This is a genomic window from Pseudoalteromonas haloplanktis ATCC 14393, from assembly GCF_000238355.1.
Lineage (GTDB): Bacteria > Pseudomonadota > Gammaproteobacteria > Enterobacterales > Alteromonadaceae > Pseudoalteromonas > Pseudoalteromonas haloplanktis.
The window spans coordinates 634,385-692,055 of the sequence record NZ_AHCA01000001.1; the positions used below are offsets into that span (position 1 = coordinate 634,385).

Here is a 57,671-nt window from a genome sequence, read left to right on the forward strand (position 1 = left end):
CGATCACCCTAATGCATTTACCATTACCGTATAACCTTATGCTAGATAATATAGCGTATCAATAGTAGGTATAGATTAATGCAGTTAATATGGCTAATTCTTTAATTGAACAGCAAATTGTTATGCTATATTTACTCACGACTCGCGTTTTTTACTAAATTGGAGTAATAACATAAGTGCGGCTGTGCAACGTGTATCTTATTTTATTCAGTATCATTCTCTGTGTGTGCAGCATGACTGCAGGTGCTCAAAATTATGCTCAACAATTACAGCGTATTTCGACTGATGAAGGACTATCACAAGGCCATGTCAGTAGTACATTGCAAGATAAGCTTGGTTTTATTTGGATTGCCACTCTACAGGGCTTAAATCGTTTTGATGGCTATCAAGTCAAAACCTTTTCCAGCAAATACAACCTCGATCAATTGATGATTATTCTCTTATTTGAAACAAGCAACGGCGATATATTTGTTTCGACAGAATACTCTGGTGCGTTTCTAATCGACCCTGTCACACTTGAAGTAGAAAAAGTTTACTCCGGTAAATTAAATGCTGAAGATAGCCGCTATTCTCCTATTTTGGCTATTACTGAATATCAACAGCATTTTTATTATGCAATTAATGAGCATGTGTATATTTTTGATATTAAAAATAATACATTTAGCCACGAATTTTCGCTCAATAAAGATGATCACATCGTGCGGGCACTGACCATCCATGATAATTTTTTATATATCGCCACAAGTGATGGCTTATACGCTAAATCACTCGTTGACGATCATATAACTAAGATCCCCCTTGTTGCTAAAGATAAGCTCACTGCAGATAAAAACAATACCAAGTTTTTAACTGTTGATCCGCAGCTAGGCTTATTAGTTGGCACGGTTGAAGGGTTATATTCAATCCCCTTTGATGATAACAACCGTCTCAATTTTGATGCTGTTGCTGCACTATTCCCTGAGCATAACATTTGGGACTACGTCAATACCCCCTATGGCGAGTTTATCGTCACAGAAAGTGGCTTGTATCAATATCACCGTAGTACAGGTAAAAGCGAATTTTTATTGCGCTTTGACCAAAGTAAGTTTCATATGACAGATAACACCATTCTCGACATTATGGTCGATAAAACAGGGCTTATGTGGTTAGCATCACGCTCTCAAGGTGTATTCACTTGGTCAAGTTTGGCTCGACGTTTCGGTAATGTGCAAATCACTGCCGCTGATAAACTACATAACAATATTATTCTTGCTATCCATCAAGACAAAAACAATATCTGGTTAGGTACTGAAAATGGCTTAGCTAAAATAGCAGATGATGGCACAACCAACGGCACTTTTCTAACCAGCGATGATAGCAAAGCATTTTATGGCCAATTTGGAGTGTATGGCATTGCTGGCGCTGATCTAAATGAACCCGGTCGTTACTTATGGTTACTGTTATATAACCACTTAGCTTTATTTGATACTCACACAGAACAACAACTGCCATTACCGATGGACGAAGCCAGCAAAAATATTTTTCAGCAAAGTCCAATCTATGGTTATCATCAAATTGACGATGACAATTTTGCATTTTTTAACGATGATAACTACTTTCTATATATGGGTAAAACAGGCCATACTCGGGTAATAAAAGGTCTAAAAGAACAATTAGATACAAAAAATGCACATCGATTTTTAAAGCCATTACCAAGTCACCCTGAGGATTATTTACTCAGCATGTCAGGGGCTTTATATCGCTATAATGAAAAAACCCAATTGCTTACCCTAGTCTACGCTGTCGAAAACTACAATCCATTGAATTATGTAACAATAGAAGATTGGGTGATCGATTATAATAACACCCTTTGGTTGGCCTCAAACCAAGAAGGACTAATAGGCATTGATGCCACCAGCTATGATATAAAATATCGCGTTAATACAAAAACGGGTTTAAAAGCCAAGGCATTGGCTGCTTTGCAAATAGACCAATTTGGGTTTTTATGGATGAGTAGTAATAATGGCCTCTACCGACTCGATTTAAGTTCAATGCAAGTGCATGCATACACAGTAAAAGATGGGCTTACTGTCAACGAGTTCAATTTTGACTCACACCTGCAACTAGCTGACGGGAGGTTAGCATTTGGCAGCACTCGCGGGATGTTGACTCTCGCACCGCAAGATTTTCTATCAGTGCCTGATGATCGTCACAACGCAACAACTGAAATCACTGATATTACGTTGTTTTCACGAGCACTGAATTATCACCCTCAGCAATATGCAGAGCAAACATTAAACCTCAGTGATGAAGACATGGGACTGGAAGTTAGTTTTTCAAACTTTGACTACCAAAATGTCGATAAAACACGTTTTAAAGTCATGTTGGAGGGACCAAGCTCACTTAGTTATGATGAATACACAAGTAATAAACTATTTTTTACTAAACTTCCCCCTGGTGACTATACGCTGTCGATTGCAGCTTACAATTTAAATAGCGCAGGCTTAGGAGAGACAAAAACCCTTCATTTTAATGTGGCTTACGCTCCATGGCGCTCACCTTTAGCGATCAGTTTGTATACTGTTATTATCTTGGCAGTATTATTTTTCATTTTTTGGCAATACCGCGCTCGCCAAGCCGTTACAAAGCACGCCCATGATGAAATTCTGCAGTCGCAACAACAAACTGAGTTGGCATTAAATAGCAGTAAAAGTGGCGTATGGGAAGTCGACATTAATGCTCAGTGGATCACTCAGCAACGGCTCAAGCATGAGCTAGGCTATAAAACATGGCCGCAGAAACTAGGATTTAATGCCTATTTAGCCCTTATTCATCCAGATGATCAGCGTCAGTTTAGCAATGACTGGCAAGCATTCTTAAATCAAAGCAGTAATGAGCAATGGCAAATAACCTACCGCCTTAAGCATGCAAAAGGCCACTGGTTATGGTATCAAGATATTGGCAAAGTGATTGAAACCGATGCGCAAGGTTTCCCCTTAAAGCTCACGGGCATATACACTAATATTACCGAGCAACGTGCCACAGCACTGCAGGCAGCAGTGCTTGGTGAAGCATTCAGCCAAATCAACGATTGGCTGCTTATTTTAGATTCTCAGCTGCTGCCATTTTCTGTTAACAACAGTTTCGCAGAGGCTTTTTCTATCCAAGCAAACACCGCAAAACTTGAGCTAAAACGCTTTTTAAGAGCAATGGGTAAAAAACAATACCTTGATTTTATTAACATTCTAAAATCACTATCACCAAAACAAAATTGGCATGGTGATGCTTATATCAAAACCAAAACAAATCCATCACACCCAATTCATATTAGTATTACTGCCGTCGCAAAAGACACTGAGGTCGTGAGCTATTACGTGGTGGTGATTTCAGACCTTACCGAGCAAAAGCGTGCTGAAAATGAGCTTCGCTATCTGGCTAACTACGATCCATTAACTAAACTGCCAAATCGCTCATTAATGTATCAAAAGATATCCCAAGCAATTAAAGACGCCGATAAACGTGCCTCGCTTGTTGCTCTACTTTTCATTGACTTAGATAAATTTAAACCCGTCAACGACTCGTTTGGGCATGCGGTAGGCGATCAACTGTTATGTGATATTACTAACAGAATGAATAACATGCTGACTAAAAATGCCATTGTTGGGCGCCAAAGTGGTGACGAATTTTTACTACTAATTAAAAACTTAGACTCACCACAAGGTTTAAGTGAATTAGTTCGAAGCCTGACAGAGGAACTTGCAAAACGTGTAGTGATCAATGATTTTGCCATCAATATATCAGCCAGTATCGGTGTCGCTTTATACCCATTTGATGCCAATACCACCGATGAACTTATTCGTAATGCCGATATTGCAATGATGCATGCAAAACAGTCTGGACGTAATGGCTTTAAGTTTTTTACTGAGCAAATGAATAATCAAATCACGCAAAAATTACTTCTTGAAAATGCTTTAAAAGATGCATACAAAGATGATTTATTTTTTAATAATTACCAGCCTATCGTAAATACTAAAACAAAAAAAATAAATGGTGTAGAGTTGCTGATGCGCTGGCAACATCAAGCTAAGCTGATCTCACCAGCCGTATTTATTCCCATAGCTGAAGAAACTGGCTTAATAAATGTACTCACTGAGCAAGCGCTTGCGCGTGCACTTAAAGAGCTAGCCCCCCTATTTAGAGCTAATTCACGTTTTTATTTATCGCTTAACCTCTCACCGATGCATATTTTAAAATCCAATTTAACCGAACGCTTACTGCTTATTCTCAATCAGCATAATATAAAACCAAGCCAGCTGCGCTTAGAGATCACCGAGAACACCTTACTTGATGACAAAAATAAAGCCGCAAAGCAATTACATGCACTTAGAAGCGCAGGTTTTAAATTATTATTGGATGATTTTGGTACTGGTTATTCGTCTTTAACCTATCTGAGCCAATTTCCAATTGATGTCATTAAAATAGATCAAAGCTTTGTGCGCAATATTGGCTTAGATAGCAGCAACGAATCAATTATCAAAACAATTCACACATTAGCTGAAAACCTAGGTTTATATTGCATTGCTGAAGGCGTAGAAACTATTGCACAAATGCACTTCTTAAATCAGATAGGTTGTGATGACCTACAAGGTTACTATTTCGCAAGACCAACCACAGCAGCTCAGCTAATAAATGACGACTATATTCAAACCGTACATCAGCAATTGCATACTGCTTAATAAGTTCTAAGTTAACGCGACTTAGCGATTGCCCCACTTTTTAAGGCAGCGATACAATTGACTACGCTCAACTGGTTTAGCTATAAAATCATTCATACCGACTTCGAGGCAGCGCTTTTGATCCTCTTCAAACGCGTTGGCGGTAATAGCAATAATAACCACGGGGCCAAACTTATCACTGTTTTCACGGATATGTGTCGTACATTGATAACCATCCATAACCGGCATTTGGCAGTCCATCAAGATGATATCAGCCCTATTTTGCTGCAAACTCAGTAATGCTTTTTCACCATCGCTGGCAATTTCAAGCTCGCAATGAGTTTGTGTCAGCATTTTTGATATCACAATTTGATTGATCGGGTTATCTTCAACTAACAACACTTTTACCCCTGATAGATCAGGTAAAATGGCTTGCGTATCATCAACCGCTTTATGCTCTGCAACTGTCACAGGCAGAATAATGGTAAAACAACTACCCACATCTTTTTCACTGTCTAAACTGAGTTTACCATTCATTAATTGCACAATACGTTTGCAGATCACCAGCCCCAACCCAGTACCGCCATACTCTCGGGTCGTCGAAATATCGGCTTGCGTAAACTCATTAAACAAAATGCTTTGTTGTTGTTTTGAAATACCTATGCCAGTGTCTTTAATGACTACAGACAAATTGCCATTTGAGTAGTCTATTTGCATGGTAATCTTACCCATTTTGGTAAATTTACCGGCGTTACTCAATAAATTATTAACGACTTGGCTTAGCCTGAGTGAATCGAGTTCTACTGCGTCAGGCACTGCCGCTGTCATCGTAAACTCAAATTCAACCTCAGGGCGTACACCGGTATCAGAAAACACCTGCGCAATTTGGCTAAATAGCTGGCGTATCGGCACTGTATGAATATCAAGTTTGAGAGCACCCGCTTCAATTTTAGAAAAATCTAAAATATCGTTTAAAATCAATAATAAATTTTTTGCGCTTTGTTGTACCATTTGCAGTTGGTCACGGTATTCTGGCTTTAGGTCATTTGCATTAAGTAAAATATCGGTCAATCCCATAATTCCATTCAGTGGGGTGCGAATTTCATGACTCATATTGGCTAGAAATTGTGATTTGGCTTGGCTGGCTTGATTTGCAACCGCAACAGCTTTAATTAGCTCATCTGTTTTTTCATTAACTTGGTATTCCAGTTGCACATTAAAATGCTTCAAGCGCTGGTTGAGCGCAGCATTCTCTGTATTGACTTGATCTAAATCTTTAAAGTTGCTTATTAATTTAAATGCTAAGGTTGCAAACTGTTGTTGTAATCTAAACACTTCCAGCCAAGCATTATGCTTAGTGTCTAAATCTCCTACATCAGCCTTAGGGTCAAAGGCATCAATTTGTTCTGCCAACTCATCGATAGGCCGAACTAACCAACGGCTCAATTGAGTAATAAATATGCTGATCAGAATAATCACCAACACTGTCAACAACAGTGATTGCCCCCATGCACTGGCAGCAACTAAATTGGCATACTTACGTGGTAATAAACTGGCCACATACCAACCTTGCTGCTGAGATAAAACCACCTTCACATAATATTGCTCACCATCGATGGCGGTGGTCATAATCGAATATTGATTACCCTGTAGGTGCGTAAAGTCTTCGCCAGAAAGTTGAGCCAGCACTTGGTAGTGAGATTCCAACGTACTAAAAACCACCTGTTTTTTGGCATCAAGTACTATCAACTCGCCTTGGTTATCAAATATCGTTGGTCGAAATTGTTCGAATGACCCCAATATTAATGAGCCTTCTACCACTCCCTGAAAACGCTCGTTGATATACACAGGTGCAGACACGCCAACAATCGGAATATTACCAAAGCCTCGGCCTCGAAAAATATTAGAAATATAGCCATTTGGTGAATCTTTGCCTTGAATATAGTAATCGCGGTCGGCCACCGATAAACTACTGCCTTTTAAACTTTCCTGTAAACTAAGCGGATTAAATACACGTGCAATGGCGTTTTCATCGGTCACAATGGAGCTAAGAAAACTAGGATACAGCGTCATTAAATGCTCCAGTGCAACTTCCCGCGCAACCCCCTGCTCAATCGCTTTGGCAGTTAATACAATGCCACGGCGATAATCATTTAAATACAGGTCTATTTTAGCGGCAATATCCTCTGATTTTTCAGACAACTGTGCCTTTACTTCATACTCGATACGAGCGTAGTGATTATTGGTCAAGGCAATAGAAGTAAGAAGCACGACCAAAATGATCAAAATACTAACGATGTAATTGAGGATTTGGTACAGTGAATAAGCGCGTTTTTGCCACGCTTGCTGAATAAAGAAAAAGCTAATTAAATCAACAACACATAATATTATTGCCGCATTTAATAGATACTTCACCAGTGCTGTAACCGTTGTTAGCCAAGGCAGTGCAATAATAAAATAGCCAATCGCAGCTAAGATAGGAATACCAATCACTAGCCAATATATTATGCCACGCACAAACAATAATCGTGCTTTTCTCTGGCTGAAATAATAAAGCCAGATCACTTCACCAATAAACACCAAGGACGGCCAACAATGCCCCCAGCGATAAAAAATGAACATTGCACTAATTACACAAGCAATTAACGCATAACGCAGGCCAAACAATAGCAAGCAAATTAAAACAAAAAACTGGCCAAATAAAAATTCAGAGCTATCGAGAAACCAAAAGGGCAGTAGATTTACAAAACCAGCTAACACACCTAATAAAAGGGAACAACAAAAAGCAAAATAACGGTGCTGAAAAACTGGCAATGAATTGTCCAAAACAATAAGGGGTATACCTTAAAGTAAAAGAAAAAAACCACTTTGCCAAGTGAACGAGCGATTATTATTTAATGCTTACAACCATTACTTTCAATTTGTAACACACTGATGGCTATTTTAAATTGTTGTGCCAACAACTGCTCAACCTTCAGTCGGCATGCTTCGTCATGTTTTTCCTTTGTACAATGCTGCTTTAACACCACATGTGCACCGACTACAAGATCTTTATCACGACGGCTCACCGTCACATTATGCACATTTTCCACGTGTTCAACTTGACCAATTGCTTGCTCAATATCAGCCACATCAGGCAGTTTAGCTTTATTTAAACGTAACCCTTTCACACAGCTAATTATCACCTTGATACCAGTGAACAACACAAACAGCGCAATCAACATACTCGATAAAATATCAATCACGCTCCAGCCAGTGAGGTAAATAAGTACCCCAGCAATAAAAGTAGACACGGTTGATATTAAATCAAAAAATGAATGTAGAAAAACGGCATACACGTTAATACTAGCCTTGCGGCCTTTATATAATACCCAAGCCGCCGCACCGTGAAATAAAAAACCTGTCGCAGCAATGACCGACATTAAATAACTATTAACTTCAGGTCCCAGCCCTTCATGATGGTGTAAAAATCGCTCCCCACCTTCATATAAAATCACTAAACTGATCGCCAAGTACAAACAGCCGTTGATCAAACCACCCGTTAACTCTGCTTTTTGATAGCCATCATTATAATTTTTAGCCAAATGAATTGCTAAGCTAGAGGCAATTAACGCTATAAATAAAGAGCTATTATGAACAAATAAGTGCCCCGCATCGGCCAGCACAGCTAACGAATTAGCAAAGTAAGCGCCGATAACCTGAATAACCATAAATGAACAGGTAATAGCGAGTGCTATTAATAATCTGCGGCGAGAAGCTTGATGCGTTGTAATGTCAGTCATGAAAAGCGGTTTTACCTGTGCTTAAGTGTGCTAAAAATCATCATTCTAAGAAAGATCGAAAAGGGGGTAATGATATACAGTATCAATTGTAGTACTTCCAAGACTCAAACGCACTATAAAACTTAATATCTCGCTAATTTCTCTATTAAACGCACAATTAAAGTACCATTTTCCTATAATTGAATGTAAGCTACATATGTTAATAGGAGGTTGGAAAACCAGTGAAACAGTATTCAGTCGATGAAATTTGGCAATCATTACACGCATTACCAATTGCAATCATGCTGTTTGATGATCAAGCTGATACGTTGCATGCAAACGCTTCATGCCAGCAGTTATTTGATTTGATGCCCACAACCAGCCCCGTTCAACATGCCTTTGAACATTTCTCTATTTTACCTTTATGCGAAAACAGCCCCATTGATTTCAAAACGTTTTTAACACCTAAAAACAGCGCTGAACACAATTTCAAAATTATAAAGAAAAATACCGCATTGGGCATCAAAGTTACCTACAGTTTAATTGCACCGCAATTAATGATGCTCGCCTGTGAGCCACATTCAATCACATCCCAGCAAGCTGACTTTGACGAAGTTATCGCAAAAATTTCAACCCAGCTTATCGATATACAAAGTGACAATTTAGATCAACAAATCGAAAGCGCTTTAAAAGCCATTGGTACATTTTGTGATGCCGACCGCAGTTACTTATTTCAGTTTAGTGAAAACGGCAAAGCCATGAGTAACACCCACGAGTGGGTCAATACACAAGTCAAACCATTTAAAGAAAAACTACAAGGTATCTCACAAGATTTACTGCCGTATTTTTTTGCTACGATGAACGAAAAACACGTTTTCAACGTGCCAAATGTTAGTTTGTTGCCCGCAAGTGCTGTGGCTGAAAAAGCTGAATTTGAAGCTGAAGGTATTAAGTCTGTTTTATGTATTGGGCTACGCTCGGAAAACGCTTTATTTGGGTTTATTGGCTGTGATTGCGTAACACATATGCGTAATTGGACCGACACCGATCTGATGCGTATTAAACTCGTAGGTGAAATTATTGCCAATGCGCTCAAAAATGTTTTTTATAAGCAACGTCTAGAACATATTCAACAACAACTGCTATTAGCCAATAAAGAACTGCAAACACAAGCTAATCTGGATAGCTTAACAAACATCGCCAATCGTCGCTGCTTTGATCAAACCTTAGCCAATGAAATCCAACGCGCGACACGATCTGCTCAACCCTTAAGTTTGATCATTGCAGATATTGATTATTTTAAGCTGTACAACGACAATCACGGCCATCAACAAGGTGATGAAGTACTCAAACAGGTAGCTCAAGCACTGGATAGTTTGTGTAAACGCCAAGGCGACTTAGCAGCGCGCTATGGTGGCGAAGAATTTGCTATCGTACTACCCAGTATAGATAAAACCCACTGTTTAAAATTCGCCAAGTTACTACAACTGCAAATAAACCAATTAAAAATTGCTCACCCAGACTCTAAAGTCGCTGATCACCTCACCATGAGCGTAGGCTGCTACAGCTGCTACCCCGACCAAAAAACCACCGCAGATATGATGATCCTCGCCGCCGACAGCGCATTATATTTGGCAAAAAACTCAGGCCGAAATCAAATTCAGGTGTTTGACGAAGAGCATTAAAGCCATGTGCTTATAGCTGTGAGTATACCTCGTGACAAACCAAAGCGTTGCATGTTGCTTAACAGCCTCCCTTTATAAATTCAACAATTCTCCAAATACCCTGTACTGTAGGTCGTGCTTTAGCGCGAAAATTAACTGGGTTTCAAACAAACCACGGTGTTAACAATCCGTCCAGGGAGCTTGGTTACATCGGTCATCCATGACCTCACTTCCTCAGGCTGCGCTATTTACTAGATAAACCGTTTACTTTAGGCGTCCTGCCTTTCGCCATAAAGGCCTGCTTCGCAGTTCAAAAATATTCCCGATATTTTTGTCGGTCCCTCGTCACCTAAGCTACCGCTGTTGTAGGTCGTGCTTTAGCGCGAAAATTAACTGAATTTCAAACAAACCACGGTGTTAACAATCCGTCCATGGAGCTTGGTTACATCGGTCATCCATGACCTCACTTCCTCAGGCTGCGCTATTTACTAGATAAGCCGTTTACTTTAGGCGTCCTGCCTTTCGCCATAAAGGCCTGCTTCGCAGTTCAAAAAATATTCCCGATATTTTTGTCGGTCCCTCGTCACCTAAGCTACCGCTGTTGTAGGTCGTGCTTTAGCGCGAAAATTAACTGAATTTCAAACAAACCACGGTGTTTACAATCCACCCATGGAGCTTGGTTATTTTAGATCAAAATGCTCAGTAATTTCGTATCTCTATGTCAGCTGCACTGGGGTTTCTGCGATCCCTTGGACATTGGCTTGTAAAATAAACACAGCGCCGCTGTGGGGGTACTTTTCTAGCATATCTCCACCTAGGCCGGTGCGTGCGGATGTCACAGCGATGCTCGTGAGATCATCGCCAAAAAAGGTTAGGCTGGTGATGCGTGGTGCGGGGAGTCGGTAGAAGCTGCTCACTGAGCCTTTTTCATTAAAACGATACAAGCCATGACCATTCCAAGATGCAACCCACAGGTGGTCATCGTTATCTACTGTCATACCATCTGGAAAGCCCATTGACTCGTCAAACTTTGCAAAGACTCGTTTGTTGCTCAGCTTTCCCTGCGGGTTTAAATCAAATTGGTAAATAGTGCGCGAGGAGGATTCTGTTGAATATAAAATACGGCCATTTTTACTGATTGCAGGACCATTACTGATCACATAGTTTGTATCCACTTTTTGTAAGCTTTTGCCATTACCGAGCCGATACAGCGAGCCTGAGTTTTGCTGCTCAAGCTTGTCCATCGTGCCGAAAAACAAATGCCCGTGACGATCAGTTTTAGCGTCGTTTAAACGATTACCTGAAGGCTCATTGAGTTGATAATACAGTAATCCTCTTTGTAAGGTGTTGCTATCGAGGTAGTAAATTGCATTTTCAAATCCTGCGATAAGTTGTTGGTCCTGAGTTTCCATTAACCAACAGATAGGCTCCGGCATGTGATAAGTGTGTAATGTTTGCTGTGTAAAATCAAACCGGTATAGCGCTTTACTTAAAATATCAACCCAAAATAAGCTGTTAAAAGAACGGCTATAATAAGGCCCTTCACCAAGTAGGCATTGGCAAGGGATAATCATTTTTATTGCGTTAATTACCATGGAAACCTTATTTAAAGCCACATTAAAGGGCAACCATATTAACGGTGAATAAAAATAAGTGCTAGGCCAGAGAAGGTCGCAACTAAGATAATTAATATACGAGTGGCCTTTTCATTGATACTGTTGTTAACAAAATAGGAAGCCCCCCAACCAATTAGAATTGCCGGTAAGCACTTTAAAAATAACATAATATCATTCATATCAGCGGAGCCTGTTACTAATAAAGCAAGAATTCCAAACAGATTAATGAATACAAAAAAGATACTGAGGTTTGCTTTAATTTTATCTTTATTTTGTGCTTGATACAGCAACCCCATTGGTGCACCGCCTGCAGAAGTTGTGGTGCCAATAAACCCGGATGCAATAGACGCAACAAGGTTAGATAACATGGTCAATTTAGGCGACCAACCCGTTAAAGACAAACCAACAGCAAGTAATAAACAACTGCCTAAGAGCAGCCGATATTGATCAGAGTCAACATACACCATTACAGTGGCGGCACTGAGTACACCGAGTGCTCCACCAAAAATGGAGTAGCCTGTTTGCTTGATATCAATTGCGCCACGATGCTTGACGGTGAGTAAAGCTGTGATCAAAAGAGCATTTAGGATCATAGGAGCGGGTACTAGCTCGGGCATCAACCAGTACAAAACAGGCACGCACAGTAAGCCCAGACCAAAGCCAATAACGCACTGTAAGCATGCTCCTATTATTAATATAAAATAAACGAGTACAATATCGGGCAACGCATTTCTACCTTTTAAGCTGGTTTTGACTAATATACAGCCAATATTATTCTAATATTATAATATGATTACCGATAGGTAAATTTTTTTATTGTTGTTAAGTCCAACCGGCATCCACAACAAGTGATTGTGCGGTCATCATTTTGCTGTCATCTGCCGCTAAAAATAATGCCGCATTAACAATATCATCAGCCTGCAATGTTTCATTAATGCACTGATTGTGCCTAACATCTTCAATCATTTCTGGCGTTAACCAGTGTGTAATTTGACGCTCTGTCATTACCCAGCCTGGTACTAAGGTATTGATACGAATGTTGTCTTTGCCGTATGTTGCCGCTAATGAGCGAGTAAGTCCTTCTATGCCAGCCTTGGCCGTTGTATAAGCTGGCATGCCAGTTTGTTTTACACGCCAACTCACTGAGCCCATATTAATAATGCTTCCACCACCAATGCGTTGCATTTGCGGTGCCACTGCTTGTGCTGAGAAAAAACATGGGCGAAGGTTTACGGCAAGTTTATCATCCCAATACTCAACACTCATACTATCTGCAACGTGACGTGTATCGTCAGCGGCATTGTTGATCAACACACTGATTTCGCCTTGCATTTTTCCGGTTGTTTCAATGGCTGCTTTTAATTGCTCAATATCACGTAAGTCACAGTATATATAATTAGGATCATAACGATATTGTCCTGCAAGCTGTTTACATAGCTGCAGACTTTGTTGTTTAGCAATATCAATAAACGTTACTTTTGCATGCTGCTGACAAAAGCGTTTCACCATTATTTCACCAATACCTGTGGCACCACCGGTAATAAAAACACTCTTACCAGCGAGACTTGGATAAGTTGTGATGTGTGTTGTTGAAGTTGGCATGATTTCCTTAAATATTAAGATTTAACAAAACGCGCTTATTTCGCTATGTGCTTTGCTTCTTTATCAGCAATCTCTTTTTCAATGAATGACATCGCTTCGTCAATCATATAGGTCATCATATTTTTAGCACGCTCTGGTTCACCATTTAAAATTGCTTGATACACTTTAAAATGCTCATCAGCAATCGCTTTTTTACTGCCCTTGGCAGGTGTAGTATGCTGAATACTGACATTTAATGCGGTGCGAATAAAATCACGTAACTGAAAGAAAAAGCGATTACCGCTGGCAAATAAAATAGCGGTATGAAAAGACAAGTCAGCTTCATGGATTTCGCCATCAGGTGCATCAGCAGCAGCTTGCATATTCTCAAGAGCAAGCGCAATTTCTGCTATCGCTGCTTTGTCACCACGCCTTGCAGCAAGGGCAGCCGCTTGTGGCTCAATCGCTAAGCGCACTTGCAAGAATTCTTTTAATACATGCAGCGAAGGGCTGCTTTCAAGTAGCCACTTTAAAACACTGGTATCATATAGATTCCATGTATTTGCGGGCTCGACACGAATACCTTGACGTGGTCGCGATGAAATAAGTCCTTTTGCTGCAAGCATTTTAACAGCTTCACGAACAGCAGTACGGCTAATGCCATACTCTTCACATAATTTTGCTTCAGTCGGCAAGCCACTTTCAGCGGTATAATGGCCATTAATAATCGCTTTACCTAGCTCGTTGGTTACCTGTTGTGACAAATTTAAATTTTCAATGCGTGCCATAAACAAACAGTTCCTTTATAAATACTTATTGTATGATACTACTATAATTTTCCTGCGTCATCTTCCAAATCACTTACTGTGTTTAAAGAGGGATATTTTACCTAATTAAGGTCTTTAACCTATTAAAGCAGTAATTTTAACAAATATCTTTCATTTAACTAATTTGTATTATAATATTTTTATTACACACAAACTTACCGAAGTTGACTTCGGGCTTAAATGGAATCAAAGATGATCGAATTAAGTACACTAGACTGGCTGGTGCTAGCAGGGTTTTTTGTCTTGCTATTGGCCGTTGTCGTCGTCTCCATGAGACAAAAAGAAGAAGATACTACAGATTATTTTTTAGCGGGGCGTAATGCCAGTTGGTTGGTAATTGGCGCGTCAATATTTGCATCGAATATAGGCTCTGAGCATTTAGTTGGTCTATCTGGCGCAGGTGCACAGTCTGGCATGGCGTTAGCCCATTGGGAAATGCAATCATGGATAATATTATTACTTGGTTGGGTGTTTGTGCCCTTTTATTGGAGTAGTAAAGTTTATACCATGCCGGAGTTTCTAGAGCGCCGCTTTAATTCTAAATCGCGTACTTTTTTATCGGTTATCTCGTTAATCAGTTATGTACTCACCAAAGTCGCCGTGACTGTTTATGCTGGGGGGATCGCGTTTAAAACAATTCTCGGTATTGAAAGTATTTGGGGCATAGACTTTTTCTGGATATCCGCTATAGGCTTAGTCGTGATCACCGGTATCTATACCGTTCTCGGTGGTATGAAAGCAATAATGTGGACCTCGGTGCTACAAACCCCTGTGTTGATCATCGGCTCTGTGGTTATCTTAGTTGTTGGTTTGGATAAAGTCGGTGGCTGGTCAGAAGTAGAGCGCTTAAATGATGTAAACATGCACTTAATTCGCAGCGCTTCCGATAAAGAATTCCCATGGCCGGGCATCATTTTTGGTTCATTCATCATTGGCTTTTGGTACTGGTGTACTGACCAATATATCGTACAACGGGTACTTTCAGCCAAAGGCATTAAAGAAGCCCGCCGCGGTACTATGTTTGCAGGCTACTTAAAATTACTCCCTATTTTTATCTTCTTAGTACCAGGGATGATAGCTTACGCATTAAAAGCGAAAGGCATAATTAGTTATGACAGTGCCGATCAAGCATTTCCTACACTGGTCGCAGAGCTACTACCGTCGGGTGTTAAAGGCATTGTAATTGGTGGCCTTGTTGCTGCATTGATGAGTTCGTTAGCGTCATTATTTAACTCATCAGCTACCTTATTTACTATCGACTTTTATAAGAAATTCAAACCAGAATCAACTGAAAAACACCTGTTAAAAGTAGGTCGTTTAGCAACCGTTGCAATAGTTATTTTAGGTTTATTGTGGATACCTATTATGAGTTTAATTGCAGACGTACTGTATGAATATCTGCAGAGCGTGCAATCACTGATTGCTCCTGGTATTGCTGCGGTATTCTTATTAGGTTTATGCAGTAAACGTATCACTCCAACGGCTGGTTTCGTTGGTTTAGTATCTGGCTTTATCTTGGGTATGATCCGCTTAGTGTTATTGCCATTTAAAGATGATTTAAGCGGCTCGTCATTTGCGTGGATCACTGATATGAACTGGTTGTACTACTGTATCTTGCTGTTTGTAGTCGTGGTAGTACTGATGATTGTGGTGAGTATTTTCACAAAGCCTGCCAGTGATGAACAACTCAAAGGACTAACCTTCTCAAGTCTAGATAAAGCCACTTTAAAAGAAGTAGCAGCTGGTTTAGATAAATGGGATTACATTCATACCGCAGGGATCATCGGGATCACGGCATTTATTTACTACCGTTTCTGGTAAAACTTAATTCCAACCTTTTAGGGTGCCAATGGCACCCTTTTTTCTGTTAAGCACTCAGGTATTAATCTGGCTGCTCTGGTGATAAAACCGGAAAACCATTTGCATCCCATTCGATAATACGCGCTCTAGCATGGCGATTTGGGTCTGTTAAAGGCGTACCTTTAAGGTCTTTATAATCACGACTATGGTAAATTAATAAATCTGTCACGCCATCTTCTGCTTTTACAAAACTACTATGGCCTGGACCAAAACGCCCTACTGCTTCATTGCTGGCAAATAATGGCTGTTGCTTTTTATGCCAGCTTGTCGGATCAAGTAAGTCAGCATCTGCATCAGCCCATAACAAGCCCATTGCATAACGATGATCAGTCGCACTGGCAGAATACGTAAGTAGCACTTTTCCCTCACGCACTAACACAGCAGCGCCTTCATTCACTTTATAGCCTTGTACTTCCCAATCCAGCGTAGGCTCTGTTATGGCAACAATTGGCTCTTTGATTGACGTGGGTGAATCCATTTCGGCAATCCACAGTGCGGAATTGTATGTTGCAGGTTGGTTTTGTTGCGCCCAGACAAGATAACGCTTTCCTTGGTGGCTAAATGTTGTAGCATCCAAAGAAAAGCTATCAAGGTGCGTTTTCAGCTGCCCCATTTCTTGCCACTGCCCGTCCATCGGGTTTTCACTGTCATTTTTAAGTACAAACATACGAATACTAAACGGCTTTTCAACATCGCCCGCTGCAAAGTGAATGTACCAACTGCCGTCAACCTTATGCAGCTCTGGCGCCCAAATATTGGTACTCATAGGCCCTTTGTCATTTTTATGCCAAATCACTTTTGGCTTCGCAAGCTTCAAATCATTAAGTCGACATGCTTGGCGTAGCTCAATTTCGTCAAATTTAGGGGATGTGCCAATGAAGGTATAACAACCCGTTTTTTCATCACGGACTAACCAAGGATCAGCACGTTGCAATACAATTGGATTATCGATTGGTGCTACACTGGTACTGCTATTAGCATCTGCATAACTAAATGTTGGCATGGCAAGTAACATACTCACAATGGGAAATAGAGAGCGTTTTTTTAGCATAATTTTTATCCTGTTATTTGTCTTGTTTTCATTGTTAATATTGTATTACATATATTATAGTAGCTGAATAAGTGTAATGATTAAAATAAAAAAGGTAGCAACTATGAAACATGCAAAAAAACTCATCCAAGCAGGTAAATTACTCGGTGTAAGTACACTACTTTGTTTAGCGAGTAACGCCATGGCTAAACAAGTTGAAGTACACGATCCGGTGATGACCAAAGAAGGTGACACTTATTACGTTTTTAGCACGGGTATGGGCATCACTTATTACGAATCAAAAGATATGAAAGAGTGGCAGCTTACTGGTCGCGTATTTAAAGACGAGCCAAGCTGGGCAAAACGAGTGGCGGCAAGTTTTGATGGCCATTTATGGGCCCCCGATATCTATCAAAAAAATGGCAAGTTTTACTTATATTACTCAGTGTCTGCGTTTGGTAAAAACACCTCGGCGATTGGTGTAACGGTTAACGAAACCCTAGACCCTAAATCACCTGATTATAAATGGATAGATCACGGTATTGTTATTCAGTCTGTGCCTGAGCGCGATAACTGGAACGCGATTGACCCTGCAATAATTGAAGATGATAACGGCACGCCGTGGATGAGTTTTGGTTCGTTCTGGGGCGGTCTTAAATTAGTTAAACTTGACGATGATATGGTACGTATTGCACAGCCGCAAGAATGGCATAGCATTTCAGCACGTCCAAACACCGAGCACGGCCCTGTTGAAGCGCCCTATATCTTCAAAAAGAATGGCTACTACTATTTATTTGTGTCGTTTGATAAATGCTGCCAAGGTTTAGACAGTACTTACAATGTCCGTGTAGGACGCAGTAAAAACGTTGCAGGGCCATACCTTGATAAAGAAGGGCGTGATCTTAATCAAGGCGGTGGCTCACTGGTAATTGAAGGCAATAAAGACTGGGCAGCACTTGGCCACAATGCCGCCTACACCTTTGACGGTAAAGATTACTTAGTACTTCATGCCTATGAAACCGCTGATAACGGCTTACAAAAACTGCGTATTCTACCTATGACATGGAGTGATAACTGGCCTGTGGTGGATAGCAAAGATCTGAATAAGCGTAAAACCAAACTTATTGAAAAGTAACACTAAGTAACGCAAAAAAAACCTGCACGTTGCAGGTTTTTTATACTGTATTTTAATCCTTAGTGTGCATCTTAATTAAAGTCAATTAAGCTGATATCCATAAAAATAAGCTGCTCACTATCTGTTGCTAAAGACTCATTGAGTACAGTGCTATAAATATCGTAGGCAAGATGGGGTAAAATCAAGAGTTCATACCGGCTACCCTTTGTCATCAGCATCAACGCTTCTTGTAAGCCTTCGATTGCTTCGGCTATCTCATATTCGGCCAGCTGCTCAATTTGCCGAGTATCATAAAGCACATACCCTGTTGCAGTCATCACACGTTGTTGCACCTTAACAGTGGCATCCCATGACGGAGAATCACCACTGCCAAACTCAATTATGCGATACATTAAACCAGAACTTGTTACATGCACGCCCGGTTGAGCTATATATTGCTCTGCAAGCGGGTAGCGAGCGATACTGGCTCTAGAATTAACATCGTTGTAATGGTGTAAACTCATATTCACCTGCTACTTATTATTAATTAAGCGAATACCATAAATACCACCGGCAACAGAGCCCTGCTCGGCGCTAAAACGCAGAGTTAATGACCTTGTTTGTTTCATGGCATCAGTTAATGGGTAATCAATGCTATAAAATTCTGTGTCAGTTTGCTGAGCCGGCAAACTTACTTTTGCCAACACCTGTCCATTAATAGTGATGGTAAACTTACGGCCTACATCGGCATTAAAGTAACGAATACGCAGTGCCACTGCTTGCTGATCTGGGTTGGCTAATGTGTATTCAAACCAGCCTGTTGCATCACGCCAATGGTGGCCATTATTCACGCCTGCGCGGGTGTTTTCGCCTTTAAAGTCATGCTCTACTTCAGGCTGTTGCTCACCCGGTGTAATTTGGTCAACCGTCAATAATCGTAACTGCTCTTTTGCGTGTTCTGCTGCTTTTGACTCTTTTACAAATTGGCTGAATTCAGCTTCACTTTGCTGCGGCCAATAAACTTGATAGCGACTATCATGCAGCCTAAAGAACGGAATTAACTGAGTTGTTTGTGTACTTCCTATGCCCTGCTGAGCAATAGCGACATTTTTATCTGTGGTAAAAGCCAGCTCAGCACTTGGAGCACGCTTTAAGTCAGCAATGAACTGCTCAGGCTCACTTAGCATAATAGGCAGTGCATCAGGTGGACACGTAGGCCCCGCAGCAATATGGCCCATGCGGCTGTTATCTGCCACAAAATTTAATTGTTCATTTTTAAATGCCTGAACTTTGGTAGCCATAACCACAGGACCATACAACACAGCGTAATAATCTTGGCCATCCGGCAGTTGCTCTGTGTACAGCTTTGGCGCTAAAGTAAAAGTTAATTTGTCGCCATCATGCCAGTCATGTTTGATGGTGTAATAGCCCTGCTCTGCAATAGCATTGATTGCTTTGCCATTAAGTTCAAATTGCAATTCATCAGCAACCCAACTTGGTTTACGAATATGTAACTGTGCATTGGCATTATAGTTTTTGTCTAATGTATTAATAATTAACGTAATATTATTAGCATCAGGAAAATGACTTTGTTGAGTTACTTTTAAGCCTTGTTGCTGCCATTGTAGCGTACTTGGAATAAATAAATTTACCCATAAACTATCATCATGCTTACTGTAGATAAGCTCACCATATTTACTGTGATTTTCAATACCCGAGCCAACACAACACCACATAGAATCTTGCACCGATGAATACATACGATAGTGCCCAGGACGCATCGAGGTAAAGTACACTAAACCGCCATGTTCAGGGTGCTGCGATGATAAAATATGGTTATATGTGGCGCGCTCATAGTACTCTAAATAACGGGTATCAGCGGTTTTTAAAAACAATAACTTACTAAGTTTCATCATGTTGTAAGTGTTGCAGGTTTCTGGGCCTTCAACGTCTTCAACCATAGGGGTAAAGTCTTTTTTATCGTGAAAATGCTCACGTACACTGTTACCACCAATGGCCACTGAGCGCTCTTTAGTCACTGTTTGCCAAAAGTAATCTGCGCCTTGCTGCCATGCTTGATCGTCACTGGCATCGGCTACTTTCAACATACCAATAATTTTGGGGATTTGAGTATTGGCATGTAAACCATTTAGCTTATCTTGTTTTTCTAAAAGCGGATCAATAATGCTGTTATGGGTAAATTGGCGCGCTAGTTTTAAGTAACGTTTGTCATCACTGATTGTTGCCATATCAGCAAATACCGCATTTAAACCACCGTATTCTGAATACAGCATCTGTTGAATTTGTTCATCGCTTAACTTAGACGTTAAGTTTAAAAACCATTCGCCTAAATCAAACAGCATTGTTTTTGCTTGCTCACTGCCTGCAATCAAATAAGCATCACGAAGACCATGAAATATTTTGTCTATGTTATAAAGCGGCACCCAACGATCATTTAAACTAAATAAATCGGCTTTAATATTGCCATTGCGTATCTGTTGCCACATTGCTTGACCATCAGGAATACCACCTAAGTAACCGTTATTAGCCTGTTGCGCTCGTTGTAGCTCATTTAACATGTAATCTAAACGACGCTTTAATTCTTCATCTCCCGTGGCCGCCCATGCAAGGCTTAACGCTGATAAGTAGTGCCCACCAATATGACCATCAAGTCCTGTGTCTTCCCAGTTACCATATGATGGCGCTTTTTGCTCGATACCTGCTTCACGCAAGTATGGAGCGAGTAACTGATCTGGGTGTAATGCGATTAAGTAACGCACATTCGTTTGTTGTGCATGTAAAAAGGGACCTGCCCCTAAACTTACTTGATCAAGTGCAAATAATTGCTGCTGGCTCGTTTTATCAGCTTGTTGCGCATTAAAAACGTCACTCGCTGCAGGCTGGCTTTGCTCGCTGCACGCACTTAGCATTACTAAAATAGCAGAAGCACTTGCCAACTGACGCAAGCGAATTTTTATTGCTACAAACATATGCAAAATCCTTATTATTTACTTATTATTTTTAGTCGCGTTATTTCGGTAGCTGCTGCTTTATCACCATTTCGGTATAGTATTGATCGGTAATTTTGTATTTATTTAAAATAAACCCAAGTAATGCGTGGAAAACCCCAGGAATAACCGTCAGCATTAACGCCAAGCCCATCAGTGTAAATTCAGATTGTTCGACATTAGGCTTGTACTCGAAAAACGCCAGTAATAAACCACCGGCAAGACCTGCTAAACCACCACCGGCTTTTTGGCAAAATGAGATACCACCAAACGACAAACCTGAAGCACGCACCCCATCCTTAATTTCCCCGTAATCAACGGCTTCGGCGATTGCAGACCAAAAAACTGGCGCATGTAAATCAACCACAAAAGAAAGGATAATGTATAAAACAAACGCAAGGTATACATCACCGGGTTGCACAGCAAAATACATCACAACAGAAATCACCAGCACTGCGATTTGTGATTGGCGGAATAGCTTCATTTTGCAATAGCGCTGGGTGATCCAAGTACTGGCAACCATTGACACTATTGAAGCTGCAATACCGGCACTGGTAAACGCCCCCGCAAGAGTCGGCTCGCCTAAATAGTAGGTAGCGTAATACATAGCCACACTGCCGCGAATCGCATAACCTAACGTGCCAAGCACACATGCTGCACACAATAATAACCACTGGTCATTTTTCAGTAGAGCTTTAAATTGAGTGGTAATACTTTCAGTTTGGGGTTCATGGGTAATACGCTCACGCGTGGTAAAAAAGCAAAATAAAAATAAGGCTACACCGCAAGTTGAGACTAAAATCATTGCCAGTTTATAACCATGAGCAATATCGCCACCGCCCCACATTGATGCTAATAACGGCACAGAGAAGACAATTATAACGTTCGCTATTTTTGCAAAGAACATCCGATAACCATTGGCTGATAAACGCTCTTTAGGATCGGCGGTAAGTACACCAATATAAGAAATATAGGGAATAGCCACACCAGTAAACATTAACGTTGCAAACAGATAAGTAAGGTATGCCCATACTAGTTTCATGTTGTAATCAAAATCTGGGGTCGTAAATAGTAGGACGATTGCAATACCATAAGGCACGGATAAGAATAAGAACCAATGGCGGAACTGACCCCAACGGGTTTTTACTCTGTCTGTAATTACGCCCATTAATGGATCTGTAAATGCATCAACAAAACGCGCCACTAAAAATAAGATACCCATATCAACAGGGTCAAGGCCATAAATGTCAGTGTAGAAAAACGACATAAAATAAAATAACGCAGCAACCATCACATTGACTGCCATATCGCCGGCACCAAAACCGACTTTTTCTACCACTGATAACTTTTGATTTTCCATACTACTACCTAACTTTTAAAATAAGCGCTAGCGCCTATTTAAAATAAAAAAGGCCAACCTGAGGTCTGCAAAGCTAGTTAAGCCTTGAGAATGCCAGATGACAGCCACTGCACTCGTTATTTTTGTAAATTAAATGCTAATTACATTGATAGTATTATCATACTATTATGAACGCAACTATTTTCGACCGCTGAACAGTGATTATACCAATCGTGTTAAGTTACTGACCATTTATAGCGACAGATAAATACAGTGATAACAAGGCATAAATTTTGACATGTAGTTGTTCTCGGCAATTGCTCCTGCATTGCTCTACCTCCTGCATCCATGCAGTCGTACATGAAAAATTTATAACGCAGTTAGCGCTTTATTTAGCCCGCTAGAATGGTTAAATATTTAAGTCGATTGGTATTATTTCATTATAAGATTTTTGACAGAGTAAGTTCAGAAAAATGTGCGTGGTCACTTAACAAGTAATACACTTCAGGATGAAATAAGTCGAATAAATTAATAGCGTAAAGCATAAACCCCAAGTTTAACTGGGGCTTATGCTTTGCTTTACAGCTTAGAAAGAATAACGCGCACCAATTGCAAAGGTACGTGAATAAATTCCATTGCCGAAATTATAAATATTCTCGTTACCTTCACCATAATAACTTTGATATACATCATCTAAGATATTGGTTGCATCAAATGTCACTACGAAGTCATCTGTCACATCATAGCTAAATTGAAAATCTAAACTTTGCTCTGGGCGACTCCAAAACTGTAATGGGTTAGCAAAAATTGCAGCTTCGTTCCCTGTATAGAATTCAGAGCGCCACACATAGGATAAACGCATATCGAACGACTCTCGTTCATAGATACCTACCACGCTATAAGACTGATCAGATACACCAGCCATTTTTGAATCAACATAGCCCGTAATATTACCAGCCTGATCAAACTCTGGGGTATCTTGCGATGAATCAAGCAGTGTAAAACTTGCTTGTAAACCAACCCCTTCTAGCACATCCGGTAATCCTTCTGGGAAGTAAACTAGGCCAAGCTCTAAACCAGATAGCTCACCATTTGAGGCATTAACTGGTGCACTCAAAACATAAGGACGAGTCACGCCATCGTCGCCTTCACGCACGACGGTTTTACGCCCTGGTACAACAAGGCCTTCAATTTCCCGTTTAAAGTATGCACCATACAATGAACTCGATTCTGCAAAGTACCACTCTAATGAAGTATCATAATTTTTTGATTCTGTTGGCTGTAGATCTGGGTTACCACCATTACCAGTACCATAAGTGGCACCTTCGGTAAGTGGATCAAACCAGTATTGCAACGCATTTAAATCTGCAAAATTTGGCATACGTAGAGTTTCAGTATAAGAAACACGGCCAACAAGGTCATCGGTAATGTTCCAGTTCAATACTAAGCTCGGTAGCACCGAGCTTACATCAGCATTAGCAGAACTTGACTCAAATACATTAGTATTTGCGCCAACTTCAGCGGTAAATTGCATGTCTTGTTTATATTCAACATAACGCACACCAAACTCACCACTGATATTTTCAGTTAAGAAAAAATTTGTAGTGGCGTATAACGCGTACGAGTTTTCTTCGATATCAAATGTTTTATAAACATTTTCTGCATCTAAGTTATATACACTTCGAACTGCACTGGCGTTATCGAGCATATAGCCACCATCTGCGGTGATAAAACTATTAAATACATCGGCTCGGCCATCAAAGTAATCATCAACTCGAAATACAATACCTGAGCCATCGCCTGCAGCGCCCGCGGCACCTAGCTGCTCAATCAAGCTAGAAACAGAAGTAATTAAAGGACTATTATTTTCATCCCTTATAATTTCGTCTTGTGCGCGAGTAAACTCTTCAGCGGTGCGTTTTTCGTAACGGCCACCAAATTTAACTTTATCGAAGAAATTACCACCGACTAAGTACTCAGCATCAAAGGTAAATGTTGTTGAGTCACCGCGGCTTCCGCCGCCATTATCATAAACTGTTCCCGCATTCCAGTTGCCAATTGCGGCCATATCGGCTTCATTTACCGCTGTATTAGGATCATCCCAAAATGCGATACCCGGAACGCCATCATTATCGTTAAAATCAACATCTAGGCCAGGTGCAACACGATCAAATCGCATGGCAAAGAAGTCTGTTTCATACTCACTTTCTTGATAAACAACCTCAGTGTTAATGGTTAAATAATCACTGGCTTGCCACTGTGCACCAAGTGCATATAAATAGCTGTCTGTTTTACCATATGAGAAGTCGCCGCTTTGGAACCCCCCCGCAGCAATTGCTTGCTTTTCTTTAACTACATTAGTGCCGTCAAAAATAGTCGGGGTATCAATATTACCGTTACCGTTTTCAAAGGTATTTGAGAACCACATCGCATTTTGAGACTCATTTTCATAACCGGTGTAAAAGCCTTCAGCGGTGATTTCTAGCGTATCTACTGGTGCCCATTGTAACGAAATAGAAGCCGCTGGGCGTTTACGCAAACCAGTAAACGAGGTGCCAAATATTGCATCACGAGCGATTAAATACTCGGTTGGCTCACCCTCAACATTTAATGTAGAACCTGGTGTATTTGGTAGACCATTTTCTTGCCCAGGCTCCCAAATTTGATTTCCCAGTGAATCATATTCAGGGATACGCGAATACGGTGAATACATTGCTTGCGGATTGTTGGTAAAAAATGGAAATGCAGCACCTGCTGTTATCGTGTCATCACGATAATGAGTCTCAGAGTACGACACATTAAACAGCGCGCCAAACTCTCCTCCACCATCAAGTTCCCAGCGGTTACTTAATAATGCACTCACATTTGGGTCAACTTTATCCGGTTGATCAGAATAAATACCGCGGGCAGCGAGAACAACTTTCTTTCCGTCAAAATTAAAAGGACGATTAGTTTTAATATCGATTGAACCGGCAATACCACGCTCTACCTGATCAGCCGAACGCGTTTTATAAACTGTAACGCCCGATAATAAGCTCGCCGGAATATCTTGTAGCGCGACATCACGACCTGCGCCAGTAAAAATATCTCGGCCGTTAACGGTGGTGTGCACATCGGTCAAACCACGTATTGATACTTGACTTACTTCACCAGCGCCACGGCCTGTGGTTTGTACACCGGTTACCCTTTGTAAGGCTTCAACAACATTGTTATCAGGAAACTTACCAATGTCTTCAGCAATAATTGAGTCTACAATTTGTGTGCTAAAACGTTTTTCTGCAAGTGCTTTATTTAAGCTACCGCGAATACCTTGAACTTGAATTACTTCTAAGGAATCATCTTCTGCTGCGGGGCTATTCTCTTGTGCTTCTTGGGCAAAAGATAATTGGCATGTAAGAGCCAATACAACGGCGCTAGCTGTGTGTGTTCGTTTAAACATTAGCGATGTTCTCCAGTTTATTTTTGTCACGACTACAAATGTGTGATTTTTATAATCGATAAGCGACCCTTTCAACGAGCTTATGGCCAGGCAACACGTTGAGTTAGTCTCTATTTTATTATGTTAATATATTGCTGCCCGGACTTTAATCATATTGTATGATTATTTAACAGTCAACATCAATAAAGCACTTTTAGTCTGTCATTTTCATAAAGTGGCAAATAATAATTATTACTATTCACCGTAATGCTAATTTTTTTAAAAATTCCGCACATACCTACTGAAAAATAAAATAGCCAATATAATCAATAAATAAGATTAATAAATAATAACGAAATGATGGTCAATTTTGTTTGTTTAGCCGTAAATGTTGGATTATATCAATAACATTCTATTTACGTGCTCAAATTTAATGCTACTATAAATAAAATTACTATAATACAAATAAGCTTTTTGACTGACTTATCTCATTCTAAGCATTAATCTCAAACGCCTATTAATTACTTGAAGTAACGCGCGTTTGTTTTCATTACCATGAGGATTTTTATGTTTAAATTTAGCTCTCTAGCATTACCTATTATGTTTACCAGCGGCTTAGCTATGGCGCAAAACCCGCTATTTACCGATGAATTTACAGCAGATCCTGCCGCACTGGTACATAAAGATACTGTGTACCTTTACACAGGTCATGATGAAGCGCCAAACAATGATGTATTCTTTGAAATGCATGACTGGCTGGCTTTTTCTTCTACTGACATGGTTAATTGGAAAAAACATGGCCCAATAATGAAAGCCACCGACTTTAAATGGGCTAAAGGTGATGCATGGGCATCACACATGATTGAACGTGATGGCACTTTTTACTTCTTTACCACAGTTCGTCACGATGAAAGCAAACCTGGTTTTGCCATTGGCGTTGCGACATCTAAATCACCAACAGGCCCATTCAAGGATGCAATTGGTCATGCATTAGTCACCGACGATATGACCAAGCATACACCTAATGATTGGGATGATATTGATCCCGCCATTTATGTCGAAGAAAACGGTGATACATACATGTTTTTCGGCAATCTCGTTCCCAAATACGTTAAGCTCAGCGATGATTTGCTAAGCCTAGATGGTGAAATTAAAACAATCGACTTACCCAACTTTACTGAAGCCCTTTGGGTTCATAAGAAAGACGACAATTACTATGTTTCTTATGCGTGTGAATTCCCAGAAAAAATCTGTTATGCAATGAGTAAAAGCATCAAGGGCCCATGGCAATACAAGGGCATACTCAATGAAATTGCTGGAAACAGCGAAACAAACCACCAATCAATTATCGAGTTTAAAGGTAAAAGTTACTTTATTTATCACACCGGTGCGGTGCCACCAAAAGACGGTAAACCAAGTGGTGGACGGTTTCGTCGCTCAGTCGCTATAGAGCCACTTTACTATAATGCAGATGGTACATTACAACGCGTCATTATGACCACTGAAGGCATTGTTGAACCTCAGTAAAACGGATTTTTGTCGAGTAAATTTAACCTTGCTCGGCAAATTTAACGATTCTTTAAAGCTGAAGAATCGCTTTTAAATAAAGTAATGGTTTGAATTTACTCTACTTTATTTATAAATTTAAGTGTGACATAAACGCAAGCTAACAATTTGGTTAGTTTATAGATTTATTCGTGCAATTAAATTAGTATTATAAAATTATAATAATTAGTTTAATTAACTTTTTTAGAAGTTATAGGTACTTGTCGGATCAACCAATAAACAAATATAACTATCTCATTCAACAGGACACATACAATGAAACTTAATCAACTAGCTGTCGTAATAAGCTGCGCTTTTGCAGTCTCAGGCTGTGGCTCAGATGGAAACTCAGCACCCGAAGGTGTTTTAGCTTCGCAACCCGTTGTTACTGCAAAACCAACTTTAAATAGCAGTGTGCAATTTAATGATGATGGGAATGTGGCAGTAACTAATGTTGCAGTACATGATCCATCAGTTTTAAAAGTCGATGATACTTATTATATCTTTGGCTCACATTTAGCGGCCGCTAAATCAACCGATTTAATGAACTGGGAAATGATTTCAAGTTTATCTGCTAATAATGCAGTAAATGAAAGCCCACTTTTTGACTTTAATTACACCACTGAAATATCAGAAGGGATTGAATGGACTGATGGCTTCACAGGTAACTGGGCTGCTGATGTAGTTCAAGCACCCAATGGTAAGTATTGGTTTTACTACAACCACTGTGCACAAGATAACCCAGATACTCCAGATGTGGTTGATGAAGTGTGTTGGAACCGCTCTTATTTAGGCTTGGCTCAAGCTGATACCATTGAAGGGCCTTACATTGATCAAGGAGTATTTTTACGCAGTGGCTATCGAAGTGCTGATGAATTTACTGCATACCCCCTTGATAATGGCCAAACGACATGGAATGGCGCCGTTGATCCTAATGCTATCGATCCCGCAGCCTTTTATGCTAAAGACGGCAGTTTATGGATGGTATACGGTTCATACTCAGGAGGCATATTTGTCCTTGCAATGGATGAAACAACGGGTAAACCGCTGCCAGGCCAAGGTTACGGAACTAAGTTAGTTGGGGGTGACTATAGGGCTATCGAAGGGGCATTTGCCATGTACAGCCCAGAAAGTGATTATTACTACCTGTTTTATTCTGTCGCAGGGTTTGCTGCAAATGATGGGTATAACGTACGAGTGGCACGCTCAAAAACGCCACAAGGTCCCTATTTAGATAACGCTGGCAATGATATTGCTGCCGCTGCTGGCCTTGAAATCGGCGAAAAACTCATTGGTGGTTTTGAGTATACTCAAGAGCTTGGTGAAACAACTCCGGCTTGGGGCTATCAGTCACCAGGGCATAATTCTGCTTACTATGATGAAGCTACTGGCAAACATATATTTGTAACTCATACTCGTTTCCCATTGAGTTCATCTGAATTTCCTAACAATGCTGAAGCGCACCAAGTTCGTAGCCATGAAATGTTTATCAACCAACTTGGTTGGCCGGTACTATCACCTCAACGCTATGTGCCACTAGATGGTGACAATGTGTTAGCGCTTGACGAAATTCAGGGGTACTACAAATTCATAAACCACGGTACTGCTGTAAACACCAGCGCCATTCGCTCAACCTATATTGCGCTTAATGCTGATAACTCAGTAACAGGAAGTGATAAAGGAACTTGGTACCCTAGCGACGATACTAATACCAATATTAAACTCGTTTTAGAGTCAGGTACTTACTTTGCTGTAGCAAAATGGCAATGGGATGATGCCAACAAAGCATTAGTCCCTACCCTTTCGGGTGTTTCTGCAGAAGGAGCAACGGTATGGGCAACAAAAGTCGATGATATAACCGCAACTAATGATATTTTAGCCACTGTTGCGCAAGCTTTAGATATTAAAACTGAATTAAGTATTACTGATGAAGGTTATTCATTACCTACACTTGCTAAAGATGGCGCACAGATCAGCTGGCAAAGTAGTGACGAATATTACATTGGGAGTGACGGTACCGTATTTATCCCCACCCCTGATCGCGGCAATAAATCCGTTGTGTTAACAGCTAATATTGAACTTAACGGGCAAACCACAAGTAAGACCTTTACGGTAAACTTAACTGCGCGCCCAGAATTTAAAAATGCGATTGCTCACTATTCATTTGAAAATGCCCTGACCGATGATTTAGGTAATTTAGCAACGGCCACAACCACGGACAATAACTTACTAAACACAGGTGCAGGTGTTGAAGCTTATGCTGCAGGTAAAAGCGGTCAAGCCTTTAGTTTTGATGGTGCTACAGGGGTTAGATTACCTGATAACTTAGTAACGACAGCACAGTACACTATTTCTTATTGGTTAAAACCAACGGTATTAACGGACTTTACACCATCGTTCTTTGCAGCAACAACCGCAGATAGATGGATGAGCTTGATCCCAGGTAACACTCACTTCACCACGACTCCTATGTTGTGGAGTAAATATTTAGATGATGCAGGTGTTGAACAATGGAATCAGATTATTTCAGCAACGCCTGCCCCGCTTGACTGGACTCACGTTGCTATTACCTATGCAAATGGTGAAGCTAAATTTTATCGTGATGGCGCTTTAGCTGGTGCCATGCCCCGTGCTGACTTTTTCAGTAATGCAACTGGTAACTTTGCACTTGGCGTTAACTATGGCTGGGATTTACCATTTCAAGGTGAAATTGATGAGCTAATTGTGTATGACTATGCATTGGGTAACTTAGATATTAATGCTGCGGCAATTAATAACTTAACTGACCCAACTAAGTTTGCAGACTTTGTAAAAGAAGCCCTTGATTTAGGTGATACTACGGCTATCCGTGAAAGCTTTACCTTACCGCGTGTTGGACCCTTTGTGTCTGGTATTAGCTGGACATCAAATAACGAAGAGTATTTAAAACCCGTTAATGGCACAGCCATTGTTAATCAACCAAGTGCGCTTGCTGGCGACCAAATAGTGACACTTACTGCAACAATTAACTATAAAGGTTTTACAGATACTAAAAGCTTTGATGTCACGGTTAAATCACTCGCGCCTGCACAGTATAGTTTTGAAGGTGATTTAGCGGAACTTGAAGGCGCTTATGGTTCAGGTAAATCAACTGGCAACCGTATTGATAATCAAGGTGGAGCGGTCACTTTTACAGACGGAATTATTGGCCAAGCAGTACACTTAGATGGCACTACAGGGGTAAGATTACCTGACAACCTGATCACCACCAATGACTATTCAATTTCATTGTGGTTAAAACCTGATGCATTTACCAGTTATACCACCGCATTTTTTGCTGGTGCAAATTCATCTACATGGTTGAGCTTAGTCCCTTCAATGGATGGCACAAACAAAACACGTCTATGGGGTACTTCCGGTGCGTTCTTTGATAATGGTGAACTTGATACCCGTATCCCACAAGGTGAGTGGACTCATTTAGTGATGACAGTAGATGGTAGTAATGGTAACACCTTAAAAATCTACGTTAACGGCGAACTAAAACTTGATACGGCAGGCTTCCCCCGCGTATTTACAGTTGCTGGTGAAACCAATGAGTTTGCACTTGGTGTAAACTATTGGGATACACCATACAACGGCGCAATTGATGAGCTAAAAGTATTTAGTGGTGCAATTGACGCTGACGCGATAAAAGCATTGTTCGATGCTGCAACAGCCGCTGAGTAAGCATTATTTGTTGAGGTATACCTCAAATTAAAAAATGTTGTATAAGCCGAGTGAAAACTCGGCTTTTTTTTTCTAAATAATTAAAGGATCTGTCCCTTCAACCGATAACAGGCTATCTTTATCTATCAAGTAAATTAGTATGAGCCTTAATCCACTATCAGCAAGTTTAACTATCAAAAACCACACCAATAACACTCAAGAAGTCGCGACGGATAAAGGCTATAAGTTAACATCAACAGAAAGAGATAAACTCTCAGGGCGAGCAGCACAGCAAACTGCTGAGCAAGATAAGAATAATGATTTACCTGAGTATATTCAAAAAATGATTGAGCAACTTGAAAGACTCAAACAACAACTAGAGCAAGCTAAAGAACAACTGAGTAAATTACAAGCGCAACAAAATCAAGATGATGAAGCTGTAAAAGCGCAAGTAGAAATGCAAGTTAAAATGGTGATGGAACTGCAAACGCAAATGATGACCTTGAGCCAATCCATCGGCGAAGCCATGAAAGATGCCGGTGTTAGCGATCCAGGAGTACTACTGAGTGCCATGGCATGATGCTGATCCGTCACTTTAGAGCATACCCTAAAATTATCTTATATCATGGCATTTAAATCTTTTCGCGCACATAAAAAAGCCACTAACAAAGTAGTGGCTTGGTGAGAGTCGAACTCATTGAATAACTAATTTGGCTCACGAAGATGGAAAATTTGGCACTTGTTACCCAAATTAGGTTGTTGTGCAAAGTTAGTGTTTTCCGCAAGGCCGCAATCACTTAAACCAAGCGCTTGATTTGTGTAACGGTTGATCAACATCACCCCGCCACCATCTACTGGTGCAATTCGCCATTGTGCTGTTTTGGCTTCACACGAAGCCATTTCAACATTGGCACCGGGTACTAAGGCATTGTTTGCCACCGCGGCACAAAAATCACTGTTAAGGTCTTGTTTTAAAGCAACGTAACCAGTATCTGTTGGTGCAAAAAACCACTGTTGGGCATCGCTATGGGTAAATGCTTGTTGCTCAACATTCGTGCCTGCTTTAACAGGACCTGCAACGCTCAACGCTTTACCGCTTTGTTGGCTCATTACTGCCACGCTGCCAACTGGCTGTAATTGCCAGTCACCACATGCCGTGTCTTTGCCTTGTTGTAACACGGCTTGATTTTGTGCGGCTGAACACCCTGCTACGGCTAATGGTTTTTCAGTGTAGCGATTGGTAATGGTGACATTTCCATCAGTACTTGGGGCAACTTTCCATTGTTGGCAGAAGTTGTTACGCCATGCCGCAGATTGCGTTTTCGCATTATCAGCATCGCTACAATTAGCCAACTCTAAAAACTTGCTGTCTTCGCGATTAGCTAAACGGACAAAACCATCTGTTGTGGCATCAATCACCCACTGACCATTGGTTGCAGCACATTGACGCTGCACAGCACGCGCATCTTGAGGATCGGCTGCAATGTCTAAACACAAACCGCTAGTTGCATTTACTAGGTTATAACGCTGACCTTGCACACGAGTAACCAGTGGTCCGTATTCGCCTGATGGCGGAGCCACTTCAACACCCGGTGTTACAGGTTTTGCAAAGTTTGGCGTGCCATCATCATGCCAAGTAAATTTTTGCGCACGTAAAGAACGTGTGGCACTACAACCATGTTCGACTGAGTCATTGCCGTGATATACCAGCCAATCTTCACTGCCATCTGGAGAAGTGAAGAAACCATTGTGACCAGGGCCAAATACTTCAGTGGTACGTTCAAATACGGGTTGATCAAACTTTTTCCAGCTGTTTGCATCAAGCGGATCATCACCAACAAGTTCTAACATCCCTAACTTATAATCTGGCGTGTTACAAAAACTTGCTGAGTAAGTCATAAACGTGCGACCGTTATGCTGTAGAATTTCAGCACCTTCGGTTACTTTACGCCCGCTGATCTCCCAATCAAGTTCAGGACGTGTGATCACCGTGTGCGGTGAGTTCTTTTTCAGCGTCCATGGGTTTTCCATTTCAGCAATAATATTGAGCTGTTGATCGCCCTGCCACTGTGAATAAATAACATAGAGTTTATCTTTGTAACTTAAGTAGTTACCGTCGATATTCCATACGTCAGGCATAAGTGCGCCTTTGTACTCATACGGGCCCATTGGGTCGTCACCAGCACTTTCTAATACATTAAGGTGCTGATTATCTAATGTGCCATCAGTGCCAGCTGTGTACATCATGTACCAACGGTAGCCATCAGGGCCTTTAACACGATGAAATTCGAACGCCCAAAAATTACAACAGCGCGCAGGATCGGTCGCTGACCATACATTTACTGGGGTCGCATCGGCAAGTCCAGCTAATGTCGGTGACTTACGCATCACCAACTCAGATGTCCATGTTGTTGTAGTCAGGTAATAGTTACCATCCCAATACTCAAGCCATGGATCGGCACCATTTGGAAACAGTGGATTAGTGAACACGCCATCGTCTTGCGTGGGTGCTTTGGCGCTCGTAATTGGCGCCTTATCTGCTGTTTTTTGTGTGTTAGCGCTGGTTGTAGATCCACAACCACTAAGCGAGCTTAAAGACAAAGCAAATAAGCCTACAAGGCCAGTTGCTTTAGCGGTACGCTTTAACTTAGTGCGCAAGTGATGTTGTACATTCATTATAGTTATCACCCTTAGTTATTATTACAAACCCACTATTGGGGTTTAATTTTATAGAAAGCTGTTTTGAGTCGAGCTGTTGCGTCTCAACCTCTGTTAATTTTTTACCTGCGCTTAGCAGCTGTGCTGAGCTAAAGTGGCTAAAACTTAAGTCAATATCTAGCGTTATAGTGTTATCTTCAGCATTGATCCCAGCTATATACCAGTTGCAACCACGGCGCCTTGCCATTACCACATGCTCACCGGGGCTGCCTTGCAATAAGCGAGTTTCATCCCACACTGTTGGCAACGACTGTAAATAGGTTTTAACGGGTGCTGACACCTTTGCCATTTGCTCAGGGGTCGTAACTAAGTGCTGCACGCCAGAGGTAAATAAAATTGGCAACGCGAGCTGAAAGGCATTATTGGTTTTGCGTTCAATAGTAGGAATATCGCCAAGCACCATAGGTGTAAAATCCATTGGATCAAACACGTTACGAGTAAACACTAAGGTGGCGGCATGTTGCGCTTCTTTATCAGCAAAGGCTTGGAAGAAACTGATCATTTCAAAACCCTTTACGGCTTCTGAGGTCATGAGATTAGGATAGGTTCGCTGTAGCCCCCGAGGTAAGGTAGTGCCATGAAAATTGACCATTAACTGATGCGCTGCGGCGTCTTGCAATATTGCTTCGTAGTACGCCATCACCGATGAGCCATCTCCTGGAAAGAAATCGACTTTAATGCCTTTAATGCCCATCGCCTGCAGTTTAGCAAAATGCTTTATGCGATCAGCGTGAGTCAGTAATGCACTTTTAGGCGAGTAAACCGTGTTATTCCACGCACCTGATGAGTTATACCACACCCATAAATCAACATTTTTTTGCTTAGCATAAGTTGCCAGCTGCTGTATTTTATCCCAACCTATTTTTTGATCCCAATCCGCATCAATCAATACATATTGCCAGTGCATATCTGCTGCATAGTCAATAAACTGCTTTTGCACAGGGAAGGTTGTAAAGTCATCTTTTAGTAAGCCCCAGCTCCAAGCGGCAATACCCGGTTTAATAAAATCAGTATTTTTTAGCTGATTAACGCGGGCTAGATCAGTCCCTAGCGTTGATTCTGTGATAGTTTTTAATGAACCTATAGCAAGAATGCGCCACGGCGACAATAATGGCAGCGTATGCTCAGGTAAATAGCCACCACTGGTGATTACTTCACGTTGATCAGGAAAGCGAACTTTAAATTGCCCTTGACTACTATTGCTTAAATTCGTGCCACTGTAATAGTCAGGCCCACCCGCTTCTGACACTAAAATGTACTGTTCATTGTGTTTAAACAACGCGGGATACACCCAGCCATTATTAGTGATTGCAGCGGTCGTCACTGGTGCCGCTTGTAAGTATTCTTCTTCGTAGGAGGGATTCGTATTCATCCAACCTGTTTGTGCTTCAGCTTTAGGTTGAAGCCAGGCAAGCGTTTTATCTGGAAAGTTAAAACCAGTTTGTTCACTCATTACCACACGTGTATCTGTGGTTTCGCCGGCTAATTCATAGCGAAATGCAACTCCGTCATTACTGACTTGAAAGCGAATGTTCAATATTTGATCTTGCTGATTAGTCACGCTGACAACAAGGCTGTTAGCACGATAATCAACAAACTGTTGCTTACCAGTAAAAAGCTCATAGCTGTCATTTACTGTGAGCTGTTTTAAAACTGCAGCTAAGCTCAATCGCTTAGTAAAGTCAGTATTATTAAGCGTGATACCTAATAAAGAAGGCTCAATGACCTTATCGCTACGTGACCGTACTTGATAACTTAGCTGCCCTTGTTCATCTAAATCAACCAATACAGTTAACTGCTGATCCGGGCTGCGAATGGTCGCAATCTCAGTCGCTTGCGCCACAGTTGTGATCACTAAGGCTGCAAACAGCAGCCCTATTCGATTAACAAAACGCATTATTTAGTACCAAATTCGTACACTATACGGGTTGAATAAACTTCACCCGGTAGCAATGTTGTGCTTGGGAATGTTGGCTGATTAGGCGCATCTGGGAAGTGCTGTGGCTCTAAACAAAAACCACTTCTTAATTTATGTACTAAACCAGAGGCTTGTTTGCTACTGCCATCTAAAAAGTTGCCCGAGTAAAACTGTACCGCTGGCTCTTCTGTATACACAGTCAAGGTACGCCCTGAGCTTGGTTCATACACCTTAGCCGCTTCAATCAAATCATGATTAGGCTGGCTTTTAAGAACAAAGTTATGGTCATAACCTTTGCCAAGCTTGAGCTGCTCATCATCGGCATTTATTTCTTTGCCAATGGCTTTTGGATTTCTAAAGTCAAACGGCGTGCCCGCCACTTGCATCAACTCACCCGTTGGGATCAAACCGCCATCCACAGGCGTAATTGCATTTGAGTTAATTTGCATTTGGTGATCAAGAATATCGCCCTTACCTGCTAAGTTAAAATAGCTATGCTGGGTCATATTAATGATGGTTGGCTTATTGGTTTTTGCCACAAATTGCATATCTAGGGTATTTTTGTTGGTCAGTGTGTAGGTCACTTGTGTTGTAAGCTCGCCAGGGTAACCCTGGTCACCATCAGGGCTCACTAAACTGAGTGTGACACCCGCACTGTTTTCTGTACTAAATGGCACCATAGTCCAGACTTTCTTATCAAAGCCCTGTACACCACCGTGCAAGTGGTTATCACCGTCATTAGTGGCTAACTGATAGTCGGTGCCATTTAAGCTAAATTTACCATTAGCAATACGGTTACCAAAGCGGCCAATGATCGCGCCAAAGTAAGTGGTTGCATTGGTATAATCTGCTAAGTTATCCAAGCCTAAAACAATGTTACCCATGTTGCCATTGCTGTCTGGCGTTTCGATGCGCGTTATGATGCCCCCATAATTGATCACATCAACGCTCACACCATTGCTATTGGTTAAGGTCACTTGGTTGATCGGAGTGTGATCTGCAAGCTTGCCATAAGCGTGCAGTAATGCAGAAGGTGAATTGCTCATATTGTCTCCTTGGTGAGCACACGCGGGGGTTAAGGCAATGCCAAAGGACACTGCCACTGCAAAGATACCGCGAGAGAATTTTTTAATAGATGCTGACGACTGATGAACCGCTGTTAGGCGCTGAGTTACACATTGCAATGACATACCACTAACCTTTTTATAATTGTATTTATACTTTTATAATACAATATAGTAGTGAATTGCAAATTTATTCGCCTAAGTTTCTAGTTGTATTTTGCCGTCTTTAACTAAAATACAGTCCATACCTGCCGCCGCTGCTGCCTGATAACCTATTTGCGTGTCTTCGAACACCACACAATGATTTGGCTGTACACCAATTTGTTTGGCAACGCTTAAAAAGGTTTCTGGGTGTGGTTTACCGTGACGAACATCACTGGCCGTAACTAACGCATCAATTTTATCGATTAACCCGGTATGAGTTAAATGGTCGATGGCATGTGCGCGATCTGCACCAGTACCTACGCCAATTGGCATTTTGCCATGGTAATAATTTAATATATCGACAGTCTCAGTAATGATTTCTGGTTGCTGGTTTAAACCTAACCAAAATTGGTGTTTTTGCTGCGCAATTTCATCCGCATTATGGCTAAGGCCAAATTTTTCATTGAGAATATCAACGGTTGCAAGCGTTGGCACGCCACCTAAACCATACATATAGTCGTAGTCAAACGGATAGCCAAAAGCCTGACAGGTCAACTCCCAAGCTTGCAAATGTGCGCCCATCGAATCGATTAGCGTGCCATCCATATCAAAAATAATGCCTTGGTATTTTGTTAGATCTAGCATTGTTACTCCTAAAATTAAAAGCACACAATAGCATAAGCCAGCGCTAGGCTGGCTTATGAACACAACATATTATTGTCTACTTGCGCTATAAAATTATAAGCCGCGCTTTAGCATGTAATACGCTGCATTATGGCGTAGTTCTGTTTTGAAACCACGGATGCTGGTATCTGCATCAATGATCATGGTTTCAACACCCGCCATTTCAGCAAAATCAACAATCATATCTGTAGTTACCGCTTGGCTGTATGCAGTGTGGTGTGCACCACCAGCATGGATCCACGCAGCAGACGCTACTGATAAGTTTGGTTTTGGTTCCCACAATGCTGACGCCACTGGTAAGTGTGGTAATTCAGCCGGTGGGTTTACTGTGTCAACTTCATTAATTAGAATGCGGAAGCGGTTACCCATATCAATGGGTGAAACGTTAATTGCCGCACCAGCTTTAGCGGTAAACAATAAACGACCCACATCACATTTCACACCAATTGTATGGGTGTGAACTTCTAGACGCGGTTTTTGCGCTGCAATTGATGGACACACTTCTAACATATGCGCACCAAGCACTTGATCAGTATCGCCCATGTTATAGGTGTAATCTTCCATGAATGAACAACCGCCTTCACGACCTTCACCCATTACTTTCATAATGCGAACCATAGCAGCTGTTTTCCAGTCACCTTCGCCGCCGTAACCATAACCTTTTGCCATTAAGCGCTGAGTCGCAAGCCCTGGTAAACCTGATAAACCTGATAAATCTTCAAAACAGTTAGTGAATGCTTTAAAGCCACCTTTTTCTAAAAAGCGCTCCATTCCAAGCTCTAAGCGTGCTTCATTACGTAGCATCGATACTTTGTAATCATCTTGCAACGTTTCATCGCTTATCACATAGTCAGTTTTGTATACTTCAAGCTGCGCATCTACTTCGGCATCAGTGACGGTATCAACAACTTTAACGAGCTCCGCTACGCCAAAGGCATGTACTTCATAACCAAACGTGATTTGTGCTGATACTTTGTTACCTTCAGTAACCGCAACTTGACGCATGTTATCGCCAAAACGTGCCACTTTAAGTGTCTGGCTTTCAGCCCACCCTTTTGCTGCGCGGCACCAATCATCAATTTGCTTCTGTACGTCAGCGCGTTGCCAGTGACCTGCAACCACTTTGCGCTCTTTGCGCATCACAGTGCCGATAAAACCAAACTCACGATCACCGTGGGCACTTTGGTGCGTATTCATGTAGTTCATATCAATTTCTGACCACGGTAACGCGGCATTGAATTGCGTATGAAGGTGAAGCCAAGGTTTACGCAGCTCGTTTAACCCGGCAATCCACATTTTTGCAGGTGAGAACGTATGCATCCATAATACTAAACCCACACAGTTAGGATCGGTGTTGGCAGCTTGGCACACAGCATGAATTTCTTCAGGCGTTTTTACTGTTGGCTTACACACTAAGTTAACCGGTAAATTAGCTTCGCTATTTAGACCCGCAACAATTGCAGCGCTATTATCTGCAACAGTGTTTAACACTTTTGGGCCATATAAATGTTGTGACCCAGTTACAAACCATACTTCTTTCATTGACGACGGCATATATAAATTCCTCTTGTACTTGTTAGCCACGGTTACTTTGGCCGTAGTAGGCATCTTTACCGTGTTTTCTTAAATAATGTTTATCCATCACAGACTTCTTAAGTGCACCGGCATTGTGATCTAGGGTGCGAGTTAAGTAAGCCATGCGAGCAATTTCTTCTAGTAGTGCTGCGTGATACACAGACTGCGCAGCATCTTTGCCCCACGTAAACGGTGCATGTCCTGCCACAATCACCATAGGGGCCGCTTTTGGGTCGCGGTCTTTGTACGCATCGGTAATTTGAATACCGGTCTCAAGCTCATAATCACCATTTACTTGCGCATCAGTAAGCTCACGAGTGCAGGTAATGTCACCGTGCACATAATCAGCGTGCGTAGTCCCAAAACATGGAATACTTTGCTTTGCTTGTGCCCATGCAGTGGCATACGTTGAATGAGTATGCGTTACGCCACCAATGTCATTAAAATGGCGATACAAATGAATGTGGGTTTTGGTATCTGAAGACGGGCGCATATTGCCCTCAACGATGTTGTTTTCTAAATCAACAATCACCATGTCTTCTGCTTTCATTTGGTCATACGATACACCACTTGGTTTAATCGCAATCACGCCTTTGTCGCGGTCGATTTGCGATACATTACCAAAGGTATAAATCACCAAACCACGACGTTGTAATTCCATATTTGCTTCGAATACTTCGCGCTTTAATTCTGTGTAGCTCATGCTTTTGCTCCATCAACATACTGTGCTAACGCTTGATAGTTAGCATAGAGTTCGTTATAAACTGCTACTCGCTCAGGGTTCGGTAGGTATTGATGACACACAGCTGAAGCCATAACTTGCTGAGCATCTGCAACGCTTGCATATTCACCAGCAGCAACTGCGGCCATAATTGCAGCACCAAGCGCACAGCTTTGCTCGCTTTCAAGCACATCAATTGGACAATTCCATACATCTGCGCAAGTTTGCATTACGTAGTCAGACTTTTTCGAAATACCGCCAATCACCACCACCGACTCAATCGGCACGCCTTCATTTTGAAAACGCTCAGTAATGGCGCGAGCGCCAAAGGCCGTCGCCTCAACTAATGCTTTAAAGAACTGCGGCGCATCAGTGCCCATTTTCATGCCCGTCATGGCCATTGCTACGCTTTGATCAGCATCAGGAGTGCGACGACCGTTGACCCAGTCAAGTGCTGTTACATCAGTGTTTTTCACCGGTAACGCACTGGCAGCTTTAGATAAATCAACTAAAATTGAATCTTCAATTTTGCTGATCAAGCTTTGTTCAACGTCGTTTAGATTTGTTAATTGGCGAGTTGGCCATAGCATCAGGTTTTTAAACCATGCGTATAAATCACCAAACGCGGATTGACCCGCTTCAAGGCCAATCATGCCTGGTATTACAGAGCCATCAACCTGACCACAAATACCTTTTACACAGGTATCGCCAAGTTGTTGTTTAGAAGTAACGGTAATATCACAGGTAGATGTACCCATTACCTTAGTCAGTACACCTGGACGCACATTAGCGGCAACTGCGCCCATGTGGCAATCAAAAGCACCGTAACCTACCACTACATTTTGTGATAAGCCCAACTTCTCAGCCCATTGCGCAGTTAATTTACCTGCAACCTGATCGCTTGGTTGAGTTGTTGCATTAAGCGTATCAACCACACCGTCTAATAATGGGTCTATAGTGCTGAAAAAACTGTTTGGTGGAAAGCCACCCCATTGTTCATTCCACATTTGCTTATGGCCTGTAGCACAACGACCCAGTGTTAATACTTCAGGGTGTGTGGTGCCACACATTAATGCCGTCATCCAGTCACAATGCTCTACCCATGAGTAAGTCGCCGCTTTTACGGCTGCGTCATCTCTGAAGATATGTAATGCTTTGGCCCAGTACCATTCTGACGAATAGATACCGCCCATATGTGAAAGATAGTTAACCTCGTTATTGGTTGCCGCACGAGTGATCTCATTCGCTTCTTTGATCGCTGTATGGTCTTTCCAAAGAATAAACATGGCATTTGGGTTTTCAGCAAACTCTTCTGTCAGTGCTAAAGGTGTGCCTTGGCTGTTAATTGCCACCGGCGTTGAGCCTGTAGTGTCAAAGCTCATACCAACAACGTTATCTGCAGTACCTGCTGGCACTTGTTGCCATAGACCATTTACAACCTCAATTAAGCTGTCGATATAATCTTGTGGGTGCTGGCGAAACTGGTCTTTACTCGGATCACAATATAAGCCTTGTGCCCAACGCGGATAATTTACTAAATGGCTAGCCAGCTCTTTACCTGTGGTAACATCAACAAGCAGTGCTCTTACTGAATCAGAACCATAATCTAAGCCCAATGTATAACGAGACATAAATACCTTTCACTAATTGGATACTAACAATGTTAGTCATTACTGTTATTTGTATGATAATATCAATAATGACAGGTTGTAAAGGTATTATAAAAATATTATTAACAGATTAATTCTGAGATATTAGTGACGCCTGCGCCCTTTAACCTCATGTTTTGCACTAATAAGGGGCTTTAAACCATGTCAAACGCAATGCTAAAAGCCGTTAATTTATTTTGTATGATGAAAATAGGATGTCTATGTCTAGCCAATTAGAACAATTAAAAACCATGACCACTGTGGTTGCTGATACCGGTGATTTTGAAGCGATCGATCAATATAAACCGCAAGATGCCACAACAAACCCATCGTTATTGCTCAATGCCATTAACATTGAAAAGTATCGTCCACTGGCTGTTGAAGCCGTTGCTTGGGCTAAGCAACAAACCAATGACAAAGCACAAGTGATCAGTAAAGCCGCAGATAAGTTATCAGTATTGATTGGTGCAAACTTAATGGCGCAAGTGCCGGGTTTAGTATCAACTGAAGTTGATGCGCGCTTATCGTTTGATACGCAAGCAACCATAGATAAAGCACTTGAACTTGTTACGCTATATAAAGAGCAAGATATTGATACCTCACGCGTATTGATCAAAATCGCCTCTACATGGGAAGGTATTCAAGCAGCAAAAATACTTGAACAACAAGGTATTCGTTGTAACTTAACGCTGGTATTCGCGTTTGCTCAAGCTCGTGCCTGTGCTGAGGTAGGTGCATACCTAATCTCACCATTCGTTGGTCGAATTCTTGATTGGTATAAAGCCAATAATGCTGATACCGACTTCAGTGGTGCTAACGATCCTGGCGTGCAATCAGTGACGCACATTTATGACTTTTTCAAAAAGCATGATTATAAAACCATCGTTATGGGCGCAAGTTTCAGAAACATCAACGAAATTCAACTACTAGCAGGCTGTGATCGATTAACTATCAGCCCTGGTCTATTGTCAGAGCTGGCAGCAACAGATGCGCCTTTAGTACGTCAACTTACTCCTACAACTGAAACAGTTGCGGCGCCTGAGCCTATGAGTGAGCAAGCTTTCCGCTGGGAAATGAACCAAGATGCAATGGCAACAGATAAACTAAGCCAAGGCATTCGTCAGTTTGCAATTGACCAAGAAAAGCTTGAAGCCATTTTAGCTGAGCTAGTCTAAATCATTAACTAAATTGCGCTCTTGATGATCAATCATTATCAAGAGTTCGAATTAAATACATAAAAAAGCCCGCTGATTTAATTAAATCAGCGGGCTTTTTATCAGGTAAAACTTTTAACTTAGATGTCGCTTAATAACGCATTTGCTTTAGCAACTAAGTTCTCAACGGTAAAACCAAAATGCGCTAGTAATACCGCACCCGGTGCTGACTCACCAAACGTAGTCATCCCTAATACGTCGCCATCTTGACCAACGTACTTATACCAAAAGTCACTGTGCGCAGCTTCTACAGCAATTTTAGCAACGCCTGCTGGTAACACACTTTGGCGGTAAGCTTTATCTTGCAAATCAAACTGATTGGTTGATGGCATAGAGACAACGCGAACTTGCTTGCCTTGAGCTGTAAGTTCAGCTGCCGCATTAACCGCTAATTCGACTTCAGAACCAGTCGCCATTAAAATTAGCTCTGGTGTTTGCTCACACTCAACTAAGGTGTAGCCTCCTTTTGCAACGTCAGCTACTTGCGCTTCGTTTCGGGCCATTGCTTTAGTTCCTTGGCGACTAAAGATCAATGCACTTGGACCAGCTTGTTTGAGTAAAGACTGACTCCATGCAACGGCTGTTTCAACCTCATCGCATGGGCGCCACGTTGTCATATTAGGCGTCATACGCAAATTGGCAATTTGTTCAATCGGCTGATGGGTTGGGCCATCTTCACCTTGACCAATCGAGTCGTGGGTGTAGACAAAAATGCTTTGCGCATTCATTAATGCCGACATACGCACAGCATTGCGTGCATATTCCATAAACATTAAGAAGGTAGCGCCAAATGGGATAAACCCGCCATGTAACGCAATACCATTCATAATCGCGCTCATACCAAATTCACGCACACCATAAAATACATAGTTGCCCGCATCATCATCTTGTAAGCCTTTGGCATCAGGCCATAAGGTTAAATTTGACCCTGCTAAATCGGCTGAGCCCCCCATTAATTCTGGCAAATGGTCAGCGAAGAAGGTAATAGCATTTTGTGATGATTTGCGCGTAGCAATGTTTTGCATATCGTCTTGGCACTTTGCAATGTATTGATCAGCAATTTCTGCAAAGTTGCTCGGTAATGATTTAGCTGTTACACGACGATTAAACTCTTTACTTAGCTCTGGGTGCGCTTTGCTGTAAGCGGCAAACGTTTGTTGCCATGCACTTTCTAAGTCTTGTCCCTTAGCTTGCGTGTTCCACTCATTATATACATTTTGTGGAATTTCAAAGGCTGGATGTGGCCAATTTAGTTGCTCACGAACCGCTGCAATTTCATCATTGCCAAGTGGTGAGCCATGACAATCATGACTACCTGATTTATTAGGTGAACCAAAGCCAATCACCGTTTTACAACAGATAAGCGTTGGTTGCTCAGGGTTCGCTTGCGCCGCTTCAATCGCACTGGCAATCGCTGCCATGTCGTGGCCATCAACACCACGAATAACTTGCCAACCGTATGATTCAAAACGCTTTGGCGTATCGTCAGTAAACCAGCCTTCCACTTCGCCATCAATTGAAATGCCATTGTCATCCCAAAAGGCAATCAACTTTCCTAGCTTTAACGTACCGGCTAATGAACATGCTTCATGAGAGATACCTTCCATCAAACACCCATCGCCTAAAAAGCAATAAGTAAAGTGATCAACGATATCAAAATGTGGCTTGTTAAATTGTGCCGCTAAGGTTTTTTCAGCAATCGCCATGCCTACCGCATTAGCAATACCCGCACCTAATGGCCCTGTGGTTGTTTCAACCCCTGGCGTATAACCGTACTCTGGGTGGCCAGGCGTTTTTGAATGTAATTGGCGAAACTGTTTAATGTCTTCAATGCTGACGTCATAACCACTTAGATGCAATAGCGCATATTGCAACATGGAACCATGGCCATTTGACAATACAAAACGGTCGCGGTTAACCCAGTTAGGGTTTGATGGGTTGTGACGGTGAAAATTTTGCCAAAGTACCGCGGCAATATCGGCCATTCCCATTGGCGCACCTGGGTGGCCAGAGTTAGCTTTTTGAACGGCATCGACAGCAAGCATGCGAATTGCATTAGCAGATTGAGAACTGGGCAGAGTCATCTTTTCTTATCCTGTTAATATTATATTATAAATAATATCTCAAAATGTAATATAAATAGCAATCAGAAATCACCCTAACTCGCTAAAAACTGCATATTAGGCAACCTAATATGCAGTTATCCTAGTCATTTTCACAGAGCTTAACTATTTTTTGTACAAAGAAGAGTAAATGAGAAGACAAAAGACAACGAGCTCATTCATCCTAGCATACGCTGTAATAAACCATCTTTTTTTATAAACTGGTGTACAAATGCCATCACGATATGACCAGCAATAAGTACAAGCAAAGTCCATGCAATATAAGGATGTAACCCCCCTATACTGGCCAGCCATGCAATACCATCACTTTTTGCAACTAGTTGCACACCAAACACGGTTAAACCATAGCCTTTACCCACCATATAGGCAAGACCAGTCACAGGCATTAACACCATTCCTAAATATAATAGCCCATGCCCTACTTTAACAAAAACAGCCAACTGTTCGTCGACAGGCGGTCGATTTGCACGCTGTGACATAAACCAGCCAATGCGCACAATTATAAGTACAAGCAATAATACACCAATCGATATATGCCAGGGTACAAGCACTTGACCTACCCAATGCTCCCCCTCATTAATACGGTCAAATAGCTTTAACATTTGCCAAAAAATAAGCACCGCCATTGCCCAATGAAAAAACCGTGAAACCGCGCCATATTTTTCTTGTGAGTCATAAAGCATTACACTCTCCATTATTTATCTACACTTTATTCAATATAGCCTGCTTCCGTGTTTTTAGCACCTAACAGAGCAGCGCGAAAAGTAAATGAGAAGTAGCCCCAGGTTACAAACGTCAAGCTTGAAGTCGCCGATAAACACCTTCTTAATTGCTTGCGAAGTTGGCTGTGTTGTAGGTCGTGCTTTAGCGCGAAAAATGAACTGGGTTTCAAACAAACCACGGTGTTAACAATCCATCCATGGAGCTTGGTTACATCTGTCATCCATGACCTTACTTCCTCAGGCTGCGCTATTTACTAGATAAGCCGTTTACTCTAGGCGTCCTGCCTTTCGCCATAAAGGCCTGCTTCGTAGTTCAAAAATATTCCCGATATTTTTGTTGGTCCTTCGTCACCTAAGCTGCCGCTGTTGTAGGTCGTGCTTTAGCGCGAAAATTAACTGAACTTCAAATAAACCACAGTGTTTACAATCCATCCATGGAGCTTGGTTACATCGGTCATCCATGACCTCACTTCCTCAGGCTGCGAAACTCCGTTTCGGTCCCTCGTCACCTAAGCTGCCTGTGTTGTAGGTCGTGCTTTAGCGCGAAAAATGAACTGAATTTCAAACAAACCACAGTGTTTACAATCCATCCATGGAGCTTGGTTACATCGGTCATCCATGACCTCACTTCCTCAGGCTGCGCTATTTACTAGATAACCCGTTTACTCTAGGCGTCCTGCCTTTCGCCATAAAGGCCTGCTTCGTAGTTCAAAAATATTCCCGATATTTTTGTCGGTCCTTCGTCACCTAAGCTGCCTGTGTTGTAGGTCGTGCTTTAGCGCGGAAAATGAACTGAATTTCAAACAAACCACAGTGTTTACAATCCATCCATGGAGCTTGGTTACATCGGTCATCCATGACCTCACTTCCTCAGGCTGCGCTATTTACTAGATAAACCGTTTACTTTAGGCATCCTGCCTTTCGCCATAAAGGCCTGCTTCGCAGTTCAAAAATATTCCCGATATTTTTGTCGGTCCTTCGTCACCTAAGCTGCCTGTGTTGTAGGTCGTGCTTTAGCGCGAAAATTAACTGAACTTCAAACAAACCACGGTGTTTACAATCCATCCATGGAGCTTGGTTACATCGGTCATCCATGACCTCACTTCCTCAGGCTGCGAAACTCCGTTTCGGTCCTTCGTCACCTAAGCTGCCTGTGCGGCAGTGAACCTGCAATGATGAAATCCGCCGTGTTTTTGGTTTTTCTAAGCTGCCTGTGCGGCAGTGAACGTGATATTGATTTTATAGAAGTGGGTAAACGCTTTCTAAGCTGCCTGTGCGGCAGTGAACGTCCATGCCTATGAATATCTTTTCACCTTGCTTTTCTAAGCTGCCTGTGCGGCAGTGAACTATACATAAAAAAGCCGCATACGTCACTATGCTTTCTAAGCTGCCTGTGCGGCAGTGAACACCCGTCCTTTCAATTTGAGATTCAACTTGATTTTCTAAGCTGCCTGTGCGGCAGTAAACTATTACATGTTTGAACCAAAAGGCTCGTATAATTTCTAAGCTGCCTGTGCGGCAGTAAACTGGCAAAGGCAATGGCAGCAAGTGAGTTGTTATTTCTAAGCTGCCTGTGCGGCAGTGAACGGAATACCAGCATAAAAGTAACTTACAACAAGCCGTTAGGTTAAATATTGCTATTTTAACTTATAAAAAACGACCTATTATAATTCATTGTTTTTATAGTAAATTTTTAAAGAGCAAAAATAAAGGGTTAAAGCCAAGGTACGGTAGCGGTTTTGCTTAATCCATATGAATCAAATTTACCATCAATAGGTTTATCTTTTAACTCACTAAACGCAAAGGATTTGCGATGTATTTGTTCTGTTGAACTACTGAAAAAATTTAGGTAAAGATTCTCAGCAGCGCTAAGCATACATTTCACATGGTTTAATAAAAATGTGTACTTTGTTTTGAACTAAACATGGCGCGGGCTCTATCCTTACATAGTGGTGAGTTTAACCATATTAGGTATTCACTTTGAGCTTGCTAATCTTAAATTGACAACGAGAGTCAAAACAAAATTTCTTTTCTGCCTGAACTATTTGCTTTAAATCAAAAATTAAACATGCTTTCTGTGCGCATCTTGAAAAACATGACCATAATCTTGCTATCGTAATTATCTTACTGACATACTTTGTCACGATTTTTTACTAGGTGAGCTCGCAGCTCAATGGTAATCTTAGCCAAGTTACATTTGTACATAATAAATAAACAACGTTTTGTAACGCCGCCATTTGGCAATAATCTAAGGAGAGTATCTATGGACCCTATCGCGCAAATTCTCAACATGTTATTTACTGTTGAAGCGTTTTTACTCATTTTTGTTTTAGTGCTGCTAAAAAGCAGTGTGAAATTTGTACCGCAAAACCGCGCATGGTTGATTGAACGTTTTGGTAAGTACCAATCAACCAAAGAAGCGGGCTTAAACTTCATTGTGCCATTTGTTGATCGTATTGCAGCTGATCGTAGCTTAAAAGAGCAAGCACAAGATGTGCCTTCGCAATCTGCCATCACCAAAGACAACATCTCACTGATTGTCGATGGTGTATTGTATTTCCGTGTACTTGACCCGTACAAAGCCACATATGGCGTTGACGATTATGTGTTTGCAGTAACGCAACTTTCGCAAACCACCATGCGTTCTGAGCTGGGTAAAATGGAGCTTGATAAAACCTTTGAAGAGCGTGATTTACTCAATACCAATATTGTTGCAGCCATTAACCAAGCCGCTGAGCCTTGGGGTATTCAAGTATTACGTTATGAAATAAAAGATATTGTGCCACCGCAATCGGTTATGGAAGCGATGGAAGCGCAAATGAAAGCGGAGCGTGTAAAACGTGCGCAAATTTTAGAATCAGAAGGTGACCGACAAGCCAATATCAACGTCGCAGAAGGTAAAAAGCAAGCACAAGTATTGGCAGCAGAAGCTGAAAAAGCCGAGCAAATCCTGCGCGCTGAAGGTGAAGCAAAGGCAATTATTGCGGTTGCTGAAGCACAAGCGGATGCACTGCGTAAAGTGGGTGAGGCGGCGGATACTGAACAAGGTCAAAAAGCCATCCAATTAGACTTAGCGACCAAAGCTATTGCAGCGAAAGAAGCGATAGCGCGTGAATCTTCTGTCGTGTTACTACCAGATAACGGTACTGATGCCAGCTCAATGGTGGCACAAGCAATGTCAATTATTAATACCTTAAATACCAAGCAAAAAGGTTAATTATATAGGAGCAAGGTATGCAGTTTATTATAGATAATTTACCGCAAACGTTGATGATATTAGGCGTATTAGCACTAATAATAGAAGTTGCTGTACTTGGCATGTCTACGTTTATATTGTTGTTTTTGGGTATTTCTTTATTTGCGACAGGCTTAATGATGAACTTTGGTTTATTAGATGCATCATTAACAACAGCACTTTGGAGTAACACACTAATTACCGCAGCTTGTGCATTATTATTGTGGAAACCGCTTAAGCGAATGCAAGAAAACGTAGATAGCAAAAGTGTGAAAAGTGATTTTGCCGACCTTAATTTTGTGCTCACTAATGATGTTAATGAGTTAGGCCTTACCACTCACCCGTACTCAGGAATAACCTGGAAACTAAAAAGCCAGCAACCGCTGAGCGCCGGCACCCATGTAAAAGTGGTAAAAAAGGAAGTCGGCGTAATGTGGGTTGAGCCTCTAATTTAAGTCTCTGCACTTTAGTATGTAGCGTGTGATCAGTTTCACGCTACTTACATCCTCTTTTTATAAAGTAAACCAACTTGGTTACAAAACAGCTGCAATTTACGTCACAATCACGTTAAAAATATAAAGCGAACTTGATAAAAAATTGTTAACCGTTGATTTAATTTACAAATAAACCCGCTTCAATCTGACTGCGAGCTGAATTTTTACTTGTTTCACACCACATTTATCGCTAGTTTAGGCTATTATAAATTATAAAAATAAAAAGTACACTATGATCAGGGTTGAAAATCTTTGCCGTACTTATGGTGCTGGCGAGACGCAAGTAACAGCATTGAAAAATGTGTCGTTACATATCAAGGAAGGTGAATTTGTTGCTGTGATGGGAGCGTCAGGCTCAGGTAAATCTACCTTAATGAATATTCTAGGCTGCTTAGATACTCCTTCATCGGGTAATTATTTACTTTCTGGTGAAAGCATTAAAGACATTGATGATGTCAGTCTGTCAGCCATTCGTAATAAAAAAATTGGCTTTATCTTTCAGACTTTTCATTTGCTTACCCGCTTAAGTGCACAAGAAAATGTCGCGCTTCCACTGCGCTATACTGACACCCCAAAACAACAAGCAAGTGAACGCGCACTGGCAATGCTAGATAAAGTAGGCCTACGTGCTCGTGCTCATCATAAACCCTTTGAGATGTCCGGTGGCCAACGCCAACGTGTCGCCATTGCCAGGGCTTTAGTGAACGAGCCTAAAGTCATTTTTGCTGATGAACCTACAGGTAACTTAGATAGTAAAACCTCCCATGAGATCATGGAGCTGCTTTGCTCGCTTCATCATCAAGGTCATACCTTAGTAATGGTAACCCATGAGGAAGATATTGCGGCCTATGCAAAACGTATTATCCGCATGAAAGATGGGGTCGTAATTGAGGACAGCCAATGTTAATAAAGCAACTCATTAAAACCAACCTAGTGTTGTCACTCATTTTAGGAGCATATTCCAGCTTTGCACAGAGCAGTTTGCTTTTAAGCGGTGAACTCAAAGCCAGTGAGCAGCAACTTTTTTATGCCCCTAAATCTGACAATTGGCGAGTACAAGTTCAATGGATGATGAAAGAAGGCGACATAGCCCAGCCAGGTGATGTGGTGGTGGTATTTGACAGTGGCTCGATTGCCAGTGAAATTGAACAAGACGAAGTCAGTTTAGAAGCTGCAAAAGAAGAGTTGGTTCGAGTAACCACCAGTAATGAAGAAAAACAAATTGAAGCCGAGTTTAACTTTAAACGTACCGAACTTCTGGTTCAACGGGCACGTATTGATGCCGCAATCCCACAAGCAAATTTAAGCACTTATGATTATCAAAAAAACCAGCTCGAATTTGAAAAAGCCCTGATCAATAGACAGAAATCAGCACAAGAACTGCTACAAGTTAAAACTGAAAATAAAGTAGCACACAATAAACAACTGCTCACAATTGAGCAATTAGAGACCAACTTACAATACAATAAAACACAACTGGCCAGCATGAGTATCAAAGCACAACGCTCGGGGCCTGTGTTGTATGCAAACCACCCATGGAATGGTGAAAAAGCCTTTGTAGGCATGACGGCACAACCAGGCTGGAAAATTGCTGAAATTCCTACCATGAGTGAACTGTATATCGAAGCCTGGGTGCATGAGGTTGATTATCAGAAACTCAAGCTCGGCCAACCAGCCAAGCTGTTATTTGATGCCTATTTACAGCAGCCATTGCAAGCCACGTTAACTGAAATTTCAACCCAACCGGAAGAACGGCTGCAGTGGGGTAAAGACGCCTACTTCAGAGCTCGCTTTAATTTCAGTGCTCCAAAATTAACGTTATTGCCTGGTATGAGCGCAAAGCTCACTATTAGGAGCGAGTAAAAATGAATAATCGCCTCTTTTCTAAAGCCTTACTAGTAAGCTCAGCCCTATTTTTAACTGCCTGTAATGAACAAAACGAGCAAAACTTCAGTGTAGAGCGCAGTGATATTGTGTTGAGTGTTAAAGCAAATGGCGAGCTTGAGTCATCAACCAGTGCAATTATTGCCCCCCCTTCTGTTGCCCGGATGTGGCAATACCAAATTAAAACCATGCAACCTGAAAACAGCCATGTAAAAAAAGGTGATGTAGTGGTCTCGTTTGACGACAAGCAAGTTCGTGACAAGCTAATCGATAAACAAGGGGATTTAGAACGCGCCAAAAAACAACTCGAAAACGCGCAAAATAAAGAGTTAATAAAAGAACAAGAGCTAACTCTGCAAGTCGCTGAAATGAAAATGAATTACGACAAAGCCAAGCGCAAGGCTGAAATAGTTGATAATTCCCGCTCCGAAGTCGAACGCAAAAAATCACAGATTGATTTTACTATTGCGAGTAACGATTTGACCCTCGCAAAAAGCAAACAAGCGTATCAGCAACAAAGCAAAGAGCTCAACTTAAAAATGGTGCAAAGTAAAGTTGCTAGGCTACAAAGTGAAGTTGACGGTTACTTACAAGATATTGAACGTCTAAAAGTAAAAGCACCAATAGATGGTCTAGTCATTTACAAGACCAATTACCAAGGTGAAAAATCATCAATAGGCGAAAGCGTACAATTTGGCCAACCAGTTATAGAGCTTGCAGTATTAGAAAACATGCAAGTAAAAGCACAAATTGACGAGCCTGATAGCGGTAAAGTTGCCCCTGGTCAAAAAGTTAAAATTACCATAGATGGCAGTACTGAAATTGTTGTTTCCGGTAAAATTGACAGCCTTGGGCGGGTATTTAGAGAAAAGTCACCACAAGATAAACGTCGTATTGTTGATGCCATTGTAAGTATTGATAACCTTGACACCAGTGTGATCCGCCCCGGTCTTACAGCGCGTTTAGAGATCACCACGACTGCATTATCGCAAGTATTAAGCATTCCATTGGCCAGCATTCAATACGATCAACAAGGGCCATATGTCACAACCACTAAAAATGCTCAACAATTTATAGAGATCAGCCACTTTACCGATAATCTTGCGGTGGTGAAAAGCGGTTTAAAGGCCGGTGACGAGGTAAAATTATGAACATACACTTCACTCTAAGTTTATTCGCTTTGATCATATTAAGCGGCTGTTCAAAAGACAATTCTGTACAAAATGCTCTCACTTATACTGTCAGCAAACATCAATTTGAAACAGTTGTCGAAGCGAAAGGTCACTTGGTTGCAGCGAATGAAGTCATTATTACTGCGCCAGCCTCAACACGTGGACCGCAAACGTTAGCGTGGCTGATGCCTGAGTATACGCAAGTAAAAAAAGGGGATGTAATTGCTCGCTTTGACGGCGATCAAATGCGCCGTCAAAGCCAAAAAAATACCAATCGGGCCGCCTTAACGGCGCAAGATTTAACACAAAAATCAGGTGAAATAGATAAAGATAAAGCACTTTTAAAGCATGATATTGTTTTGGTTAAAGAAGAAAAGCAATTTGCCGAGGACTACTCTATTGAAGATGAACGTATTCGTTCAAAGCTGGATATTTTAGAGTCACAACAAAACGTTGAGTTTTTAAATGCCAAACATGATTATTATGATTGGCAAACAGGTCGCTTTGCACAAAGTGCTGCAGGCGAACTCATGCTCTTAAAAATGCAAGAGAATCAATATAAACAAAAACTTGAAATGCTCAACACAAACTTATCTCAATTAGAAATTGTTGCTCCACATGATGGCTTATTAACCCACAATACCAATTGGCGGGGCGAAAAACCTCGTGCCGGTGAAACGTTATGGCCTGGACAAAAAATAGCCGCACTGCCCGATGTTAGCAAAATGCAATTAGTACTGTATGTTTCTGAACGTGAAGCCATTGACTTAGCCCCCGGACAGCCCCTGCAATTTCAACTAATTGCTTTACCTAAGCAGCAATTTAATGGTGAGCTGATAGAGGTGTCACCGTTTCCTAAGTCGATTAAACGTGGCGATCCACAAAAATATTACGAGCTAAAAGCCACTATTAACCAACAAACGGCTGCCTTGCGCCCAGGTTTAAAACTCACTGCGCGTATTTTAGTGACTCCATTAACTGAGCGTTTAATCGTGCCAAAACAAAGCGTGTTTACCGAACAAAATGCTCACTATGTCTATACTGAAAAATCCGGCGAGTTTATCAAAACGACTGTTACACTAGGTAAACATAATCTGAGCCATGTTGAGATCCTCGATGGTTTAGCAACTAATGATGTTATCTCTCTCATAGATATAAAGGACATCTAATGAAGTACTTAAGTTTATTTGTTGATACCACTTTAGAGCTTGCCCAGCACAAATTGCGTACCCTACTCACATTATTGGGAATGATTTTCGGGGTCGGTGCAGTAATAGCCATGCTAAATATTGGTGAAGGCGCTGAGCGCGAAGCCATGAAAATGATTGACTCTATGGGCTTATACAATCTAATCGTTAATGCCAAAGAGTTTGATGAAAAAGAGCTAAAAGAGCAACGTAAACACTCTGCAGGTTTGAGTTTGCGTGACGCTCAAGTGGCCCACGACTCACTGCCGTTTATAACCGCATTTTCCGCACAAAAAAACATCGAAACCTACCATGTATTTAGCCAATACAATAACAGTGATGGCCGAGCGGTGGGGGTTAGCGCTAATTATTTTCAACTCTCCCACTTTGAGCTATTTCAAGGCAGAGCACTCAATCAAGCCGACGATGAAAACTTTGCGCAAGTGGCTTTATTAGGCGCCAACACTGCAAAGCAATTGTTTCCACTAGGGGATGCACTCGGCCAGCAAATAAAAATCAACCACTTATGGTTTGAGGTAATTGGCATCTTACAAGCACCTTATTTAAAGAAAAAAGAATTTCAAGGGGTTAAACTCGGTAATGAGCAAAATCAAGTGTTTATACCTATGAGTACCGCTGTGCATCGCTTTGAAAGTGGTCTGCTAGATAGTGAAGTAAGTAGCTTAAAGCTGGCGATTGATAAGTCAGTTGACCCTATTATTGCAGCTCAAGCGCTGGAACATCTATTAAGAAATCGTCACAGCGATATTGACGATTTTGAACTCGTTATTCCCGCCGCGTTATTAGCGCAGCAAAAACAAACACAACAGATTTTTAATATTGTGATGTCGTGTGTAGCAGGAATTTCTCTGTTAGTCGGCGGTATCGGCATTATGAATATCATGCTAGCCACTGTGCTCGAGCGCACTAAAGAAATTGGCTTGTTACGCGCCGTAGGTGCCACACAAAAAGATATTCGCATTCAATTTATTGCAGAGAGCTTTACCATTTCTATTTTAGGCGGCTTGCTCGGTGTGGTATTTGGTATCGCGCTATCTGAGATCATTTCTATCTATTCGCAATGGGCGGTATCTTGGTCAATGACGGCAATTGTTTTGTCATTTAGTATCTGTGCGCTCGTTGGGCTTATTTTTGGTGTATACCCCGCAATCAAAGCGTCGCAACTTGACCCAATAGAAGCATTGCAAAGCGACTAAGCGCATTTTTTTGTAATTAGAGGTTAAGCTTAACTGTGTCTCGCGGATCACGTTTAAAATTGTTAGCATGGATAAAACAATGAAGGAGTGAACATGGCTCAGTTAAACCATGCTTTAGTCGTAGAAGGCGGTGCAATGCGCGGCATTTTTGCCACCGGTGTACTCGATGCCTTTTTAACAGCTCAATATCAGCCATTTAACCAGTGCTTTGGAGTATCTGCGGGAGCGACCAATATTGCCGCCTATTTATGTGGCCAACATAAACGTAATCATGCAGTGATCACTGACTATTCTTGTCGCCCTGAATTTATTAATTTACCGCGCTTTATACGCGGTGGTCATTTATTTGATTTAGATTGGCTATGGCAACAAACAATTACAGATATTCGCTTAGATTTAGCCTCTTTTACTGAACAAAACTGCAAGTTTTACATTGTTACTACAGCCATTGAAACGGGCCAAGCGCACTATTTAAAGGCAACGGCGAATCAACTAGAACAACAACTCAAAGCCTCATGTGCAATTCCCATTGCCTATCGTGATTACCCAGCAATTGATGGCATTGCGATGACCGACGGCGGCGTTGCCGATTCAATACCCGTGCGTAAAGCTTATGAAATGGGAGCCGAAGAAATCACCGTGGTGTTATCGCAACCTCTAGGTTATCAAAAGAAACCCACCAAAATGCCTTGGCTAATTAAACGGCTTTATAAGGAGCACCCTGCTCTTGCTCACGCATCCATCATGAGAGCTGATAACTACAATGCCAGTATAGACTTCATTCATAACCCTCCTGCTGGGTGCAAAGTGAATATCATTGCACCGCCTTTTCATTTTAAGGTGGGCCGAACGACTAAAAACTATAGTAAGCTCAGTTCAGGTTATGAAATGGGCGTTACAGCAGCAGCCCAGTACTTTAAAAGAATGCTTAGCAACTAATAATTCATCCACTGAACTTTTTCTGTTCAATAATAACCTATACTGGCATAGTAACTACATCAACAGTTAGTAAGGAAACCTGTATGAATGCTTTTACTAAGGTCAAAAATGCTTGTATGTATTTTATCGCCTTGACCACCTACCTTTTCTCTCTCAATAGCGTTGCTGTTGAGTGGCCTCAAGAGGTGGATACGTCTGAGGGGGTTATTGTTGTGTACCAGCCACAGCCTGAAACACTCAAAGGTAACGCTCTTACCGCGCGCTCTGCGATGTCCTTTAAATTAAAAGATAGTGATCCAATTTTTGGAGTTTTTTGGTTTGACGCCAAAATTGATACAGATCGCAGCAATGATAGCGCAACGGTTCATAATATCGATGTTACCAAAGTACGCTGGCCTGATTCAAAGGATGCTGGTGAACAGCGCTTTACTGCGGCGGTTAATAATGCGCTCAAAGAGGTGCAATTTGTCACCTCTCTTTCGCAACTCACAGCCAGCCTTGAAAGTGCGCAAGCCGCTGAAAAAAGCCTTGCGGAAATTAAAAACGATCCCCCAAAAATAATTTTTGAAGAGCAATTAGCTGTTTTACTTAGCTTTGATGGTGAGCCTAAATTCAGCGCTATTAAAAACACTCCCTATGAACGCGCCTTAAATACCCCTTTGACAGTAGTACGCGATACTAAATCAAAACAAGTTTACTTAACCAGTGGCGCCTTATGGTATCAAGCAAAAGATGCCAAAGGGCCATACGTTGAAACAACCTCTCCTCCTGCTGATTTAGTAAAGATGATTCCAAAATCAGAAGATGTTACTCCACCAACTCATACTCCTCCCAAAATAGTTGTAGTTACACAAGCAGCTGAGCTGATTTCAACAGATGGAACCGCTAAATGGAAAAGTTTAACAGGCGGGGAGCTTATGTATGTATACAACACGGAAACGCCGTGGTTGCGCGATTTAAAAACGAGTAATATGTATGTGCTACTATCAGGTCGTTGGTTTCGCGCTAAAAAACAAACAGGACCTTGGACTTTTGTTAGAGCAGATGAACTGCCTAGCAGTTTCGCTAATATACCGCCTGACTCTGATTTAGGTGGCCTACGAGTGTCAGTTGCAGGCACTGATGAAGCTAATGATGCAATGCTCGATGCACATGTCCCACAAACAGCCGCAATTAGCCGCAAAGATACCAGCTTAACTGTCACTTATGACGGCGAGCCTAAGTTTGAGAAAATCCCCGGTACTGATGTCGCCTATGCAATTAATACTGCATCTCAAGTTATTTTGGTTGCTAAAAAATATTATGCAGTTGATAACGCTGTTTGGTTTAAAGCTGATTCACCAAAAGGTCCTTGGCAAGTAGCCGATGAAATTCCTAAAGATGAAATTGCAAAAATTCCACCCAGCTCACCTGTTTACAACATCACTTATGTTGATATTTACGAATCAACACCTGAAGTGGTGTATGTAGGCTATTATCCTGGTTATATGTGGTCGTACCCGTATTATGGCGTCCCTGTGTATGGCACTGGTTGGTATTACCCTCCTTATTGGGGAGGAGGTTATTACTACCCTCGCCCACCAACTTGGGGCTTTAACGTAGGTTATAACCCGTGGACTGGCTGGAACTTTGGGGTAAGTTGGAGCAACGGCTTCTTAAGTATAGGTATGGGCTGGAATGCAGGTTTTGCTAATGGCGCACGCCCACCAATCTACTGTTGCTCTGGTTGGTATGGTGGTGGCTACAGAGGGCCAACTATCATTAACACGGGTGATATTAATATTGGCAACAATATTAACGTGGGCAACCATACTAATATTGGTAATAAAATTAATCGCAAAGACAACACCTTGATCAGCGGCAATCGTGT

At 41.5% G+C, this 57,671-nt stretch carries 38 protein-coding genes and 1 CRISPR repeat array (1 of these 39 cut by a window edge); of the genes, 17 read left to right on the top strand and 21 right to left on the bottom strand.

The window, feature by feature from the left end; all coding sequences use genetic code 11:
* Positions 1 to 233: 233 nt before the first annotated feature.
* Positions 234 to 4,715, top strand: coding sequence for an EAL domain-containing protein (locus tag PHAL_RS22720; protein ID WP_016706858.1), 4,482 nt, complete (start codon positions 234 to 236; stop codon positions 4,713 to 4,715).
* Between the two features lie 21 nt (positions 4,716 to 4,736).
* Here PHAL_RS22720 and PHAL_RS0102635 read toward each other — a convergent pair whose 3' ends face one another.
* Together PHAL_RS0102635 and PHAL_RS0102640 are read right to left on the bottom strand one after the other, a co-directional pair.
* Entirely contained in the window at positions 4,737 to 7,316 is a 2,580-nt protein-coding gene (locus tag PHAL_RS0102635; RefSeq protein WP_232321805.1) for an ATP-binding protein, read from the bottom strand.
* A 272-nt stretch (positions 7,317 to 7,588) separates the two neighbouring features.
* Positions 7,589 to 8,476 carry a cation diffusion facilitator family transporter gene (locus PHAL_RS0102640; protein ID WP_016706860.1) on the bottom strand — a complete coding sequence of 296 codons (888 nt, stop codon included), beginning with the start codon at positions 8,474 to 8,476 and terminating at the stop codon, positions 7,589 to 7,591.
* A 221-nt stretch (positions 8,477 to 8,697) separates the two neighbouring features.
* Here PHAL_RS0102640 and PHAL_RS0102645 point away from each other — a divergent pair, with 221 nt between their 5' ends.
* Positions 8,698 to 10,140 (top strand): GGDEF domain-containing protein, encoded by a 1,443-nt coding sequence (locus PHAL_RS0102645; RefSeq protein ID WP_016706861.1) that lies wholly within the window; start codon positions 8,698 to 8,700, stop codon positions 10,138 to 10,140.
* 695 nt (positions 10,141 to 10,835) lie between these two features.
* Here PHAL_RS0102645 and PHAL_RS0102650 read toward each other — a convergent pair.
* The 4 genes from PHAL_RS0102650 to PHAL_RS0102665 form a co-directional block, all read right to left on the bottom strand.
* Positions 10,836 to 11,714 (bottom strand): SMP-30/gluconolactonase/LRE family protein, encoded by an 879-nt coding sequence (locus tag PHAL_RS0102650; RefSeq protein WP_016706862.1) that lies wholly within the window; start codon positions 11,712 to 11,714, stop codon positions 10,836 to 10,838.
* A gap of 38 nt (positions 11,715 to 11,752) precedes the next feature.
* Positions 11,753 to 12,460 carry a sulfite exporter TauE/SafE family protein gene (locus PHAL_RS0102655; RefSeq protein ID WP_016706863.1) on the bottom strand — a complete coding sequence of 236 codons (708 nt, stop codon included), beginning with the start codon at positions 12,458 to 12,460 and terminating at the stop codon, positions 11,753 to 11,755.
* A 97-nt stretch (positions 12,461 to 12,557) separates the two neighbouring features.
* Positions 12,558 to 13,337 (bottom strand): SDR family NAD(P)-dependent oxidoreductase, encoded by a 780-nt coding sequence (locus PHAL_RS0102660; protein ID WP_016706864.1) that lies wholly within the window; start codon positions 13,335 to 13,337, stop codon positions 12,558 to 12,560.
* A 35-nt stretch (positions 13,338 to 13,372) separates the two neighbouring features.
* Positions 13,373 to 14,104 (bottom strand): FadR/GntR family transcriptional regulator, encoded by a 732-nt coding sequence (locus PHAL_RS0102665; protein ID WP_016706865.1) that lies wholly within the window; start codon positions 14,102 to 14,104, stop codon positions 13,373 to 13,375.
* Positions 14,105 to 14,335: 231 nt separating this feature from the next.
* Here PHAL_RS0102665 and PHAL_RS0102670 point away from each other — a divergent pair, with 231 nt between their 5' ends.
* Entirely contained in the window at positions 14,336 to 15,964 is a 1,629-nt protein-coding gene (locus PHAL_RS0102670) for a sodium:solute symporter (RefSeq protein WP_016706866.1), read from the top strand.
* Between the two features lie 61 nt (positions 15,965 to 16,025).
* Here PHAL_RS0102670 and PHAL_RS0102675 read toward each other — a convergent pair whose 3' ends face one another.
* A complete protein-coding gene (locus PHAL_RS0102675) occupies positions 16,026 to 17,054 on the bottom strand; it encodes a glycoside hydrolase family 43 protein (RefSeq protein WP_016706867.1) in 1,029 nt (342 codons plus the stop codon).
* Between the two features lie 103 nt (positions 17,055 to 17,157).
* Between PHAL_RS0102675 and PHAL_RS0102680 the strand changes: the two genes are divergently transcribed.
* The gene (locus PHAL_RS0102680) at positions 17,158 to 18,168 is read left to right on the top strand and encodes an arabinan endo-1,5-alpha-L-arabinosidase (RefSeq protein ID WP_016706868.1); all 1,011 of its coding nucleotides are present in this window, start codon (positions 17,158 to 17,160) and stop codon (positions 18,166 to 18,168) included.
* 71 nt (positions 18,169 to 18,239) lie between these two features.
* Here PHAL_RS0102680 and PHAL_RS0102685 read toward each other — a convergent pair whose 3' ends face one another.
* From PHAL_RS0102685 to PHAL_RS0102700, 4 genes are all read right to left on the bottom strand, one after another.
* The gene (locus tag PHAL_RS0102685; RefSeq protein WP_016706869.1) at positions 18,240 to 18,671 is read right to left on the bottom strand and encodes an FKBP-type peptidyl-prolyl cis-trans isomerase; all 432 of its coding nucleotides are present in this window, start codon (positions 18,669 to 18,671) and stop codon (positions 18,240 to 18,242) included.
* Positions 18,672 to 18,680: 9 nt separating this feature from the next.
* The gene (locus tag PHAL_RS0102690; RefSeq protein WP_016706870.1) at positions 18,681 to 21,137 is read right to left on the bottom strand and encodes a beta-L-arabinofuranosidase domain-containing protein; all 2,457 of its coding nucleotides are present in this window, start codon (positions 21,135 to 21,137) and stop codon (positions 18,681 to 18,683) included.
* A gap of 40 nt (positions 21,138 to 21,177) precedes the next feature.
* Positions 21,178 to 22,515 carry an MFS transporter gene (locus PHAL_RS0102695; protein WP_016706871.1) on the bottom strand — a complete coding sequence of 446 codons (1,338 nt, stop codon included), beginning with the start codon at positions 22,513 to 22,515 and terminating at the stop codon, positions 21,178 to 21,180.
* 565 nt (positions 22,516 to 23,080) lie between these two features.
* Positions 23,081 to 25,933 carry a TonB-dependent receptor gene (locus PHAL_RS0102700; RefSeq protein ID WP_016706872.1) on the bottom strand — a complete coding sequence of 951 codons (2,853 nt, stop codon included), beginning with the start codon at positions 25,931 to 25,933 and terminating at the stop codon, positions 23,081 to 23,083.
* Between the two features lie 546 nt (positions 25,934 to 26,479).
* Between PHAL_RS0102700 and PHAL_RS0102705 the strand changes: the two genes are divergently transcribed.
* The 3 genes from PHAL_RS0102705 to PHAL_RS0102715 all read left to right on the top strand — a co-directional run bounded on the left by PHAL_RS0102705 (position 26,480) and on the right by PHAL_RS0102715 (position 31,721).
* Positions 26,480 to 27,439, top strand: coding sequence for a glycoside hydrolase family 43 protein (locus PHAL_RS0102705; RefSeq protein ID WP_016706873.1), 960 nt, complete (start codon positions 26,480 to 26,482; stop codon positions 27,437 to 27,439).
* 294 nt (positions 27,440 to 27,733) lie between these two features.
* Complete coding sequence (locus tag PHAL_RS0102710; protein WP_016706874.1) at positions 27,734 to 31,162, top strand: LamG-like jellyroll fold domain-containing protein; 3,429 nt, start codon at positions 27,734 to 27,736, stop codon at positions 31,160 to 31,162.
* Positions 31,163 to 31,301: 139 nt separating this feature from the next.
* Positions 31,302 to 31,721, top strand: coding sequence for a hypothetical protein (locus PHAL_RS0102715; protein ID WP_016706875.1), 420 nt, complete (start codon positions 31,302 to 31,304; stop codon positions 31,719 to 31,721).
* A gap of 125 nt (positions 31,722 to 31,846) precedes the next feature.
* Here PHAL_RS0102715 and PHAL_RS0102720 read toward each other — a convergent pair whose 3' ends face one another.
* The 7 genes from PHAL_RS0102720 to PHAL_RS0102750 form a co-directional block, all read right to left on the bottom strand.
* Positions 31,847 to 33,817, bottom strand: coding sequence for a family 43 glycosylhydrolase (locus PHAL_RS0102720; protein ID WP_016706876.1), 1,971 nt, complete (start codon positions 33,815 to 33,817; stop codon positions 31,847 to 31,849).
* Positions 33,789 to 35,756: a glycoside hydrolase family 97 protein gene (locus PHAL_RS0102725; protein WP_016706877.1), complete on the bottom strand. Its 1,968-nt coding sequence runs from the start codon at positions 35,754 to 35,756 to the stop codon at positions 33,789 to 33,791. Before PHAL_RS0102725 ends, PHAL_RS0102720 begins: the two co-directional genes overlap by 29 nt.
* Positions 35,756 to 36,967: an aldose epimerase family protein gene (locus PHAL_RS0102730; RefSeq protein WP_016706878.1), complete on the bottom strand. Its 1,212-nt coding sequence runs from the start codon at positions 36,965 to 36,967 to the stop codon at positions 35,756 to 35,758. The genes PHAL_RS0102725 and PHAL_RS0102730 overlap by 1 nt, the downstream gene beginning before the upstream one ends.
* Before the next feature lie 72 nt (positions 36,968 to 37,039).
* Complete coding sequence (locus tag PHAL_RS0102735) at positions 37,040 to 37,630, bottom strand: beta-phosphoglucomutase family hydrolase (RefSeq protein ID WP_016706879.1); 591 nt, start codon at positions 37,628 to 37,630, stop codon at positions 37,040 to 37,042.
* Positions 37,631 to 37,723: 93 nt separating this feature from the next.
* On the bottom strand, positions 37,724 to 39,223 hold the full coding sequence (gene araA / locus PHAL_RS0102740; protein WP_016706880.1) for an L-arabinose isomerase: 1,500 nt from the start codon (positions 39,221 to 39,223) through the stop codon (positions 37,724 to 37,726).
* 22 nt (positions 39,224 to 39,245) lie between these two features.
* On the bottom strand, positions 39,246 to 39,947 hold the full coding sequence (locus tag PHAL_RS0102745) for an L-ribulose-5-phosphate 4-epimerase (RefSeq protein ID WP_016706881.1): 702 nt from the start codon (positions 39,945 to 39,947) through the stop codon (positions 39,246 to 39,248).
* The gene (locus tag PHAL_RS0102750) at positions 39,944 to 41,596 is read right to left on the bottom strand and encodes a ribulokinase (protein WP_016706882.1); all 1,653 of its coding nucleotides are present in this window, start codon (positions 41,594 to 41,596) and stop codon (positions 39,944 to 39,946) included. The genes PHAL_RS0102745 and PHAL_RS0102750 overlap by 4 nt, the downstream gene beginning before the upstream one ends.
* Before the next feature lie 239 nt (positions 41,597 to 41,835).
* Between PHAL_RS0102750 and tal the strand changes: the two genes are divergently transcribed.
* Positions 41,836 to 42,789, top strand: coding sequence for a transaldolase (gene tal, locus PHAL_RS0102755; RefSeq protein ID WP_016706883.1), 954 nt, complete (start codon positions 41,836 to 41,838; stop codon positions 42,787 to 42,789).
* A 119-nt stretch (positions 42,790 to 42,908) separates the two neighbouring features.
* Here tal and tkt read toward each other — a convergent pair whose 3' ends face one another.
* The 3 genes from tkt to cas6f all read right to left on the bottom strand — a co-directional run bounded on the left by tkt (position 42,909) and on the right by cas6f (position 47,549).
* Complete coding sequence (gene tkt, locus PHAL_RS0102760; protein WP_016706884.1) at positions 42,909 to 44,912, bottom strand: transketolase; 2,004 nt, start codon at positions 44,910 to 44,912, stop codon at positions 42,909 to 42,911.
* Positions 44,913 to 45,109: 197 nt separating this feature from the next.
* The gene (locus PHAL_RS0102765; RefSeq protein WP_016706885.1) at positions 45,110 to 45,634 is read right to left on the bottom strand and encodes a cytochrome b; all 525 of its coding nucleotides are present in this window, start codon (positions 45,632 to 45,634) and stop codon (positions 45,110 to 45,112) included.
* Positions 45,635 to 46,812: 1,178 nt separating this feature from the next.
* A CRISPR array of direct repeats spans positions 46,813 to 47,260; the repeat unit is 28 nt; unit sequence TTTCTAAGCTGCCTGTGCGGCAGTGAAC.
* 127 nt (positions 47,261 to 47,387) lie between these two features.
* Positions 47,388 to 47,549, bottom strand: coding sequence for a type I-F CRISPR-associated endoribonuclease Cas6/Csy4 (cas6f, locus tag PHAL_RS23735; RefSeq protein ID WP_016706887.1), 162 nt, complete (start codon positions 47,547 to 47,549; stop codon positions 47,388 to 47,390).
* A gap of 387 nt (positions 47,550 to 47,936) precedes the next feature.
* Here cas6f and PHAL_RS0102780 point away from each other — a divergent pair, with 387 nt between their 5' ends.
* The 9 genes from PHAL_RS0102780 to PHAL_RS0102820 form a co-directional block, all read left to right on the top strand.
* A complete protein-coding gene (locus PHAL_RS0102780) occupies positions 47,937 to 48,890 on the top strand; it encodes a slipin family protein (protein ID WP_016706888.1) in 954 nt (317 codons plus the stop codon).
* 17 nt (positions 48,891 to 48,907) lie between these two features.
* Positions 48,908 to 49,363, top strand: a complete 456-nt coding sequence (locus PHAL_RS0102785) for an NfeD family protein (RefSeq protein WP_016706889.1) — start codon at positions 48,908 to 48,910, stop codon at positions 49,361 to 49,363.
* 271 nt (positions 49,364 to 49,634) lie between these two features.
* Positions 49,635 to 50,309, top strand: a complete 675-nt coding sequence (locus PHAL_RS0102790) for an ABC transporter ATP-binding protein (RefSeq protein ID WP_016706890.1) — start codon at positions 49,635 to 49,637, stop codon at positions 50,307 to 50,309.
* On the top strand, positions 50,303 to 51,265 hold the full coding sequence (locus tag PHAL_RS0102795) for an HlyD family secretion protein (protein WP_016706891.1): 963 nt from the start codon (positions 50,303 to 50,305) through the stop codon (positions 51,263 to 51,265). The genes PHAL_RS0102790 and PHAL_RS0102795 overlap by 7 nt, the downstream gene beginning before the upstream one ends.
* A gap of 2 nt (positions 51,266 to 51,267) precedes the next feature.
* Positions 51,268 to 52,437: an efflux RND transporter periplasmic adaptor subunit gene (locus PHAL_RS0102800; protein ID WP_016706892.1), complete on the top strand. Its 1,170-nt coding sequence runs from the start codon at positions 51,268 to 51,270 to the stop codon at positions 52,435 to 52,437.
* Positions 52,434 to 53,627, top strand: a complete 1,194-nt coding sequence (locus PHAL_RS0102805; protein WP_016706893.1) for an efflux RND transporter periplasmic adaptor subunit — start codon at positions 52,434 to 52,436, stop codon at positions 53,625 to 53,627. The genes PHAL_RS0102800 and PHAL_RS0102805 overlap by 4 nt, the downstream gene beginning before the upstream one ends.
* A complete protein-coding gene (locus PHAL_RS0102810) occupies positions 53,627 to 54,862 on the top strand; it encodes an ABC transporter permease (protein ID WP_016706894.1) in 1,236 nt (411 codons plus the stop codon). The genes PHAL_RS0102805 and PHAL_RS0102810 overlap by 1 nt, the downstream gene beginning before the upstream one ends.
* 93 nt (positions 54,863 to 54,955) lie before the next feature.
* Positions 54,956 to 55,801, top strand: a complete 846-nt coding sequence (locus tag PHAL_RS0102815; protein WP_016706895.1) for a patatin-like phospholipase family protein — start codon at positions 54,956 to 54,958, stop codon at positions 55,799 to 55,801.
* Positions 55,802 to 55,884: 83 nt separating this feature from the next.
* On the top strand, positions 55,885 to 57,671 hold the 5' portion of the coding sequence (locus tag PHAL_RS0102820) for a hypothetical protein (protein WP_016706896.1). 448 nt of this gene lie beyond the right edge of the window; 1,787 of the gene's 2,235 nt are visible here — the first part of the coding sequence; it begins with the start codon at positions 55,885 to 55,887; the stop codon falls past the right edge of the window.

Excerpts from the sequence above, each read along its gene's own strand:
- PHAL_RS22720 (WP_016706858.1), top strand. The coding sequence starts at position 234 with ATGACTGCAGGTGCTCAAAATTATGCTCAACAATTACAGCGTATTTCG.
- PHAL_RS0102635 (WP_232321805.1), bottom strand. The coding sequence starts at position 7,316 with ATGTTCATTTTTTATCGCTGGGGGCATTGTTGGCCGTCCTTGGTGTTT.
- PHAL_RS0102640 (WP_016706860.1), bottom strand. The coding sequence starts at position 8,476 with ATGACTGACATTACAACGCATCAAGCTTCTCGCCGCAGATTATTAATA.
- PHAL_RS0102650 (WP_016706862.1), bottom strand. The coding sequence starts at position 11,714 with ATGGTAATTAACGCAATAAAAATGATTATCCCTTGCCAATGCCTACTT.
- PHAL_RS0102660 (WP_016706864.1), bottom strand. The coding sequence starts at position 13,337 with ATGCCAACTTCAACAACACACATCACAACTTATCCAAGTCTCGCTGGT.
- PHAL_RS0102665 (WP_016706865.1), bottom strand. The coding sequence starts at position 14,104 with ATGGCACGCATTGAAAATTTAAATTTGTCACAACAGGTAACCAACGAG.
- PHAL_RS0102670 (WP_016706866.1), top strand. The coding sequence starts at position 14,336 with ATGATCGAATTAAGTACACTAGACTGGCTGGTGCTAGCAGGGTTTTTT.
- PHAL_RS0102675 (WP_016706867.1), bottom strand. The coding sequence starts at position 17,054 with ATGCTAAAAAAACGCTCTCTATTTCCCATTGTGAGTATGTTACTTGCC.
- PHAL_RS0102680 (WP_016706868.1), top strand. The coding sequence starts at position 17,158 with ATGAAACATGCAAAAAAACTCATCCAAGCAGGTAAATTACTCGGTGTA.
- PHAL_RS0102685 (WP_016706869.1), bottom strand. The coding sequence starts at position 18,671 with ATGAGTTTACACCATTACAACGATGTTAATTCTAGAGCCAGTATCGCT.
- PHAL_RS0102690 (WP_016706870.1), bottom strand. The coding sequence starts at position 21,137 with ATGTTTGTAGCAATAAAAATTCGCTTGCGTCAGTTGGCAAGTGCTTCT.
- PHAL_RS0102695 (WP_016706871.1), bottom strand. The coding sequence starts at position 22,515 with ATGGAAAATCAAAAGTTATCAGTGGTAGAAAAAGTCGGTTTTGGTGCC.
- PHAL_RS0102700 (WP_016706872.1), bottom strand. The coding sequence starts at position 25,933 with ATGTTTAAACGAACACACACAGCTAGCGCCGTTGTATTGGCTCTTACA.
- PHAL_RS0102705 (WP_016706873.1), top strand. The coding sequence starts at position 26,480 with ATGTTTAAATTTAGCTCTCTAGCATTACCTATTATGTTTACCAGCGGC.
- PHAL_RS0102710 (WP_016706874.1), top strand. The coding sequence starts at position 27,734 with ATGAAACTTAATCAACTAGCTGTCGTAATAAGCTGCGCTTTTGCAGTC.
- PHAL_RS0102715 (WP_016706875.1), top strand. The coding sequence starts at position 31,302 with ATGAGCCTTAATCCACTATCAGCAAGTTTAACTATCAAAAACCACACC.
- PHAL_RS0102720 (WP_016706876.1), bottom strand. The coding sequence starts at position 33,817 with ATGAATGTACAACATCACTTGCGCACTAAGTTAAAGCGTACCGCTAAA.
- PHAL_RS0102725 (WP_016706877.1), bottom strand. The coding sequence starts at position 35,756 with ATGCGTTTTGTTAATCGAATAGGGCTGCTGTTTGCAGCCTTAGTGATC.
- PHAL_RS0102730 (WP_016706878.1), bottom strand. The coding sequence starts at position 36,967 with ATGTCATTGCAATGTGTAACTCAGCGCCTAACAGCGGTTCATCAGTCG.
- PHAL_RS0102735 (WP_016706879.1), bottom strand. The coding sequence starts at position 37,630 with ATGCTAGATCTAACAAAATACCAAGGCATTATTTTTGATATGGATGGC.
- araA (WP_016706880.1), bottom strand. The coding sequence starts at position 39,223 with ATGCCGTCGTCAATGAAAGAAGTATGGTTTGTAACTGGGTCACAACAT.
- PHAL_RS0102745 (WP_016706881.1), bottom strand. The coding sequence starts at position 39,947 with ATGAGCTACACAGAATTAAAGCGCGAAGTATTCGAAGCAAATATGGAA.
- PHAL_RS0102750 (WP_016706882.1), bottom strand. The coding sequence starts at position 41,596 with ATGTCTCGTTATACATTGGGCTTAGATTATGGTTCTGATTCAGTAAGA.
- tal (WP_016706883.1), top strand. The coding sequence starts at position 41,836 with ATGTCTAGCCAATTAGAACAATTAAAAACCATGACCACTGTGGTTGCT.
- tkt (WP_016706884.1), bottom strand. The coding sequence starts at position 44,912 with ATGACTCTGCCCAGTTCTCAATCTGCTAATGCAATTCGCATGCTTGCT.
- PHAL_RS0102765 (WP_016706885.1), bottom strand. The coding sequence starts at position 45,634 with ATGCTTTATGACTCACAAGAAAAATATGGCGCGGTTTCACGGTTTTTT.
- cas6f (WP_016706887.1), bottom strand. The coding sequence starts at position 47,549 with ATGCTTAGCGCTGCTGAGAATCTTTACCTAAATTTTTTCAGTAGTTCA.
- PHAL_RS0102780 (WP_016706888.1), top strand. The coding sequence starts at position 47,937 with ATGGACCCTATCGCGCAAATTCTCAACATGTTATTTACTGTTGAAGCG.
- PHAL_RS0102785 (WP_016706889.1), top strand. The coding sequence starts at position 48,908 with ATGCAGTTTATTATAGATAATTTACCGCAAACGTTGATGATATTAGGC.
- PHAL_RS0102790 (WP_016706890.1), top strand. The coding sequence starts at position 49,635 with ATGATCAGGGTTGAAAATCTTTGCCGTACTTATGGTGCTGGCGAGACG.
- PHAL_RS0102795 (WP_016706891.1), top strand. The coding sequence starts at position 50,303 with ATGTTAATAAAGCAACTCATTAAAACCAACCTAGTGTTGTCACTCATT.
- PHAL_RS0102800 (WP_016706892.1), top strand. The coding sequence starts at position 51,268 with ATGAATAATCGCCTCTTTTCTAAAGCCTTACTAGTAAGCTCAGCCCTA.
- PHAL_RS0102805 (WP_016706893.1), top strand. The coding sequence starts at position 52,434 with ATGAACATACACTTCACTCTAAGTTTATTCGCTTTGATCATATTAAGC.
- PHAL_RS0102810 (WP_016706894.1), top strand. The coding sequence starts at position 53,627 with ATGAAGTACTTAAGTTTATTTGTTGATACCACTTTAGAGCTTGCCCAG.
- PHAL_RS0102815 (WP_016706895.1), top strand. The coding sequence starts at position 54,956 with ATGGCTCAGTTAAACCATGCTTTAGTCGTAGAAGGCGGTGCAATGCGC.